A 55,667-nucleotide genomic window follows, 5' to 3' on the forward strand; every position below is an offset into this window, starting at 1 on the left:
TATATAAATAATGAGTAGAGAAATATGTTTATCATGAAGGAAAAAAAAAAGTTTTTTCATTCATGGTGGATGTTTCTATATTCGAATAAATCGTACAGCTTAAAGGCTAACATGAGATTAAACCGTTCTTCAGGATCATCAAGCTCCAGCTGTAATAAATCTGTTATTTTTTCCAATCTATATTTCAATGAACTTCGATGGATAAAAAGATATTCAGCCGTTTCTTTTAAATTCCCGTTCATGGCTAAATACACTCTCAATGTATCAAACAGGTCTTTTCCTTTTTCATTTCCGTAGGTTAATAAAGGATCCAAGTATTTCTTGATGAACAGTTTTACCGCAAAACTCTCTTTAAAATCAAATAAAATAGAAAGAGAACCAAGATCGTCAAAGTTTTGGATTCTTTTGTTGGAAATGCAATTTTTCACTATCTTCAGCGCTTGAATAGCCTGACGATAACAAACATGGAAGTCCTCCATAGTCTTCGTACGAGAACTAATTCCTAAAAAAATATCAATCCCTTGCATGATTGATGAAACGACATCCCTAATTTGTTGATAAATCAGTTCCCAATAGAGGTTGCTGTCTTTTTCTTTTAGGTCTGGAACAATCAGAACATAACAGTCCTCTTTTTGTGTTGTGATAATATTTCGATCAAAAAGTTGTAATGTTGTTCTGATTCTTTCCCAAATCCAAGTCATTTTGAACTTTACTAATTGTAAATCCTCATCGCTCTGATTACATTCAATAGAAAATACACCAATTCTATTCGGTTGAAACAGATTGAGATTAAAGAGATTGGCATATTCGATCATTTTATCTTTATCTTCAATCTTTTCCAGGAAAAGTTGATGGATGAAACCGTCCTTAACCTGTTCTTTTGCATCTGCCACAAGTTTTTGCTTTTTGATCTGAATTGCATATACATCCAAGGCGTAATTCAGTGTCATTCGTATTTCCAGATCGAATTCCTGTTTACTTGCTTTCACTCCTACATGTCCAAATAGCTCACTGCCACAAACTACCTTCCATATGCCGAGATGATTGTCTTCCCCATATTGGAGCCACTGCTCTCGATCAGGTATATGCACTATTTTCCATCTATTTGCATTCAACTGACTTACTATTTCCTCAAGCTCCTCATTACGTTCTCCTATAATAAAACTGGATATCGGATGCAGAAAGCGATCAAATAAAATAACCGTTTTTCCAATCAAATGCGAAAGCGTTTTGGTAATCTCAAAGTAACCATCACCTACCAAAGCCTGTGTCACTAATTCTTTATAGTGAATCATTCGTTTTTCCAAGCGATTTTTGTCTTCCAGTTCTGCCCTCAATTTCTGCTTTTCTTTCTCTTTGTTTTTTACTACTTCCATTGCGATCGCAAAATCTTTGCCATATTCTCTAAATGACTTTTCCGCTTGGAGATTCAAGGGAGCCTCCTCCTGATACCCAACAAGACATACATCAAAACTGGTAGAATCGCTTTCTTTAATTGGGAAGGTAAACCAAGTAACAAAACCTTCATTCTCAAATTCTCTAAGCAGATCACAACTCTTCCATACCTCGATACCATCCATAGAACAATGGGGTTTAGATAAACAGCATTCCAAACAAGACGAACACGATAATGGAAACTTCTTCTCAAAACTCTGTGAGTCTCCTCTTCTTGTTCGAATACCCAAGACATCCTCTGATTTTTCAATAATTGCAACGTAGTCACAGACAAACTCATCCCAAAATGACTCTAATAGAAACCTCTGTGCTTCATCAACGGTTTCTAGTTTGTGCAAGTGTCTCGCAGTATTACGTAAGTGTATATCAATGTCGTCAATACTATTCCGCCCCCAAATCGCCTCCCATTTGTCCAATATTATCCCTCATTTCTATAAGTTAAATATGAAAGGAACCCAACCAGCACCGTTGCCACAAACATCATAATTGATAATCGTTCAAAACGCTGCCACTTAATTCAACACTATAAAATATTATATGTTATCTATTAAGTTTAAAAAAAGCGCCAGACTCTAATCGATCTGAAGCATTTCAACGATATCTGATACTTCTAGAATGCTCCTATTAATCTCTATTTTCCGAGTTTTAAAAAGAAAGGCAGAATAGGACTCGATTGTCGAATTCCATTCTGCCTTTCTTTTTATAGTATTGCTGCTTTGCCTAACACCTTCTATTTTCGAACTTCTATCATTATTTTTGTCACATACTCTTCGCTAGTATTTTTGGTTACCGCATCTAGGACGTATTCTTCATACGAATATTCCCCGATTTGAAGTTCGTGGGCTTTTATATATGCAAGCATTTCTTCATAAGTTGTAGTAATTCTCTCACTCTTTCCAATATGATAGCCAACCACATACAACCCCTTTGGCTTTGTATAGTAAGTTATCGCTTCATGATTTTCTGTTTGTTTCATATATAAATTCGAATAGTTTTCGTAATCTGCTGACAATAGTTGATTACGTGAAACCATCGCTCCAATTGGATAACCCGTATCGAGCCGATACGTATGGAGCGCATCGATAAAATTAGAAACAGCCCGTACAAAGTCTCTGTCCGTACAATCTAGAATGGAATCACTGGAAAATAATTTTTCCTCCGAAAATTCTTCTATTTGAATACATGAAAAATCCGTTTTGATGGCTTCCTTGGTCAAGCTAAGCTTCGTTTCAATCATTTGTTGGATTTGCTGCAGGTTTTGAATTTTGCGCTGAATTATAGACGCTTTATCTTCTAAAAGGCTAACAAGGTTTTCTGGTGTTTTGTTTTCCAAAAAGGGCTTTATTTCTTTTAAGGGCAACCCGACCTCTTTTAATAGTTCAATCACGTTAAATAACTCAAACTGTCGATACGAATAGAATCGATAGCCCTTCTCATTTTTAATATCTGGTGACATTAACCCGATGTCATCATAATAAAACATTGTTTGCTTATTGACTCGACATAGCCTCGCAAATTCCCCTGTCGTGAAATATTTGTATGTCGCCTCTGACATATAAACCTCCCTCTCTTGACTATATAGTTACTATATAGTGTACATTTCTTACTATAAATTTAAGCGAAAGGGTTTGATAGTCATGAATATCATTATTCGTGACATAACGCCAGAAAATGTTCAAGAAATCCTGCAATTACGTGTCAAAAAGGACCAAACCTCATTTATCGAAACACCTCAAAAATGTTTACAAGATGCACAAGCATGTAGCTATTATCAACCAGCAGGGCTATATACTGGCAAAGAATTAGTTGGATTTGCGATGTACGGGGAATTCCCGAGGGAAGATGAAATAGAAGATAAACGTGTTTGGTTAGATCGCTACTTTATTGACCACCGTTATCAAGGATATGGCTTAGGTAAGCAAGCATTGGAAGCCCTTATTCAGCACCTTGTCAAACAGTATAACTGTGAAAAAATTTACTTAAGTGTATTTAAGGACAATGTCCAAGCCATTCGTATTTATCAAAAATATGGATTCAAGTTCAATGGAGAAATTGATATTAACGGTGAAAAAGTCATGGTGAAGAAAGTCAATGTATAAATACTGAGTTCTGCGATCGGACTAGCCAACTTGGATGGGTGTTCTGGGGCATACTGTGTAGCAAGAAGTGGATCAGCTTCGTATTCCAATAACAACTTTGCAAAATATGTAAGCGGTCATAACCGTGAGGCTTTCATGGTTGTTCCCTATGAACCACATATACAAAGAAAAGCAGCCGTGTCATGAACTGAAAGCCAAAGTTGTTGAAATTTATCACATAATTTTTATTTTGTGCAATAGGAAGATAGAAAGAGTAAAGCGACAGGGAGATAGCAAAAGCTACCTCCCTGTTTGTACTTTGCTCCCACTTTCCATTTTTCAAAACAACCTCTAATTCGTAACAAGCGATTTGCTACTTCTTATTATCTTCAGGAAGTAGCGAATATTCTAAACCCATAAAACTAGCAACAGAGAGCTTTTCTTCGTTTATGACCTGAAATCGGTAATTAGCAGGAGACAATAGCGCCTGGTTATCAGCTTCCGACAAATTTTCTTTTAGCTTTAGCTGTTGCGAAATCGTATACCGACTCTCTTTACTGTTTAACTCAATTTGAACGAGTGAAGGAGTCTCAGCAAGCAAATTTTTAATGGTCTCGTTACCCGGCATATCTGCAAACGAAAAGTAAATGGGTTTTTCCGTATGCATCATTTTTTCTCTCAAATCTTCCGAAATTAAGATTCGTAACGTGAGTTCTGCCGAATTGCCGTTTTTTGTTATCTCAAGAACAGATGTTTTCAAATTCTCCCCTGTAATTTCTTCGAAATAATCGTAGACGCTTACATATGACTTCTCTTTAGGGACTGTTACTGCCTCGCTACAGCCAGTAAGAAGGACTATGAACAGAAGGAGAAGTATCTGGAGAGGTCGGATCATAGATCTTTTGATTTTTTACTAGAATACTCTTTGTACGAATATTTGACGTTTACGTAGTTAGAATCAACTACTCTGCCTTGAAAATATTCGTTTAAGTTTCCAGTTGTTTTTACGGCTTTTGATCCGTATTCAACGGTTGTAATCGTACGCTTTGGTATGACCCAACTGTGGGTTGTTTCTATAATGTCTTCTTCTCCAAATGAAACTTCTGCATTAATCCCCACTTTCCCCTCTATTATCCTCCAGTTGACTTTCGTCTCGGCTTCCAGACCTATTTTTCCGGTCAAAAAGGTTTTTCTTGTAACCTTTCTTGAAAAAGAATCGTTTTCGTTACTATCATTTTCAATATCAGCTTCATAAGATTTTGATTTGTATAGGTCCTTCTTAGACATTTCATACACTTTGCCAGTCATATCATTGCCTAAGGGACCAATCTTAGATGAATCACTCTTTGTAAGTGCATCTGTAAAATCATACTCTACTGGGTTCTCATATACACGTTCAACGATTTTTAGGTTACCTATTTTAATAGTCTCACCTTGAGCTGCGAAGGCAGAACCAGCTCCAGATACAACTAAACTGCTAAGTAAGAGAGTTGCAAAAGAAATTTTCTTAATATTCATCTTTACCCTCCTGTATATTATCAGAAATTTTAAACACGTAACAATTGTTACATATATTTACAATTCGTTTTGTGATTACCTCAATTCAAATAACACCCTATTTCTTATTTTTGCATCATTCTTGATTGAATTACCAGAATGTACTGATCTAATTGCTGACTTAATTCCACGACTTCATCATCCAACAAATCATTCTTCTCCAAAAACAATTGCACCAGTTGTTCCCGTAATTGTTCCACAATGATGTTTTTCAAATGATCTACATCGCGATAAGTTCCTCCTTCCCGATCTAACGGTAGCGTGGTACATTTACTTATAGGAGCTGTATCTGCTCCTCCTGCGGGCGTTCCATTAACCTGACGAATGGGTGGAACGCCCTTTCTATATGCAATTGCTCCTATGTTTATCACCTCCCTTTTTTTACAATAGATACATTTATAACTATACTGCAATTTCCCAAATTCGCTGTTCTTAGAAAAATGGGAAAATAACAAAAGCATCCCTTTTTTGTTTGGGATGCTTTTTCGAACCCTTTATCAAACTCTATTTATCCTCCTACGCCGTGATGATATTGCATAACTGTAGGAGGTGAAACAGCAGAAATAGATGGCGTTTCGCTTGCTATAGAAGCCTGGCCAGCGCTGGAAAATAGCCCAAAACTCAAAGCCATGGTTAACAAAACAAATAATCTCTTCATACTCACACTCTCCCTTCTAAAATGGCTTGATAGTGATCTTTTTGCTCATTTGTTGCGTGTGGCAAGTGTTTCCAAAACTTTGTGACACAACGTTTAAATCCTTGGTGATAGGTCATTTTGTCAGATAAATCCAGGCACAGGAGTAACTGATCTATCGCTTGAGACGTGTTTCCTTTTTCTAAATTCATATTCAGTCTTTTGATCCCAAAAGTGAAAACTTTGGCTGAAATTTATTGGGTTCTGCTCCTCATGAAAGCTGGATAGATTAGCAGAAAAACGATGTAATAGCTCATCTATACAAAAATTATGTTTATTAGCTGCTTCGATGATGGTCAACATGCCAGGGAGAATTTCATTTGGATGTTCCTTTAAGAAATCAACGTACTCTGAGAGGATATTCACGTTTCCCTTCTTCAAGCTAAGTCCATATAAGTTAGCCCTGCCCCAGACATTGAATTTCTTTACTTCTTTATGCCCTATCTCATCTAACAGTTCAAACCAAGTAAGATCAGTATATTCGATCACGTATTTTTCCGCTTCTTCATATTGTTCTTGCATTGTCAGAGCAACTCCTTTTAACAAGGAGCTTTGACCATAGTACACAACTAGATGACGTTCCTTGTGTAACATTTCATCCGTTTTACCGCTCTCTTTCTTGCGTAGTAGATCCTGATAGACTGCATTCGCTAGTGTCCGTAATTCGTCAGCATATTTTTCAACATCTTTCCACTTCTGCAACATGTAGCACGCATTGGCTAGATGTAGCAACGCGTCCAATTGGTGATGTTCGGACAATCTGTTCCGATAGGGTTCGAACCGTATGACCGCTTTCCAGTTGTCTTCAGGGTTTGTACCTTGTAACGCTCGAAATAACCGATATTGACTTATTAGAAAGTGATCCGAATGACTATCTTTTTCAGTTTCAATCACTAGCTGATAAAAGGGGACTGACATAGCCTTTCCACCATTTTGATATAATTGCTCTGCAACAGTGAAGAGAATGGAAACGTTTTTAGAGTTCTCTAGTAATCTGGAGACAACCGCTTCAATACAATCCTGACGGCCAAGCTCGGCACATCGAACCAAATAAGGGATCAAACGTGGCCGCGAGATTTTTTCCTCGGCTATACACTCTTCCGGGTACAACTCGTATAACCAACCAGGAGCCTTTTCAAAAACTTTAGCCAACGTGTCAAGCTGACCAATTGTAATAGCACGTGGTGGATTGCTATTTAGGATCTCACTCAAATGTCCAGGATTAACACCACTCAATTCACTGATTTTACTAAGTGTATATCCGTTCTCTTTTATATTTCTATCAATTTCAGAGCGTATCGATTTTTGTATTGTTTTTCTTGTTTCCATACTAAAAGAAATCCCTCTTAGTCATGTACATAAGAAACACTCGACTTCTCGTATTTTACAACTGCCATAAGTATTTGTAAATATTTACCATTAAATCCTTTTTAACTTGTTTGTGATTCCGTCAATGTAATTGCTCATGCATGCAGTTCACATCCTTCTATGAAATTTCATTCCACTTTCATTTTAGTTAATAGAAACAAACAGATTAGGTTCTTAAAATGTAAATACTTGGTAATCACAGTAAGTATATTACGTGTATTTTAATTCGCCAAATATTATGGGTGATTAAAAATTGTTAACAGTTTAACATATGAGTAAACGAATCAAGGAGAGCTTCCCAGATTTGAAACTAAAAGATGCGCGAATAGAAAAGAAATTATCACAGGAAAAAATAAGCAGGATCATAAACGTGTCCTTGAAACATTATCAGAACATAGAATACGGGATTACCGTTCCCACTGTTACGATTGCGCTACATATTTGCGAAGTCCTCGACATCGATCCAAGAGAAGTTGACGAGTGGAAAGACAGACGTGAACCTAACTAAGAGGGTACCCTTTGAGAAGTGCAAATTCTCAACGCTAAGGTTAAATAAGCAAAAAAAGCCGGATTACCGTGGGGTAATTCGGCTTTTTCATTACCGAGAGTTCTGTTCACGGAGATATTCTTCGGACAAATCAATCATTTCTGGATTTCCCCCTCCTTCTTGCTTCTTCCAACTGAGTCATATGAGTGGATGGATAATATGGCTATAAGAAGTCTAAATATTCGGGTTTCCTCCTCTATCCAATAAGAACTTTGCTATGCCTACTCTATCATCCTGTACTACTCGCATTATGGTGATGCTAAAATAATTCTAGGTGATAATTATGTTTCTTGAACCCATGTTACTAGATCAACGATACAAACCGTTTCATTTGTCAAGCGGACCCCGAGGCAATGAAAAGGGCCCCATCCGTGTAATGGCGCCCCTTTGTTTTTCGATTTTAGAAATCCCAATCCAGCAAGTCCTCCAGCAGTTCGCGGGAAAATGCTAATTTCTCCGGTGAGTATTTATCCAGAAAGCTCATAAATCGCTGTTCAATGTCCTGATGCATCCGGTGATGAATTTTATACAGCTTTTGTCCCTTTGCGGTTAGCCGATAGTACACTTCTTTCTTATTATCAACCAGCTGTTGCCTTTTAATTAAATCAAGCTTCCATAACTTCTTGCTGATCCTCGTTATGGACCCTTTCGTTAAATTGACTTTTTCCGAAATCGTGGTGACGTTGATGGGACCATGATCCCCGATACACGCAATGAAATGAATTTCGGATAGCGTAAGGTTTAGTTTGATTCCCATCTCGGATTCCAGCTTCAGCATCTCTTCTGCCATACGCGCAGTCAATTTGCTTTCTCGCAGCTCTTGCTGCGTAACTAGCTGAATGTAAAGCTGTATGATCCGCTGCTTGGAAAGGTCTGTGTTTTCGCGAAAATATCCGAATATAACACATCCTCTTTTCATTGAAAATCTTTTTCAATTAAATACTTAGTAAAGACTATGTGGACAAATGAAAAGGCGACCCCTTCTCGAATCGAGTAAGAGATCGCCTTTTTCTATTTTCTTATCGTTTAGCTACGACAATCACATATACATGACCTTGATCATTTGTCCACAAATCCACTTTGTCTTTAGAGGAAAGATCGCTTTCTTTCAAGTCATTACCGTTGTAGTATTTGATTTTCGCGTTTTCCGTCATCTTCAAGCTCGTCGATACGTCATCGAAGAATACGTATTTGTCTTTGTTCACACGGGATTCAATTCCGACGAAACGCACGTTTTCCTTCGCCAGTTTTCCACTGACGGAAGCAGCAATGACATCGCCGTCACGATCAAGGGTCAATGTCACGTACTCAAATTGATCGACGTCTTCAATCGCATCCTCATCCGTTACATCATACGTCTTGCCGTTCACCTCTACTTTCGCGGAAGTGACCTTCCCGTCATCGTTACGAACCTCAACAGAATCAACCACGCCACTTACTTTCCTAGGTGCACCAGTAATGGCCTTTACTTTGCCAGCGTTGTTCAGTGTCAGCGTGTACTCGTTGTCGTTGGAAGCTGCATCGCTGTCAATCGTGACGCCGGACAAGAGCTCATACACTTTCCCGTTCACGGTAATTTTGGAACCGGATTTTTTCGTCACGTATCCTTTTACGGTTTGCTTTTCCAAAGCCAGCTCCACAATGTCATTCGTACCAACGTTGTATTTCCACGTAAGGATACGGTGGTCATTAAACTGATCGGTTTTAATTGTCGTTGGTGATACGGAGCTGCCATCTACAGTCAGCTTCGCATTGGTCAAGATGTCGTAGATTTTCCCGTCGATTTTCACAGTTGCCAGTTTTCCTGCTTGATACGCGGTCGTGTCTGAGACCTGCTTGTTCGTAGCTGCACCTACACCCTGCTCTACTTTGATCAGATTTCCATTCTTGTCAAACGTAAGAACGGCAATTTGACCGCTCGTCAACTCATCCAGTTCATCTACTTCGTCTTCGTCTACGAACAACTCGGTATCTTCATGCACCTCGTAATTAACGCTACCAACGCGAATCCGGTTTTTGTCTGTATCAACGGTGATTGTATCTGTGAAGCTCAGCTTCGTGTATACTAGCTCAGATACTTTGCCGTCCACGTTGAGTGTCAGCTCGACTAAGTCATCTTTTTCGATGTCAGAGAAAGAAGCACTTGTTTCTTTTGCCTCTGGATGCGCTTTGCCTTTGATCGTTGCTTTGGAATCCAGAACATAGGTCGTGCCGTCTACTCTCAGCTCTTTCTTCGAGTTGGAACCGCTCACGGATGATACTTTTTCCACAATTCCTTTTGTCGTGTTGTCGCTAATCGTGATGGACTTGATCTTGCCATTGTCGCCAACGACTGCCACAAACTTTTGACCGATGTGAGAACGGCTTACATTTACGCCATCTTCTACTTCCAAAATGACTTCTCTTCCATTGACGATTGCCTTAAATTTCTTCTCATCGCCTACAGCCGTTGTAAAATTAAGGCCAGTCTTCACGATTCCTTCGACGATTTCAGAGTCAGAAGTAACAACGGTGAGAAAAGCCACTCGGCCATTTTTCGTAACGTATTCTACTTGCGCGCCTACGACCAGATTGCCGTATACTTGCGCGGAATCAGCAATTTCGATTTCTTTGTTTTGTCCGACTAGTTTCAGCTTTTTGTCAGACTTGTCATACGAAGCAATTGCGCCCTTCACTACTGGCAGCTTCTGAATGGTTCCTTTTGCATTGCCATCTTTGTCGTAGTATGCGCCGTTTGCGTATACAGGCGTTTCCATAAAGCGATCAGTATACTTCGCGACGATATCACGCGGAGCTGCTGCTGTCGGTGTTTCTTTTGCATCGTAGATACCTGCTCTGTCCGCTTCCAGCAAGTAAGGGATGTACCACTCGCTTGATGCTGATGGACGAACGTCAATTTTCAAGCCTTGAACATAGACAGTCAACGCTTCCGCAATTTTTACATTGTGATTCGGTTTGAAGGTGCCATCTGGATAGCCCTTGATAATGCCTTGCGATACGGCAAGATTGATATAACCTGTCGCCCAGTGATCTGCAGGCAGGTCTTTAAAGACTGTTTTTCCTTGCAAAAGCTTTGCTTGCGCATCTGTGTACCCGAGTGCCAGTACCGCAACTTTGGCGAACTCCGCTCTCGTCACTTCTTTATTCGGCTTGAACGTGCCATCGGTATATCCTTTTAACACACCTGCATAATTCAATTTTAGAATCGCGTCTTTATTTACGTTTCCTGATACGTCAGAGAATGGCAGTGCCGTAGCAGCCCATCCTGTACCCGGCAACGCAAGTGAACCTGCCAGAACCGCTGTCGCTAATAACTTTTTGAAATCTTTGCTTGCTCGATTCTTTGCTTTTTGCAAAATAAACCCCTCCATCAATGTAACAGTTTTATCAGTTCATTCTCTCCAGCAGACACTCCCATTTGAAGAAATGATGGAATAGTCCACAGTAGAACTGTTTTCTTCGGCCGAATGCTCTTTTTAGACGACAAGATTCCCGGAAAAGTTTCAGAGCTTGTTCACGGTAAATCATTCCACTGTTCTTCAAACATTGATAGGTAGCGGGTTCACGATATTTCGCAGAACGTAAAAAAACCACCTGAAATCTCAGGTGGTTTTACGTTTCATTCCAGCAGGAAATGCTATAAGCCAGGTTCTGTCTCTCCCGTGCTTCAAGCGGGGTAATCCCTCGCACCAAGAGCGGTAGCCATCTATCTATGGCATCCGAAGATACCATCCGTCCTTTCCGTTTGATTCCTTCAGGACGGTTCCCCTACCTAATTTGGGTTTCTCGCTCGCAGGGTTTACCGCGTTCCATCTTTTCTGTCGCCAGAAAAGCTACGTTTCTGTGGCACTTTCAGCGTACTCGGGCCTCAGAGAGAGCCTTTTCCACGCCGTCAGCAAGGCTTGCACCTCACTGCCCTGGCTTGCACCAGGTACGAACACTCCAGGCATCTCAGCCTGGGCGAGCCTGGACTTTCCTCTACCGCCAACCGTCGAAACGATTGCGGCAGCGACTACCCACATTTCCTGCACATCAGAATCAGTAACATTTACTCTATCACATGCCTTGTACCTGGTCAACAAGCAGGATTTGGAAGGTCCATTTGTAGTACAATAGAAATGGCTACAAGGAGGTAGGACGATGATAACCATTACTCCAACTGCGGCAGTACGTCTTGCACAAATGATCGCGGAAGAATCGGATGCGGAACAGCTCGGAATCAGACTCGTCCCGACTACGACAGGTTGTGGTAGCTATACATATAGCATCGCCATTACGGAAGCGGACAAACACGATATTGTCCAAAATATTAGTGGGATTCATTTCTTTTATCAAACGCATGAGATAGACAAGCTCTCCGGGACAGTCATCGACTGCGATCCTGCAACTGGCCGCTTCTCCATTTTCCATCCGCACCCGATGCAAACAGATTGCTCGCTTACTCATTGATTAGGAGGTTACTATGCTGCTCTTATCATTTGAAAACATCAAACCGAAGATTCACCCTACTGTTTTCCTGGCAAAAGGCTCCGTCGTTTCTGGCGATGTCGAAATCGGTGAGGATTCTTCTATTTGGTACAACACCGTGATCCGTGGGGACATCGCTCCAACCGTCATTGGAAAACGCGTCAGTGTGCAAGACAACAGCACCCTGCATCAAAGTCCGAACAACCCGTTGATCCTCGAAGACGAGGTGACCGTTGGACATAATGCCGTTCTACATAGCTGCGTGGTACGACGCGGCGCATTGATTGGAATGGGCGCGATTGTTTTGGATCGTGCGGAAATCGGGGAAGATGCGATGGTTGCTGCGGGTGCACTTGTTCCTCCAGGCATGAAGGTGCCACCTCGCTCACTTGTTGTCGGCAATCCAGCGAAAGTAAAACGCGAACTTAACGAGGCAGACTTGAAAGAATTCGTACGCATTCGCCAATCGTATGTGGATAAAGGAAAGATGTATCGCCTACTGGAAGAAAGCCCGCTAGAACGGGAATAGGAAAAGGAACAGGGAGGTCGAAGGCGCATGTGCCCCTTCTATCCTCCCTGTTTTTTTTATGATTTGCGAATTTCCAAGTAATGCGTAGCGCCCACTAAAAACCGAAAGCTTGTCGCTTGCAGACTGGCTGTATGACCGAACCGTTGTAGTTCTTCCATGAGCATTGGCAGCTTGCTATATGGTTTGCGATCCAATCCGATTAACGGATAGAGTCTAATTCGACCGCCAGGCTGACAAACTCGCAGCAATTCCTTGATCGCGTTCAGGTGAAATTGTTCATCGAACTGTTGCTGGTACAAAAACAAAAAATGACTGCCAAGCACCAGAGAAAATTGATCGCCTGCAAAAGGCAATTCCGGCAGCAAGCCTGCGACGAATCTTTTACCGATGCCTTCATCGGCACGGTACGCGGTAATGAATTGCTCCAGTGATCTTTCTCTATTTTGATGATGCTGGCCAAGCGAGCCGTAATATTCCCAATAAAGGGTATGTGCGATTCCAGCCAGCTTTTGCGTCGACTCCTCGATCTCTCGCTTCCCCTTCGTATAAATCTCTTCAGGCTTCATTTGATAGAGCGGATCGACTGCGATTGCCTCTCGTCCTTGTTGGCATGCCTCCGCTGTAAAGGAGGACGCTCCTGCCCCGACATCCAAGATCGGTCCCATCGCCAAGATTTCGTCCGTAAGTGAAAACATATCCACATACTCTTGATAGGAACGACATGTCATGGCCACTCCCACTTGCTCGTACACCCCTACATCCTGTTCTTTTCTCATCTCGTCTCAGCTCTCCTCATCTCATATTCCTCCATCCCTTTTCAAAGGAAAAGGGATGAGTTGAGCAAATATTACCAAAATACTTTTCAGGATTCAATGACGCAACTAACCTGTGCATGGAACAAAAAAGCGGCGTATCCATAGTGGAAACACCGCTTTTTCGTTACGAAGCATTCTGCAATCGATCCACTTCGCGAATGTGCTCAAAAAGCATATACGAGCGGATCGCTGTCTCTAAATGAAGACGATCCGGTTCTTTGGTCGTGCTGTATTTTTGAAAGAAAGCCGATAGCTTGTAAAGAAAACCGAAGTATTTACGCACGTAACGATCCCCGAGCATGCCAACAAGAAGTCCTGCTACCCCGCATGCGACACTCCATTCTAAGGGTAAAAAGAATACGGACAAAATAAACCCCATAAAAAACCACACGACTAGATTCGTCGAGCAACCGTCATTCACGATATCTGCCCGTTGAATCTCTTTCAGTGCTGCAAGCGACTTCTTACCCCCATAGCTAAACACTTTATGTTCCGCACCGTGAAATTTTTTCATCATTCTCGGAAAAACGAAGTGAAAGCCTGCGATGTATATAGCTACCCACATCGGATCGATGAAGGCCCAGTCAGGCTTCACGATCGCTGCCAGTACATAACCAGCAAGCAGGAGGTGAAACAATTGATAGTACCACGGAAAGGAGAAAAATATTCGATACCAGAGCTTCCCTATCGTTTTCAATGTGATTTTTTCCGCCCACATGTGAATCACGCCGTCTTTTACTTCTGCGCAAGCCAGCACATTACGATCATGAAAAAGCACACCGCGTCCAAAAGACATCCCCATAATCATCTCGTTAACTATTCTCCTTCCGCCCTAATGTCGTTATAATAGGTTGAGTTGTACGCAGAATGAAGGAGGTTTCCACAATTGATCCGCATGGTTCCAACTACACCATTAACACCTTTACACGATCCATGGGAGCCGTTGTTCAATGCGACACCCCCCGCCTATAAACTTACCAGCGTCGAGTTTACTGTAACGAATCTGTGCAATCTCCGCTGTGAGCATTGCGCGGTTGGTGATACATTGCGATACAAAGACGATCCCGCTCTTCCTGTCGATCTCATACTCCGTCGTCTCGATGAAGCAAAAGATCTGCTTACTATCAGTATAACAGGCGGAGAACCGATGTACAGCGAGCGCACCGTGAAAACTGTGATCGCGCCTATTCTACAATATGCAGCAGATCGTGGGCTGCGGACGCAAATCAACTCCAACATGTCCATGCCGTTTTCTCGGTATGAGTTGATCCTGCCATACATCGACGTCATGCATATTTCGTGGAACTGGTCTACTCCCGAAGAATTCCATGATATTGTTTACGCAAAAGCACGGCAGCCGGTTTCAATCAAAAGAGCGGAAGCACAGTTTCTAGAGATGATGGAAAATGCTCGCAAGCTCTCGGAGGCAGGTGTATTTGTCTCAGCCGAAACGATGCTGAATCATCGCACATGGACAAAGCTTGATACTCTCCACCGTCAGATTCAGGAGATGGGTAGCAAGCGACATGAGGTACACCCGATGTACGCGAGTGATTTTGCTCGTGATCTGGATGTACTTTCACTCGATGAGCTTCGTCAAGCCATTCATCGGATGCTCGATGTACGCAATGAAGATCTGTGGATGCTTTTCGGGACGCTTCCGTTTTTCGCTTGTAGTTCTGAAGTGGCAGATAGGGAATTGATCAGCAGACTACGCTCAGCGAAAAATGTGACAACTCGCAATGATCCAGATGGTCGCAATCGTCTTAACATCAACATTTTCACCGGTGAGGTCATCGTGACTGATTTCGGGGATGTAGAGCCATTGGGCAATATTCAAACCGATCAGCTCCAGTCGATGTTTGAAAAATGGCAAGAACACACGCTGAATCAGAAGATTAATTGCTTTTGCCCTGCTGCTGGATGTGCAGGACCTAACCTGCTCGTTGCTAATACTTACTACCAGGAGACTGATTTTACTCTGCGCAAAGCATTCGTCTAATTGGGCACACTAGGGCGTGAGGTGATCTACCATGAGCAGACGCAAACGCCCTCTCGTCCCCGAGGCGAGAAAAGGACTGGACGCCCTAAAAGCGCAGGTTGCACACGTTGCTGATCCCGCGCAGGCCAAATTCGAGGTCGCAGAAGAAATTCACGTTCCATTGCAGCCTGGCTACAATGGACAGTTAACCTCTCACGATGCTGGTCGAATCGGAGGACGCTTGGGCGGCAGTATGGTCAGAGAAATGGTTCGGATGGCAATGGAAGGCATAAATAAAAAACCGTGATCCTATTGTTTGGGAACCCCGCTATTTGATGTATGCGAATGGCGGGGTTCTTTGTCGAGCAATCGAGTATTGCCGAGTAGGACACTGGCAATCAAACTCATTCCAATCAGAATCAATCCAGTGACAAAGACACCGTGCATAGCTTCACTAAACACCATTCCTTCCCGCATCCGCCATTCTACAATGGTTCCAAACACGCTGACTCCAATCGTCCCCCCAATGGAACGAAATAATTGCGATGTCGACATGGCTACACCCCGGTCTTGCGGTTTTACAGCGCTGTGTGCGGCTGTACCGAGTGCCGGATAGATGGCCCCCATGCCTAGACCTGTGACAATCATGTAGCTGACGAGCTGTGTGTTGGTTGTCTCTCCATCAATTGTGCTCAAAAGGAAAAAGCCTGTCGCCATGATGATTAAGCTGGGAATTAGAATCGCCCGAAATGAAGCTTTTGCCATCCATTTTCCCCCAACCGTCGAAGAAATCGCTGCGGACAGCATGAGTGGTACTAAAAGGAATCCAGCCTCTGAGGGACTCGCACCGCGTACCCCTTGGACGAACAAAGGGATATATGCGATGGCACCGAACAAAGCGGCACTCACAAAGAAGCCCACGAGATTGCCATATCCAATGACCGGAATGCGAAATAAGGAAAGCGGAAGCAGGGGCTCCTTTGCTTTGGTTTCAATCCAGATGAACAAGCCGAGAAGTATGATACCCACTCCCCCTAACCCAATCTTGTATTCTCTCCCCTCCATGACAAGGGACAGCAGGATGAGAATGATGGCGGCACTCAAGCTAGTCGCCCCATACCAGTCAATCACAGGCTTCTTATCGTAGTGCCGCTGATCATGAAAGGCTATAGCAATGATCAAAAAGGCAGCGATACCGATAGGTAGGTTTATAAAGAAGATCCAGCCCCACGGCAAATGCTCCACGAGAATTCCTCCCAACGAAGGGCCCAGTATACTCGTCATGGCAAAAACAGCTCCGAAAAGGCCTTGAAATTTGCCTCTCTTTTCGGGTGGATACAGCTCACCCACAATAATAAACGCAACTGGCATTAATGCCCCAGCACCCAACCCTTGAACTCCTCTCGCGACAATAAGACCCGTCATGGAATTAGCCATACCGCACAGGAGAGATCCCACGAGAAAAAGAAACAAACCGATCACATACATTTTTCTCGGTCCAAACAAGTCCGCCATTTTCCCATAGATGGGCATGCTCGTGGTCGATGTGAGCATATAAATGGCGAACACCCAGCTATAAAGAGATAGACCTCCCAGCTCTTTGGTAATTGTGGGCATGGCTGTTGATACAATCGTCTGATCCAACGATGACAAGACTAGTCCCATCAGCACTCCACTCGTAACCAATCCTACGCGACGCTTTTCCTTTTTCAACTCCATCACTCCCCTTTTTGAAGTCAGTTGATCAGAGCTCCAAAAATATAAGGGAATTTTCAAAAAAAGAGTAGACTTTTTCTTTCCGATGAGTTATTCTGATGATAGAGTCTGCCCCTAAGAAATATGAATGAATCATAAATAAAAACCGCCTCCATTATGGACGCGGTTTTTTTTTGTTTTGCCATTCATCTCAGCTTGTCGAGCTTTTTGGCACTTGCCTTACGAGGTCCAAGCATCGCCTTTCCTATGTCGCCCACTTTGTTTACAGAGTCAAAAACTTGGTCGATCACATCCACCAGTTCCCGAATCTGCACTACTTTTCCATAGACGCCCATGAAATGGTGGCGGACGTTTTTTCCATTTAACCCTAGCATGGCCGCACCTCCTCTTAATCCTCTCGTATCACTTTATGCAGGAACGGGCGAAGAGGAAATTGCGAAGTGTAGAAAATTATTCGGCCCTCTATCCAGTTCTTTAGCCTGGACGAGGCGTGCCGGTCGGACGTGGGCGCGGAGGTGGTGTCGGCGTAATGGCACGCTCCAGACGAGTGACACGGTTCTCTAATCGATCAACACGGTTATCCAGTCTGCGGAAGTCTTCCCGAAGGGCATCCACTCGCCTTTCCAGACGATCCAAGCGACGATCGACATCCCCACCTGGAGCTGGTGTCGGGGTAATCGGAATGTACAAATTTTGACCAACGTAAATGAAGTAAGGAGGTGCGATATTATTCACGCGGATCAACTCCTGAACAGATACACCAAAACGAGCTGCAATGCTGTTCAGCGTATCTCCCGAACGGACTACATAGTTCACGAATCTCACTCCTTTTATCTGTGATCATTCGTTATTAACCTATGCCCGCCCGGGTACACGCGCAATAAACCAATACCCATTTTGGCTAAAAATAGTCAAACACCCAGTACAAACGCCGTTACAAACCTGAAAGAGCAAGGCTCAGCCCCTTCAACACTTTGAATAGACAGTCACACCTTCAAGAAACACTTCTTCTACTTGCTTCAATACCTCTATCTCTTGTAATGGATCTCCTTTTACCACAAGCAAATCCGCAAAATAACCTGGCGCTAACGTACCGATATTATTCCCTTGGTCCAGCACCTCAGCAGCGTTTTGGGTAGCAGCCTGGATCGCACGAATTGGCTCCATCCCCAGCTCCACCATCAGCTTGATCTCTTCTGCCACAGGTGTAATCGGATAGCCTTCCAATACGATATCCGTACCCGTTGCGATCTTTACGCCTGTATTTATCAATCGTGCGAAGTTCTCCCGGTACGCCTTTTCCGATTCGATGAAAAAGGCTCCCTGCTCGATAATCCCTTCGCTCAATATGCCTTGATTCGCCTGTTGTTGCTCATTCCATATATGTTTGTAATAATCAGCAATCTGAAAAAAGGTGACCATGGTCGGTACCCATACCAGTCCTTTTTCTTTCATCTGTTCTGCCTGTTCGACGGTCATAAACGTCGCATGCTCGATCGTATCAAATCCCGCATCAATCGCCATCTGGATCGAAGGTTGGATCGAGGCATGCACACAGCATTTCCGTCCCAAGCGATGAGATTCATCAACCGCCGCATCCAGCTCCTCTTGTGTGAACTCCGGCGTTGGTGTCCGATGGCTCGTCATGAGCTTGATCCAGTCTGCTCCTGCTCTCACTTGTTCACGCACGGCTGTCCGCACTTCCCACGGACCATTTGCTTCTCGCAAGGCACCCTCTAATTGCCAGCCGTGCCCCCCGGTCATAATAATCCCTTGGTTGACCTGAAAAAGACGCGGAGAAACAATGAACTTGTTCTTGGCCGCCAGCTTCAGCGTACTGCACAACCCATCTGGTGCTGCTACATCACGGATCGTCGTGACCCCCAAGGAAAGTGCCTCTTTCAAGTTCGCTGTCGCAAGTAAAGCCACGAGTCCATCGTTGTTGCGATACTCAGCCGAGTCTGATTTGCTCCACCAATACCCGATATGAACATGTAAATCGATCAAACCTGGCAAAATGGAGCATCCGCTATACCGCTTTACCTCTCCTTCTGAAATAGAATCCGTAAACTCCGATTCTGTCCCTACTGCTACAATCTTTCCTCGCTCATCAATCCCAACTACGCCTTGTTCGATTACATGCTCTCCATCTCCAATAATAACGCGATCAGCAATCAACCATTTCATTTCTGTCCCCCCTGTCAAAAATGAAAATCCATCTGTCCGCAATCCTGGTTAGTCCCTCGAAAGTTCATCATGCATCCAACCTTTTCCTTCTTGTTTCTGGGTCTCGTAAAAAATAAAAAAACCTCCGGCGACACAGAAGTGAGCCAGAGGTTTTCTCTATATACCTTATTTAAATACAGGGGCAGCAAATTGAGCTAGTCTCTCTGCAGACGTTTTCTCGACATCCGCATGCAAGCTGTTGCCATGCGCATCCATCGTTACGATTGCCGCGAAGCCTTTTACATTCAAGTGCCACATTGCTTCTGGAATACCGAATTCCATGAAGTCAACACCGTTTACTTTTTTGATGCAGCGTGCGTAGTATTGTGCTGCCCCACCAATTGCATTGAGGTAAACAGCACCATGCTCATTCAATGCTTTCAGTGTTTTTGCACCCATTCCGCCTTTTCCGATAACGGCGCGGATTCCGAATTTCTTGATGATTTCGCCTTGGTATGGCTCCTCACGGATGGAAGTCGTCGGACCAGCCGCTTTTACATGCCACTCGCCCTCACGATCTTTCATCATAACTGGACCGCAATGGTAGATGATGCCACCATTCAGGTCCACTGGACAGTCATGATCCATCAGGTAGCTGTGCAGCGCGTCGCGTCCTGTGTGCATTTCTCCGTTGATGATAACCACATCGCCCACTTTCAGGCTGCGGATTTGTTCTTCCGTGATCGGCGCTTGCAGAACAACTTCACGAGGCTCATCGTCTGTTTCGTTCGAAGCTGCTACTGGCGTCAAGTCCATCGCCACTACTTCGTCTTTATACAGATAACGAAGGATTTCGCCAGTCTCCGGGTTCAGGCGAACACCTTGACGGCGGAAGGCCCAGCAGTTGTAGGCAACAGATACGAAAAAGCTTGCTGGCAGGCGGTTTTCCACGCCGATTTTACAACCGAGCAGAGTCGCATTTCCACCAAAGCCCATGGTTCCGATTCCGAGTTGGTTTGCGGTTTCCATGATGTAGTCTTCCAATGCAGCCAAATCAGCGTTTGGATTGACATCTTCTACTTTGCGGAACAATTGATGCTTCGCCAGTGCATAACCGGAGGTGCGATCGCCACCGATTCCTACGCCGATGAAGCCGGCACTACAGCCTTGTCCTTGTGCTTGGTATACTGCGTGCAAAATGCACTTGCGAATGCCATCCAGGTTGCGGCCTACTTTGCCAAGGCCTTCGAGCTCACAGGGCAGGGAGTATTGGATGTTCTTGTTCTCACAGCCGCCGCCTTTAAGGATCAGCTTGATTTCGATTTCATCCTCTTCCCATTGCTCGAAGTGAATGACAGGAGTACCTGGTCCGAGGTTGTCCCCTGTGTTTTCACCCGTCAAGGAATCTACGGAGTTGGAACGCAGCTTCCCTGTTTTGGTTGCTTCTGCAATCATTTCTTTGATGGCTTGTTTAATGATCAGCTGGTTGACTCCAACCGGAGTTTTCACTTCGAAAGTTGGCATCCCCGTATCTTGACAGATCGGAGAAACATTTTCTTCTGCCATGACGACGTTTTCCGCAATCGTAGACAAAGACAGCGCTGCACGAGTGCCAAGATCCTCTTTCACTTTAGCTGCATTGACGGCACGACGCACGTCTGGTGGTAGATTCGTAGAAGTATCCGTGATCAGTTCCAGAATGCTTTGCTTCAAGTTTTCCATCTATGACGCCCCTTTTGACGTAGTGGTGTAAATAGTAGCATAAACCGCCTATTATTATAGCACACGCTCCCCCACCTGTCCGTAGATTGCTGCCCAAAGAGTGTGTGAAACATTCCGTAAATGTACGTCGTCTTATTACCGACAACAAATTTTGGCAAGAAGCAGATATGAGGGGGATCAAAATGAAAAGAACATTTGCCGGGCTTCTCGCCTCCGTGATGGTGGTGACCGCTATACCCTTCCTGTTCGCAACAGGTACAGTAGCGGAGCCAACCGTTCAAGCCGCATCTACAGAAGAGTTGCCAGTAGTCGGTTCCTATGCGGAGTTAAAAAAGCTCATCCAGTCATCAGACCTGGACAGCTACCATTACGCCACCATGGAAACGACTGCCGCTATGCCAGTAGCAGCACCTAGCACAGTCAACAAAGTTGCGGACACTTCCGGTGGCGCTGTTCGCGGTGATTTTTCCACAACGAACACACAAGTGCAGGGCGTCGATGAAGCAGATATCGTAAAATCAGACGGAACTTATCTTTATCAATCCACGCAAAATGAAGTACGCATCATCAAAGCGTATCCAGCCACCGAGATGAAGGTCGCAAGTCGTATCAGCTATGACAATGGAAAATTCGTACCGCAAGAAATGTACGTAGACGATCGTAGGCTCATCGTAATCGGGCAAGCGGATGAGACCATCTCATATCCTCCTGGTCCTGTTTCCAAAAGAGGCATCCCACGTTACCAAGGCATGCAGTCAGTGAAAACCATGATCTACGATATTACGGACAAAAAACAGCCTCGGCTCATTCGTCAACTGGAGCTGGAAGGTCAGTACATGTCATCCCGCAAAATCGGCGCGAACTTGTACGTGACAGCCAACCATTACATGGATACGTATCGTATTATGCAAGAGAAAACAGAAGTGCCAGGCCCAACGTATAAAGACAGCGTCCATCATAACCAATACCAAACCATTCCCTACAGCGAGATTCGTTACTTCCCGGATCACTTTCGTCCAGAGTATTTGATTGTCGCTGGTGTGAATCTGGATGATTCGAAACAAAAGATGTCACTGCATACGTATCTTGGTGCTGGTGAGAACATCTATGCATCCACCAAAAATCTGTATGTAGCCGTCACCCAGAACAATGCCCAGCCCGTAGCTGTTAAGCAAACAGGAGCGACAACTCCTTTGATTGCACCTCCCATTGAGTCAGATACAACCATTTATCGTTTTGCCATGAACAAGGGAGACATTCGGTATACAGGAAAAGGGTCGGTGCCTGGACGCATTTTGAACCAGTTTTCCATGGATGAAAACGACGGTTATTTCCGAATCGCCACCACGAGCGGGAACATGTGGCGTGACGATGAGCTTACGTCAAAAAACAACTTGTATGTACTGGACAACAAGCTCGAGGTATTTGGTAAGCTGGAAGGCATCGCTCCAGGAGAACGCATTTACTCTGTCCGTTTCATGGGAGATCGTGCCTACATGGTCACCTTCAAAAAAGTAGACCCGCTGTTCGTTCTCGATCTAAAGAAGCCTTCTGCTCCAAGCGTACTAGGTGCCCTCAAAATTCCAGGTTACAGCGACTATTTACACCCGTATGATGAAAACCATATCATCGGTTTTGGCAAAGAAGCAGAATCAGATAAAGACTGGGCGTACTACCAAGGGATGAAAATTGCCCTCTTTGACGTCAGTGATGTAACGAAACCGAAGGAAAAGTTCAAGACTGTTATCGGGGACAGAGGAACGGACTCCGAGCTGTTACGCAATCACAAGGCTCTGCTGTTCTCCAAAGAAAAAAATCTGCTAGCCTTCCCTGTATCCGTCCACGAGCGAACGGCTGAACAAAAAGCTAAAAACGATATGCGCGAGTACGGTCACTTTACTTTCCAAGGTGCCTATGTATATCAGCTCGATCTGCAAAAAGGTTTTCAATTGACAGATCAGATCACCCATCTGTCGAAGGAAGATGTCGCGAAAGCAGGCGAAGGCTGGTACGACAGCTCCAGTAACATTAAACGGATACTCACGATTGGCGACACGCTCTATACCGTTTCCGACGATTACGTCAAAACGCAGCAGCTCTCTACTCCGAAAAAAGAGAATATCTTGCCATTGACGAAATAGCGGTAATGCTCTGTCATGCGGACAGGTTCTGTGCTAAGATGGGGTAATAGATGCAGCGTAAATAGAGAGGGTGTCACTACGTGGAGTATTTGAGTTTTAACTTGACATCAACGCTGGCAGGGATTGCGGCTGTGCTGTTGGTTATGTTTATTCGCCTGCACTGGCCCTTCCGCTTTCAGTACATGGCCAATCTTTTCAAACGCCGTTTGAATATTCGATTGCGCTGGCTGGAGGCTTCCTATCGGAAGAACCGTTCCCGTGCTGTCGCTATGCTGGATAAATCAACACACGAGATCATGCTTGGCAATTATGAAATGGCCGAAAAATATATCGTTCAAGGAATCAACGTTTGCAAAGAACGACCCACGTTATTCAATCAAGCGATGATTCACTACTTGTTTTACAACCTGGCGATCGTTTACTATTCATCCGAACGATACAACGAATCATTGGAAGTGGCATTTCGTATTTACCAGCGTGATCAGGGAATGACTGATTCCTTAGCTCTTATCGCCTGTTCACACGCCCGTCTGGGTGAAGTAGAGAGTGCGATAGAAGCTTACCAGCTGATTGCAAGCAAACGATCGGCAAAAGACTGGAAGCTCTTCTGCTTGGCAGAGATTGAAGCTGCCAAAGGAAATTACGAGCGAGCCCTTTCCCATCTGAAGCAAGTGATGGACAAATCAGCCAGTCTTCTGCATCTGAATCACACCGTACTGGAAAAACGCTTGGAAGAGTGGAAAAAAGCCTCTACACAAGCCAGCTAATCGATTGACGACCGCACATTGCTTTATGTGTGCGGTTTTTATTTTCCTGTCCCCGTAACGCTGCTCTATGTACAGTCGTATAACTATCATGAAAGTGAGGTATTTTTAATGAAAAAATTTAATGTATCTATACTTGTTGCCTCAGCACTTGTACTCGGTCTCGCTGTAGCGGGCTGTACACCTGGAAAAGATTCAGCTTTCTCTGCGGATAACCCTGTTGCCAAAATTGGTAATGTGACGATCACCCAAGAGCAAATGTACGACAAAATGAAAAAAGATGCTGGTAAGCGTGTCATGGCTGATATCATCACCTTGGAGCTGTACAAGCAGGAAGGCGCCGCACAAGGAGTCACTGTAACAGATCAGGAGCTCGATGCGCGAGTGAACCCAGTCAAAGAAAAAATGGGTTCACCAGAGAGATTCCAACAGTATTTGGATGATAAACAAATGACTGAGCAAGAGCTCCGTGAAGGTGTGCGCGCTGTCATGCTGCGGGACAAGCTGTTCGAAAAGGATAACCCGATCACCGAAGAACAAATCAAGGAATACTATGAGAAAAACCAAGATAAGTTCGAGGGAACCTTTGAAGAAGTTCGCCCGCAAGTGGTTGAAAAAGTAAAAGACAGACACAAACGCAAAAATATCGATAAATGGATCGATGAATTGTATAAAAAGCATAACGTCCAAATCTTGGATAAAGATTTAGAGAAAGAAAAAGAAGTGGAAGAAGAAGAAACAACGACTTCCAGCAAGTAATGCAAAAAGACTTGTGCAAGCCGACAGTACGCGGCACACAAGTCTTTTTTACGTTACGGACGGGCAATCGCAATCAATTCTTGCAAAAACACCTTAATGTCGCCATGAAGAATGGGGCCATGACCAGTGGCTAAATACTCAATGGGCCAATCCTGCAAAATCTCCAAACCCTCCGTAAACTCTACGGCTCGCTCTGGTTCACGTGCTACCCATTGCTTCAAGTGTTCTTGATAAGCTGTCCGACAGTCCACTTCTCCGCCAACGATTTGACCGAGTTCTGTGTTTTCAAAGCACAAATGATCGCCAACAAAGCAAATTTTCGACTGGGGATCAAAGAAGGCAACAGAGCCTTCTGTATGAAAAGAAAGCTGTCGGAAACGCAAGGAAGGCAGATCTCCCCCACTACCTGTAAACGTGTGGCCGAATAGCGTCTGTGAAAAATCGTCCAGTTCGTAATAATCCTCGAGGTGAATCCAATTGTTTCGAGAAGGGAACATATCGGCATTTCCAATATGATCAGCATGTCGATGAGTGAAGTAGACATATTCCGTTCGCTCTGGCTTGACCCCGATCTCTTCCAACGCCTGTTGAAAATAAGAGCGTTGCTTGCGCTGGTGAGAATCAATCAATACAAAGGCATTCCCTTGTTTGATCACATAGCTGTTGACGTAGCTATTCCACGCTTCCTCATAGGTGATGATCGCCCAGGTGGAGTCTGTGATTGGTGCAATCACATTGTTCATGCCTCCATCTCTCCTCTCCTCCCAGATACCATTTCTTATTGCTATTATACACAATCATGCACAACCGTGCTGACTCGCGCCCAAACTTATCCTACACGATCAAACAGTCGCCTCTTCTCCTAAGCTTACCCAAGATCTTCCTTGCGAGCGTTGAATGTGGACAGGTACACCGAAAAAGCTTGTCAGACGCTCTGCCGTTAGGACCTCATCTGTTTTTCCAGCCTGGTCTACTTCTCCCGCTTTTAGCAGCAAGGTGTGCGTGAAGCAAGGCAAAATTTCTTCGATGTGATGAGTGACATAAATGAGCGTAGGCCCGTTCGGCTGCTTGGCGATTTGTTCAATCATGGCCAACAGCTGTTCCCTTGAAAGCAAGTCCAGTCCAGTGCAAGGCTCGTCTAGGATGAGTAATCGAGGGGAAGCCATCAAGGCACGAGCAATCAGTACTTTTTGTCTCTCCCCTTGCGATAAAGCGGCAAAACGTCTGTTTTTTAATGCACGGCATCCAAATGTATCGAGTAAATCCGACGCTTTCTCTATGTCCGCCTCCTCTGGAACGGAATACAAGCCGATGGTTGCCTCTCGTCCACTCAAGACGACACGGAGTGCGGTTTCATGCTCGTGAAGTTGTGCCATCAATGCCGTGCTTACCCAGCCGATTGATTTACGCACCTCGCGCAAGTCGACTGTTCCGTAAAGATTGCCTAATACACTGACCTCCCCCTTTGTCGGCCACACATAGCCACAAATGATATTCAGCAGACTAGTTTTACCAGAACCGTTTAAACCGACTAAACACCAATGCTCCTTGTCTTGCACTTGCCAGGCAATGTCTCGCAGAATGGTTGTTTCATCCCTTTGCCAGGTAACCTTTCTCACATCAATGATCATGCTCTCTCCACTCCTGACTCTCACAGTTGTATGTGAAAAGAACCTCCATGGCATATGGAAGCACACGGAGGCCCTAACACAAAAACAGTTTCGTTAAAATTTGCCTTGAAACTTAAATACAATCTCCGCAAACAGTGTAGCGAATAGGAACGTACCGGTAAAGACGACGAGAGACACGACTACGATACGCCAGCTAAGCTGTTTGAATAGATGAACGTCTTTTCCGAGTGACAGACCTGCATACGCGAGAATCGGCGTGGCCAATGCGAGCAGATTGATCTTGGCAATCGCAGCAGCCGTATATTCGCTCCCTGGAAAAAACGGAGATGTCGCAAGCATCGCAAACAAAGAGATCCATACAATGACGGGAGATTTGAACGGAAGAATGCGCGTGAAGCCCATTCCAATCAACGTAATAACCGACAAGAGCAAAATACCTGGCAAAGATTCCATGATGGGTACTTTATAACCGATCCAGTTACCGATGAGAGCAATGATACCAATGATAAATATCGTCAAGATTTGATTCATGCGCTTTTTCTCCCCCCTTCTGCTGCAGAAGAAGCGCTTTTGCGTCCAATGATAGGCTCAAGCCATGCGTACAGCTTTTGTGTGACCGGCAAGGAGAAGAAGATACATACGTACGTTCCGACGATACTCATCATCAAGTTTGCCGCTCCAGAATAAAAGGCAATGTCTTTTTGCGCTTCTGGGAAAATGACAGCCAATGAGCCTGTTGCTGCTGCCATCATACTACCGGAACCAACCGCGGCTCCCATCGCCAGAGAAATCGGGTGAAACAACCCACTGCTTCCTAAAATACTTGCAAGAATTGACATATAAATAGCACCAAACAAGGTTCCGCAAATATAAACGCCCAGCGCGCCGCGAGCTTCGGCAGAGTTTGCTCCAAACTTTTCTACGATAATCGCCAAGTTTGGCTCACGGTCGAGAGAATAAGTAGCTCCAATTGCTTCACGTTTCAGACCCAGCCACAATGCGACTGGCAGACCAAGTGCGATTGTCCCTACAATGTGTCCCATCTCTTGAACAATCAAGGATACACCTGAACCGAGTAACTTAGGCAGCTCAGGACCGATGTTGGCTCCCAGCTTCGCAATAAAGATCAAGAACGAGACACCCAAAATATTGGCTGCGACGTTCATTTCTTTTTCGCTCAAAAATTTAAACTTAGGCCAGCTGATTGCCCCGCCTAAAACGAGGGCGTAGAGCATCGGAAACAGAGCGATAACCCCGATGCCAATACTGATTTTCTTTGTCCCAATAAATTCTGTCAATGCGACGAGAACAAGTACGATAAAATGCAGCTTGTACTCATTGACGCGTCCCTCTGCCATACAACATCCCCCTCATTCTATCTCGCTCTACTCCATGACGACTTTTTGAGCTGCCCGAACAAACAATTCTACGCCGCGTACCATTGCATCCTCATCAAAATCAAAGCGTGGATGATGGTGCGGATACGTAAAGCCTTTGTCTGGATTGCCAGCACCCAATTGAATAAAACAGCCTGGAGCTTTTTTCAAATACTCAGAGAAATCTTCACCCGGCATTAAAGGATCAATGTAAATAATCTCTTCTTCTCCCCAACGCTCGCGGATCGTATCCTCCATCAGCTTGGTCACCTGCTTGTCGTTAACAACGGATGTGTAACCATGTGAGAACGTCAATTCATAACTCGCGCCATGCGCTTCCGTAATTCCTTTGACAATTCGTTCAATCCACATCGGAATATTTTTGCGAATCTCCGCATCGAAGCAGCGTGTAGAGCCCGTCAGGGTCATCGAATCCGGAATGATGTTATAAGCTGTCCCTGCATTCAGCATCGTCACCGAAATAACGACCTTGTCCAACGCACTAACGTTGCGGGATACAATTTGTTGTAGACCAGTAATAACCTGTGCCCCAATGACGATTGGGTCAACAGATGCTTCTGGTTGCGAAGAGTGCCCGCCTTTTCCTTGAATCTTGATATCGAAGCGATCTGTCGATGAAGTAAGTGCCCCGTAAAGTACACCGAATTTCCCGACAGGCATGTACGATGCCAAATGAATGCCGATAATCGAATCCAGTCCGTCTGCTGCACCAGCTCTTACGATTTCAGCAGCACCACCTGGCGGCAGCTCCTCGGCATGCTGGAAGAAGAAACGAACCTCGCCTTTGATTTGATCCTTATACTGGGACAAAATTTTTGCGGCTCCCAACAGCATCGCTGTATGACCGTCATGTCCGCACGCGTGCATCACGCCAGCTTTGCCTGATGCATATGAAACATCATTTTCTTCATGGATAGGGAGAGCATCAATGTCAGCGCGAATGCCAAGAACTTTTCCTGGCTGTGATCCGATCAGTCGAGCGACGACACTCGTTTTGGTTGGCCGCGAAAGCTCTAAATTCCCGAAAGATTCCAACGTTTCGTTAATAAATTGGGACGTCTTCTCCTCTTCAAACGACAATTCTGGATGCTGATGGAGATATCGTCGCCAAGAGACTACTTGCTCAGCTACTTCATCCGCCCATTTCTTCGTTTCCAAACTCACACAATCACTCCTTTTTCTGCTTTCTTCCTCAAAATTTTCCGAGTCAGTTAAGTTTAACTAAAAAAAATATCGTTTTGTGAATTCTATCACGGAACGATGAAAATAACAAATGTCCATTCCACGCGGACATAACTGTCGAATATACATCTGTAACTGTCTATTTATTTGTTATTTTAGAATTTTCTATCGATAATGTCCATGTAAAATATACTATTTGGAACAATAAAAACATTTACTCTGCTAGAGTGGGAGCTTTTCTAGAGAAAAGCCCTTGTCCTATTCTACATTTACTGCAAAAATGACAAAGCGATTCGAAAATTGCCCCAGCCACACTTCTCCATTCCCTACCATCACGCCTTGATCATTAACAAACGTATCTGTTACCTTTTGCTGTAAAAACGCTTCCTTTACCTTCTCCGTCATGATTTGATCATAATCTTCCAAAAATTGCCGTTCATCTCGGATAAATTGACTTTTTCCGTCTTTGTTCACACGCAGTGGATACCTGATATGCTTGGCTAGTTCTGTCTTGTCATTTTTTTTAACCGCTTCTTGAAGTTTTCCAAAAAAGGCTTCGAATGCTTCTGCATTTGTAATACCCGCGACTTCATACCGATTCGAGGAATTCCCTTCACGCACATATCCGTCATACCCACTCACCTGCGGAACCAAACTCGTCGTTGTTTGAGCCATCAGCGCGATTCCCATCGCAAGCAACATCCATCTCATTCTTTTCATCGCGTTCCTCCCGTATGTATTTCTATTTCCTGCCTACTGATAGCTTTCGTCCTCTGCCATTCGTTATGCAAAACCACCTTCTACGAAAAAAAACCCTTATGCCAATACGGACATAAGGGAGGATCTGCCAACTTCTTTTCCATTAGGAGTCCCGAAATTTCGCTTCCTGACGTTTAATATCTTCCTCCGAATTACCCAGCGCAGCTTGCGGGCCTTTGAAATGCTTCCGGTAATAAGCCAAATCCATGATCAGAAGCACCAAAAACATGGCTATCAAGGCATACCCAGCTGTTTGATTGGGTGGAATCACCATCATAATCGAGATGAAGAGGATCCAAATCAAGCTCAACACATTAATGGTTTTACTCCAGTTCCCCAAATGCCAGGGACCGTAATGCTTCCGCTGAAATAGTCCTCGCGATTCCGCCCGGAGCTTGAGGTACAACGGAATCCCGTAGGCGACATAAAGACCAACGACACTTACCGCCGTAAGAAATGCCAAGGTGGTATACGACGAGTTCGGATTGATGCTTTTGACGATGTAATCGAACAAAGCTAGCGCAAAGGAAAGAATGATAACCAGCCAAATTGCTTTTGCTGGCGTTCTGTACTTGGTCGATATTTCCGCCCATTGGTGGCTCCACGGCATTCCTTTGTCACGTGAAAACGCATACAACATTCGCGAAAAGGAAGTAATGGACGCCAAGCCACAGAACCACATCGCAAAGGTAACCAGCCACAGCACCACCGAACCAAATGTGCCGCCTAATGCCTCGCTAATCACGTAAATAAATGCATTTTCCGCTTCACTCGCAGCCGCTGCGTTTTTGATGGATAAGGTAACAAAAGCAAGCATGATAAATCCAAAAATAAAGGAAAAGGCCACAGACGTATAAATCCCCCAAGCAGCACGAACCCTCGGGTTAATCGTTTCTTCAATCGTATGCGCCGATGCATCATAGCCAGTAAACGTCCACTGCGCTTGTAACAACCCAATTAAAAAAGCAATCGCGTACGGTTTGTCTGAAAAGGTTTGACCGACCTGAAAGAGGTAATCAAGCGGTTGCAAATCATGACGGGAAAAAAAGACGAGGCTCCCGACAAGTATGACGACGACGCCAATATGGTACCAAGCGGAGAAGTCATTTAACCGGGCCACGAGTCGAATTCCAATGTGGTTAAACGTACCGTGCAAAAGGAGTGTGATCCCGAACAGGATTAGCGTGGTCGTTTCTGTTGAGGTATAACCAAACGCACTCGCGAGCAGTGGGTCCGCAAACAAAGAGAACGAATAATCAATACCTGCAACTATCCCGATTTGGCCAATGAGATTGATCCACGCTGTGTACCAGCCCCACCGTTTGCTACCTAAAATTGCTGCCCAGTGATACAACGCTCCGGCTGTAGGTATCGCAGATGCAAGTTCGGACATGGATGCTGCAATCAGGATGACGAATAGCGCTACCAAGGTCCATCCGAAGCCCATCATGCCAGGACCGCCATACAGTAAACCGTGCCCGTACAAAGATACCGCACCTGTCAAAATAGAGATAATCGAAAATGAGATCGCAAAGTTCGAAAAGCCCCCCATATCCCTCAGTAATTCCTGCGCATAACCAAACTTGTTCAGGTCTCTCTTGTCCTCGAGTAATTGCTGTTCTTTTTCCTGCCGCATTTCGTTATCCCTCCCTTCCCTTCTCTGCTTGGGAACCGATAAAGCTTTCATGCGCGCTTTCATCAAATTGCCGGACGCTTTCGTTTGCCCGATACCCAATGGCAATTGCAACTCCAATGGTAAGCAGTAATAAAATGACACCTAGAGCCAGCATTCTCTCCCTCCTTTCGTCCTAGATGCAATTCCTTGACAAGTTAGCAGGAATAGTACATTTTACGTACCAATTTGACAGCTATACCACCTCATTTCGCTGGCAGATGCAAAACAAAAAAGCAACTCATGAGAGCTGCTTCTCTTGTTTAACTAGCACCTTTTTGGGTTTGCAAATAAAACGCTATGTCTTCACTCGGTAACGGTCTGCTGAATAAATAGCCTTGAACTTCTTCACACAGATGCTCCTGCAAAAATGCAAGTTCCTCCTTTGTCTCGACCCCTTCCGCGATCACACGTAGTTGCAAATGATGCGCCATGGAAATAATCGTGGACACGATGGCCTGATTGGAAGGCTGTTCAATCATGTCGCGCACAAACGAGCGATCTATTTTCAAACGATTCAACGGAAATTCTTTCAGATAATAGAGAGAACTGTAGCCCGTTCCAAAATCGTCAATCGCAACGTGCACCCCCAATAGCTTCAGTTCCTTCAGTGCCTGTGTGGCGCGTTGGACGTCGATCATGCTGCTTTCTGTGATTTCCAGTTCCAAGTATTCCGGTGCCAGCCCTGTCTGGTGCAGAATCTCAGCGACCAGCTGGATAAAGTCTTGTTTGAGGAATTGCCGTGCAGATAGATTAACAGCTACCCGAAGTGGCATGAGTCCCTGCTCTTGCCATTGCTTGTTCTGTTTGCAGGCCGTCCGTAGCACCCATTCTCCAATCGGTACGATCAACCCGGTTTCTTCTGCTATAGAGATGAACTGGTCTGGCAAAAGCAAGCCTCGTTCAGGATGATCCCAACGAATCAACGCTTCTACGCCAACGATTGCGCCTGATTTGGCACAGACCTGTGGCTGGTAATACAATAAAAATTCTTGCCTGACCAAAGCGCGATTCAATTCATTTTGAGTATTCATTTTGTCATTCACTGCTTGCTCCAGATTCGGTACGTACATGTGGAAACTGTTCTTCCCTTTGTCTTTGGCTGCATACATCGCAGCATCTGCGTTACGCATCAAGACACTTCTGTCTTGCCCATCCTCTGGATATCGAGAAATCCCAATACTTGTTGTTATGTACAGCTCGTGCCCATGGATTAAAAATGCCTGTTCAATCCTTTGGTTGATATCATTCGCTATGGATGAAGCTTCTTTTTCCGTGACATCCGTAAGAATCACCATGAATTCGTCTCCGCCAAGCCTGCTCACCGTTCCTTTTTTACCTACACAATCCTGCAAACGCAAGGAGGCTTCCTGAAGTAACAGGTCACCAAAATCATGCCCTAAGGAATCGTTTACCAGCTTGAAATGGTCGAGATCCAGAAATAACACGTATACTTGCTGATCTGTTTTTTGTGCCTCCATGATCACCTGATCCAGTTGCTGTTCGACAAAACGGCGATTCGGCAAACCCGTCAACGAATCGTGAAAAGCGAGATAATTGATTTTTGCCTCGTATTCTTTCTTATTGGTAATGTCTCTCACAATCATAAAGACACCCGTAATTTGCTGATCAACAAATACGGGGGTATGGGTCATGTTCAGATGAAGCTGACGACCCTCGCTCGTGGTCAAGGTGATCTCGTAGTTGCGCGCCTCACCTTGCACTGCATTTGTAAAATGTGTCGATATGAGCTCGGCATCTTTAGAAGCACACATCGTCTTTAATTTTTCGAGAGGCAAGCTCTGTTCCTTTGTCAATCGTATCGCCGCATGATTCATGACACTTTGGCTACCATCGATCGAGTAAAAGATCACCCCGTCGTAATTGTGCTCAAATAGCGATTTATAGCGTTGATCACTTTCTAGCACACGCAAGGTCTTCCCTGCTAACTGCTTGTCCACGTATACAGAAGTCAATGTCACGACCAGAATCAACACGATGACAATGGCAATCATGGTAGCGATCAGTCCCGAATCATCATGCGAGATCACTGCGATTGTCATATGCTCGTGAGAAATGAATGTGGTGGCGTACATACCCGTGTAATGCATACCGGTAATGGCTGCCCCCATCAATAGCCCTGCAGTAATTTTACGCCAGAGACCTTTTACTGGGTCCACCGAACGCAATTCAAACGTAAGAATCAACGCAACTGTCGATACCAAGATGGCAACGAAAATAGATATAGTAAACCATAGCCAATCATACAGAATAATGGCGTTCATCATCATCGCTGCCATCCCTGTATAATGCATTATGCATTCCGGCGATACCAGCCCCAATGACAACCGATCCTGTTACTACCCTCGTTTTGGACATGGACTGCTCGCTCACGATCCATAATGTAAGCGCTGATGATAAAACAGCCAAAACAATCGAGAAAAATACAATCAAGTTATCATACTGAACGGCAATCGGCAGATGCAAGGCAAGCATGGCAACAAAATGCATAGCCCAAATACCAAGCCCCATGGAGACGGCTCCAGCACATAACCAAAACACACGTCCCCTGCCTTTTGCAAAATGGAGACGTGCGCCTAGATCTAATGCTGTGTATGACGCCATTGCTGAAATAAAATAGGAGAGAAAAACCAGAGTCATACTATAGGATTGGTTAAGACTATTCATTGCATTCTCCTTCAAAAACCTCTACCGAAATCTACTCACAAGCAACGTCCGCGCTTTCACAGAAAAGATAAATGGCGTGCCTGTGACATTCTCCCATCTTATCCGTTTTATAATTCTCTGGCAAGAAGCCGACGACGTTCCGGTTTTGGAGATACTACAAAGGAATGCTGCTGCAAAGGAGGGAGATTTCCTTGATCCGTATGGGCTATGCCTGCATCAGTGTAAAGACGAAAAACAATCCAAACAAAAAAACGACAGTTGCCCAAGTAAATAAATTAGAACCCCAGGCTCGGTTAAAAAAGCTGCGGCAAGTTATGCAGGCAAACTTTTTTAATTTAATGGATTTGCTTGCTTATAATGTAGAAAATCATATCTTTTTGTATCGACTTCCTTCTGAATTTGTTCCACTCGCTACTCATCCAGTAGCAGCTGAATGGGATTGGGCTAAAGAATTCGCATGGGACTTCCAAAAGGCAGGAAATTATATCCGCAATCATGGCATTCGTTTGACAGCTCATCCCGGTCATTACAGCATATTGAACAGCGACAAGCCTTCTGTGCTGGAATCGACGATTGCCGATTTTTCCTACCATGCAAAAGTGTTTGATTTACTGGGACTCGACGATAATTCCGTTTTGGTGACGCACGTGGGAGGAGTATACGAAGACAAAGCATCTTCTCTCGATCGTTTTGCATCCAACTTCGAGCTACTTCCTGAAAACGTCAAACGTCGTTTAGTCGTGGAAAACGATGACATGTCTTTTACCATGCACGAGGTACTGGAGCTGTGTGAACGGATCGGCGTGCCGATGGTGCTCGATATTCACCACCACAACTGCCATTCTGATGGCGAAGATTGGACGGAATTCCTTCCACGCATTATTCAAACCTGGGGAGAGCGCACACCGAAGATGCACATGTCCTCGCCTAAGTCAGCAAATGACTTTCGCGCTCATGCAGACGATATTAATCCAGAGGCGTTCCTTACATTTGTCAGTGCGCTGGCGGATTACAATGTGGACATCATATTGGAATGCAAAAACAAAGATGATGCCTTGCTTACTTTAAGGCGCGAGTTAAAGAAAAAAGGAGTCGCTGTTGAAGCGTTTACGAATTGAGTATGGAAAAGGACGCCGCTTAATTAGCTGGCGTCCTTCTTCGTGTGCTTCAAAATGAACATCCGCAGTCACACCCACGCCGACGTCTATGACCCCTTCGATGTTGGCAATTGTATCCGGAGGATGAGCTACTGCCACTTGAAGATGATGAGCCTCGACCAAAGGAACTGCTACCGTCATTCCATAATTGGCAACGGTCATGATAATGATGCATTCTCCGCTCATGATGCTTGTAATGTCTGCGGTATTCCATGTATTTGCGGCGATTTTCACGATGCTCATCGCATTTGTGGTGGAAATACTGCATCCGATCCATATGGAATTGGAATTTGAACAGGTACAGCTCCAGATCTCTTCCTATGTTCTCATTTGGCCGCGCATTCGGCCTGACATTTGGTCTGATATTTGGTCTGATATTTGGTCTTACATTCGGCCTTACATTGGGTCCAACATTTGGCCTCATATTTGGACTTTCGTTTGGCCTTACGTTTGGTCTGACATTCGGTCTCATGTTTGGACTCTCATTCGGTCGCACGTTTGGTCTTACATTGGGTCTTACATTTGGCCTCATGTTCGGGCTCTCATTGGGCCTTACATTTGGCCTCATGTTCGGGCTCTCATTGGGTCTTACATTTGGCCTCATGTTCGGGCTCTCATTTGGCTTTACATTCGGTGAAGTGTTAGGCATAGGGTTTGCCGGCATCCGGTTCGGTGGCATTGGCATTGGATTCGACGGTTTGAGGTTTGGTGGTATCAGATTTGGCGGCATTGGATTCGATGGCTTGAGATTTGGTGGCATTACGTTTGGCACGTTCGGGTTAGCCAAATTGGGAGCAGGCATGATCGGTTTTTGCGGCATTGGGCGCGCAGGAATAGAATGATTTGGATTGATTGGACTTTCCATCTTAGGCTTTTCAGGAGAAGGCTTCATAGGTGACGGCATCGATGGAGACGGCAATGGCATCGCTGAAGAAGGCGGTTTCGGCATTTCTTTAGGACGCCTTGGGAGTGCGGTAGGCATAGGCGGCATCTTACGTCGCTTTTCCACGGAATCTACACGTCCTTTCGGATGAAATAACACAGTACATGGTATGACATTTATCCAACTCGAGAGACGACTCTCGCCCAGTTTAAAAAAATGGACTGAGCCCGTTTTTTGCTCTCTAGGGAAGCCGCCGTGACAAGATCATCTTGACTGCACGTAGACATTTGATACAATGATAGCAATAGCTAAAATAATCAGACAGTTGCACATGAACGAAAGTGAGGAAGAACGTATGCCGCGACGAATGCAGGCTTACACGTTTCATCCAATCACATACATGCTCTCGAGCGAGGGGTTAGGATATCATATCCTAACCCCTCGCTCTTTTCGTTCTCTGCTCTGCTAAAGGAGGAAATTACAAATGAATCAGCAAGCAAACGTTGTAAAAGTAGATGGGGATCAATTCCGTATCGAAGATGTTGTTTCCATTGCAAGAAGCGCCACCCACATCCAATTGACCGAAGAAGCATTGAATCGTGTTCGTGCTTCACGTGCCATGGTGGAGAGAATGGTATCGCAGCAAGAAGTCGTATACGGAATCACCACTGGCTTCGGAAAGTTCTCCGATGTCATGATCCATGGTGAGGACGTAAGCAAGCTGCAAGAAAATTTGATTATGAGCCATGCTTGCGGGATGGGAGACCCTTATGCCGTTGAAGTTGTCCGTGCGATGATGGCTTTGCGCATCAATGCGTTAGCAAAGGGTTATTCGGGAATTCGGGAAGAGACATTGCTTCAGCTTGTAGAACTATGCAATCGAGGAGTTCATCCGATTATTCCTCAACAAGGTTCCCTTGGTGCAAGCGGCGACTTAGCCCCTCTCGCTCATATGGTACTGGTCATGCTCGGCAAAGGTGAAGCGCTGGTCAATGGCAAGCGACTATCCGGAAAAGAAGCACTGAGTGAAGTTGGTCTTTCCCCTATTCGACTGGAGGCAAAAGAAGGTCTGGCACTGATTAACGGTACACAGGCAATGACTGCACAGCTTTGCCTCGCCTTGTATGATTCGCGAGTTTTGCTTGAAAGCGCTGAATTGATTGCGGCCATGACGATCGAAGCGCTGCGTGGAATTCCAAAAGCCTTTGATCCCCAACTCCATCTAGTCCGCCCTCATCCAGGACAGCAGGAATCAGCAAAGCGCTTGCTCCAGCACTTATCCGGCAGCAAACGTACAACTGCGCAGGGTGAGCTACGTGTACAAGATCCATACAGCCTTCGTTGCCTCCCGCAAGTACATGGTGCAACCCGTGATACGCTGGAGTATGTATGGACCACGGTTACACGCGAATGCAATAGCGTCACCGATAACCCTATCCTTTTTACAGAAACAGGCGACGTTATTTCCGGCGGAAATTTCCATGGTCAGCCAATGGCATTCGCGGCTGATTTTCTTGCCATTGCCATAGCTGAGCTTGCAAATATTTCCGAAAGACGCACAGAACGTCTCGTCAATCCACAGCTAAGTGGTCTTCCCGGATTCTTAACCGAAAATGGCGGACTCCATTCTGGATTTATGATTACGCAATATGTAGCCGCTTCCATTGTTTCTGAAAACAAAGTGCTCTGCCACCCCGCATCGGTCGATTCGATTCCGTCATCTGCCAATCAGGAGGATCATGTCAGCATGGGAACGACTTCTGCTCGCAAGCTTCGCACGATCGTATCGAATGTCACCAAGGTGCTTGCCATTGAATATTTGGCAGCAGCACAAGCCATCGATTTTGGTTCGGGAGATCTCGGGACAGGTACAGCGAGAGGCTATGAGCAGTTGCGTCGGGTGATTCCCCGCCTACATGAAGACCGCGAAATGCATCCTGATCTCGTAAAAGCAGAAGAGCTGATCCAGCTAGGGACACTCGCATTTGTGACGGAATAATCGTTCGTGTATAGGAACCATCGTCTTTCTCTGCTATGATGGAGCTAAGGATGAGCATTTAGACCAAACCACTTGAAGTATGGAGGGCTGTCTCATGAAAGCAGGCAGAGAACTGGAGCATCCTGAGTACCTGTTACTGTTTGATGGGGTTTGTCATCTGTGCCACGGTGCTGTGCAGTTTATTTTGAAGCGTGATCCACATGGACACATTCACTTTGCTTCCTTGCAGTCACAGAGAGCGCAGGAAATTATGTCTCAGTACAACTATCAGGAAAAAGACATGTCATCCGTGGTCTTTATCGCCAACGGACAGCTATATACAAAATCGGATGCGATCTTACACGTTGGCCGCAAGCTACAAGGTGGATGGCCTCTGTTGTCGAACGTAGCTCGGCTCATCCCTAGACCTGTCCGCAATCCGATTTATGATTGGGTTGCGAGAAATCGCTATCGGTGGATGGGAAAAGCTGAACAATGCATGCTTCCTACCCCGCAGATCAGATCGCGCTTTTTGGATTAAACGAAAAAGGAGAAGTCGCTGTCCTATCGCGGCTCCTCCTTTTTTATTCACTGTGCCCAATCATTCGTTCTTGAATGACAATCCCTTTTCGTTCAATGCTGTCCGAAGTTTCGGCATAGATGCTGGCCCCATCCCATGAAATTTCAGAATCTCTTTCTCGCTGTAACTAGCGAGCTGTTCCAGTGTAGTGATTCCATTGTGTTCCAATGCCCTTCTTGCTGGTGCCGAGAGCAGAGAAAGAAATCCTGTGTCCGGTTTGCGTTCTTCCTCACAGATTGGACAAGTCGGACAATCACTGCTTTTCATGTATGAATGACCATTCGCGCAAGTTCTTACCGTTTTTTTGGAGGTGCCATGGCACGTATCCTTTTTATTTCGAAGTCGCTTGTGGATGCTCATCGCTCACATAGTCAGCCGCTTTGGCATTTGCCTCTACCTGCGATGGACTCTTGCTGCCTGGGATCACAGTCGTGACAGCTGGATGCTTGAGGCACCATGCCAATGCCCATTGCGCCATATCCATTCCTTCTGGAACTTCATTTTTCTTGATTTCTTCTACTTGGAGCAACAGCTTGTTGACATGCTCCTGATCGTGTCGGTGCCGCACATCGTTTCCAGCGAATACAGAACCAGGCTTATACTTTCCGCTCAAATAACCACTCGCTAACGGAACGCGAGCCAACACACCCAGGTCTTGCTGCTGGCAAGAAGCAAAAACACCTTCTTCCGGCTTTTGATCCAAACGATTGTACACGACTTGAATTGCTTTTGCATTCACCGAAGTAGCGGCAGATGTTTGATGCATGTTATCATTTTTCGCAATTGATAGGCCGAGATGACGGATCGTTCCTGCCTGCACCTGTTTGTCGAGGTAGGTCCACAAGTCATCATTGTCAAAAGCCTCGTCAGGTCCCGAGTGGAATTGGTACAAGTCAATGTAGTCGGTCTGTAAGGCTTGTAATGATTTTTCCAATTGCTGCTGAACTTCAGCTGCTCCGTAATGATTGGTTCGAGAAAATTTGTCATGAAAATGATGCCCGAATTTCGTCGCTACAATCCAGTCTTCCCGGCGGCTTTTTTTCAAATATCCTCCGATTAGCTGTTCGGACAGATGATCTCCGTAGCATTCTGCTGTATCAATCAAGTTGATGCCGAGATCCTTTGCTTTGTCGAGAATCTGGTCAACAGCTTCTTGCGAGAAATCCATTCCCCACTCCCCGCCAAATTGCCAGGTACCTACACCAATTACGGATACGTTCAGATCGGTTTTTCCTAATCTACGGTACTTCATTGCCCGATTCCTCCTCATTATGAATAAACGAGAATCCCCTGAACGAATGTTCGCTCAGGGTGAAGACTAAAAAAAATTATATGATTTTCTCGATGTTCAATTGGCTCACAAAATCTTGTAGATTCCCTTTTCGTTCTTTGCGCATTTTCTTGCGCTCATCCGCAGTTGCCATTAATCTCTCTTCTTCCTCTGTTTCGGGGGCAATGGTTGGCACCTCAGTCGGATTCCCTTCCTCATCTAGGGCAACAAAGGTGAGAAAAGATGTCGCGGTCAAAATGCGCTTGCCGGTCTGGAGATTTTCTGAGATGACTTTTACGAAAATCTCCATAGACGTTTTGCCTGTTGACGAAACAAACGCTTCCAGGCAGATGGAATGCCCCATTTTGACGGGAGCCAGAAAGTCAATCGAGTCAATCGATGCTGTCACAACAGGGCGACGCGAATGTCGCATCGCAGCGATTGCAGCTACCTCATCTATATAAGCCATCATCGTACCACCAAAAATAGTCCCATGGTAATTCGTATCAGATGGCTGAACCAGTGATGCCTGAATTGTACGAGATTCTTGAGTTGTCTTGACGTTCATCGCTGTTGCTCCTTTATCAATCTACTTGATGCATACATCATCATATCACAAGGCATTCAACGTTCCAATTGATAGCTGCTCGCGAGCATGCCTTCTATTCTCTCTGCATCTTCTTGCAAAATGTAACGTAACAAAGGGAGATTCCACTCATAGGCTGGGCGATAGCCGTCTAAAGCAAACAACTTGTCGTCTATGTGCGTGGCAAGCTTTCGGCGGGCCGGACTCGCACAGTAAAACTGCTCCAAATAATCCGTACCCCATCTGGAAAAGGAGGACGTTTCGTTGGTAACTGCCGTTAGCAGGATCCCTTCCCCTGTATCAATCAAATCAATTGGATACAGTTGACAGCTAAATGGCTTGAGAGGCTCAACTTCACGTCCAGCCTGCTCGGCATAAGCATGGATCGCACAGCCGTAACGCCCATTGTTTTCTTGATAAAAAAGACAATTGCCATGCCGCATGCGAATGGTTCCTGGAAGCTCATTGCGATCCCAAACCCCATGAAGAAGCCAATGACTGCGTTCAGACTCATCTTGGAGTCCAGCAGAGATAGAGGGGATTTCCCCCTCCATGATTGGAATCTGCCACTCTTCTACGGCGTAAGGCTGTCCACCCTCACAGCAGGTCTCGCGATGAACCGTTCTGCAATTCCAACAGTCCAAGTGAAACAAGGCTTGGAGGGCTGTTACATCAACCAAATATTGTCCCGCTCTCACCAAGGAATGCTTGTTTTTCTTTATATATTTTTCGCAGTGGTACGCCTCTTTATCAGACATGGGATCGGGCGTGCCTACATAACGAAAAGCTCGCTTCGTTTTCATTTTTGCAAAACAATCTCCGATTCTGTTCCAAAAATACGCAAATGGCCTTCCTCATAGCTAGCCAAATCTACTTCATCACCCGGAATTTCCATCAGGATTTCCATTTCTTCTCCCTCTGCTGTCGTAAACACGAGCAGGAGATCTTTTTCCTCAAATTCATTGTCAGTCAGCTTGATTTCGAGGAGCTGAGCTTGAAATTGTGTTACCTCTTCTTCTTCTTCACTCTCGGTATCCCATTGGGTAAAAGCTACGGAAGCCTTTTGATTTTTATACTCCGCCAAAAGTTGAATCAATTGCTCGTGTTGCTGAATGTCCATCTTGTAATCCCTCCGAAATGGTTCATACTGCCCATCATAACAAAGTAGCTCTTAAAAAGCCAAAAAGAAATACCGCTTCGCTGTGGGAAGCGGCTATTTCTCTTCTACCTGTTAGCTTACTTTGCTAATGGTCTGGGCTAACGCAAAATCTTTGCCGGTTAAACCTTTTGCCTCGCGGGTGGCTAGCGTAAACGTGACCGTTCCACCTACCAAATGAATATCCACGTGCTGATTGTCATGCTCAAGCATCTCTGCCACACGGTTTACGAAGCTGATCGCAGTGGAAAAGTCACGACAGTGGTATGTGCGTGATAATGCCATTCGGTCTTCTACCAGCTTCCAGCCAGGTACCTTGCTCAGATACAATTTGACCTGTTCCAAAGACAGCTTGCTCATTTTAGCAACGCCCCCTTTACCCGATGAATGGTTGTTACACCATCATATTCACGAGACGTACAGGTTATCCACACCTATTGCTTTACGGCATAAAAAATCATACGTGGTGATTCATGCGCCACATATTCTTCAAACTGGTAATTTCCAAACACTTGAATTTTTTCGAATCCCGCCTCTGTCAGCATCGCAATCATTTGCTCAGCAGAAAACAAGCGAACCTGCTCCATATACTCACGCGGTTCATTCGATGACTCGTCGGAAATCAGTATCCGCTTTTTCACAAATCCATCCTGGATCCAGCGTTTTTCATTAATCAACATCCCACTGACTTCCTTCGTAGAGTGCGGCACGAGATTATCCATGACGTACGCTGCATTTAAGAAATCGATGACCACTTCACCTTTTGTTTTGAGTGCTTGTGCCATGTTACGAATAACGTTAGCATTTTCTTCATCTGTGGAGAAATAACCAAAGCTGGTAAACAAATTCACCACGATATCAAATTCTTCGTGAAACGGAATGTCGCGCATGTCACAGCGGGCAAAACTTAGCTGTGGATAGGTGTTTTGTTCCTCGGCCAACTGTAAGAGAACAGCCGACAAATCCACACCAACTACTTCATAGCCCCGGCGAGCCAGCGCACGCGAATGACGCCCGCTCCCGCAGCAAAGATCAAGTACGCGTCCTGTGTCCTTTACCGGCAATCTTTCCAACAGATTAGCGATCTCTCCATCTGCTGCCGAATCGTCCCTATGACGATACACAAGCACATAATCTTCGCGAAAGCTGCGTTCAAACCATTCTTCTGCCATGTCTGAGCCCCTTTAATTCCAAGATGTTCTTATTATACCACAGCGGGGTTTATCCGTAGCCGATTTGCGTGTGGCAAAGTGTACGAAAGCTTTGTTGAAAAATATAGAAATCACTTTACATACATACTGTATGTATGTTAACTTAATCTCATCCAATCGTGAGGGAGAGATCCATAATGAAAGTGAACAGCTTTTATCCCGTCATTTTGACAGAACAAGTTGAGGCTAGCTCGAAGTTTTATCGAGAGTACTTTGAATTTGAAGTTGTTTTCGAAGCAGACTGGTATGTGAGCCTGCAAAATCAGAGCAGCACTCCGGCATTTGAGCTAGCCATCTTAGATCCCTTTCATCCCACGATTCCACAAGGATTTCGCAAGCCAGTAGATGGCGGTCTTATCCTTAATTTCGAAGTCGATGATGTTGACGCTGAATACGAGAGACTTATAGTGAAAGCAGGTCTTCCTCTCCATCTCGACATTAGAGATGAGGAGTTCGGTCAGCGGCATTTTATTACATCCGATCCGAACGGCATTTTACTTGATATCATAAAAGTAATCCCGCCTTCTGAAGCATTTGTTGAAAGTTATGTTGACCCTGTATAATCTGGCATGAAATAAGTAAGGAGATCGTATAGCATGAAGATGTCCAAAGCAGAACAAAAAAAGCAGACGATGCAAAAACTGATCGACGTAGCAAGAGAGATGTTCTCCAGGCAAGGCTACGCGGATGCCGCCATGGAAGACATCGTGAAACAAGCCGGGGTGACACGTGGTGCACTGTACCATCATTTTGGGAGCAAAGAAGGATTATTTGAAGCAGTACTGGCTTCTGTCCAACAAGAAATCGGAGAGCGCGTAGAAGCTGAAGCTGCGAAAAGTAAGGATCCTTGGCAACAATTGATCTTGGGTTGCTTGGCCTTTGTCTCCTCGGCCATCGAACATCGCAACAAGCGGATTTTGCTTATCGATGGCCCTTCTGTCATCGGGTGGGAAACGTGGCGCCGAATGGACGAGGAAAACTCCATGCGGCATCTCAGGGAGCAGGTACAATCGATGCAGGAGCAAGGGTACCTACGCCCCGTTTCCGTCGATGCCCTGACGCATTTGCTGTCTGGCGCGATGAACGAAGCGGTGCTCTGGATTTCGGAGACGTCTGATCATGAGAAGTCCCTTGAGGAAATTTCAGAAGCGATGACCCTTCTCTTGGAAGGATATCGCACCAAATAAAAGCAAAGCACCCCTGCTTCCGCCTCTTACCGGCAAAATGCTGGGGTGCTCTGTTATTATAAAGGGTTTTTATGATGAAAAGCGGGTAGCTCGTCCAATTCGAATCTTTTCAGCGGCCCGAGCAATAATGCTCTCTACCGAAGATGGGTCATCCACAACATCGTATTCGTTGATATTGACCCGCAAAATCGGACAGGAAGTAAAGGAGGCAATCCAACTATCATAGCGACCAAACAAATCCTGCCAGTAATCCACCGGTGTTTGTTGCTCCATCGGACGCCCGCGCTCTTTTACGCGGCCAATAATATCATCGAAACTTCCCTCTAAATAGATCAAAATATCCGGATGCGGGAAGTAAGGCGTCATGACCATCGCTTCAAAAAGTTCTGTATAAGTGCGGTAATCTTCTTCTGTCATGTTGCCTTGGTCGTACAGCATGCGGGCAAAAATCCCGGTATCCTCATAGATGGAGCGGTCTTGGACAAAGCCGCCGCCATAATCAAACATCCGTTTTTGTTCCTTAAAGCGTTCTGCCAAAAAGAAAATTTGCAAATGAAAACCCCAACGCGATAAATCGTTATAGTAACGGCCCAAATACGGGTTATTGTCAACCTTTTCTACGGACACACGAAATCCGAGCTGATCTGCCAAGGCATGTGTAAAGGTGGATTTTCCTACCCCTACTGTCCCCCCGATCGTAATCACTGCGTTGCTCGGTATCCCGTATTTTTCACGAAGCGTGCTGTTTTGAAACCTCGACATGTACGCAACTCCTTATCCCCATGCTTACTTTTCCTTCGTTCCCTATCCTTCTTGTCCCATCAGCTCTTGAATCCGTGGTGTAATTCGATCCAGTACAACCTTCAAATCTTCTGGTCTATGTACAAAATCCAAATCGTCACAATCGAATTTGATGACAGGCGTATCCGGATGATGCTTTTCAAACGCTTCCATAAACTCGTTGTAATCAGCAATCAGGTTCTCCATATAGGTGACATCCATGCTGCGCTCCATTTCGCGATCGCGCATCGCAATCCGCTTCATCACGGTCTCAATCGAAGCTGTCATGTAGATCACCAAATGGGCCTGAGGCAAATCCTCTGTTAGGATATCATAAATTTTGAGGTACTTTGGCAGGTTATTTCCTTGTAACGTTCGTTTAGCAAAAATCGTATTTTTGAAAATATTGTAGTCAGAAACAACGGAAATACCTTGATTCAGGAACTGTGAATGAATATCCTGCAACTGCTTGTAACGATTGCAGAGAAAAAACATCTCGAGTTGAAAGCTCCATTCGGCAATATTTTCATAAAATTTACCCAGGAACGGGTTTTCGTAGACGATTTCTTCCAGTAGCTGCAAGTTGCATGCACGACTTAGTTCCCGCGATAAAGAGGTTTTCCCAATACCAATAGGTCCCTCAATGGTAATCAATATGGACTTCATGTATGCTTCGATTCCTTTCAAGAAAATGAGAGCACTCCGTATTGTAGCATGTATGTAAGCGTTTGTCGAAACCATTCGCATCGTGTCGTTTGGTATCATTTGGTACTCTTTTTTCTAAAAGAAAAACTGCTCTTCATCAAGAGCAGTCTGGTTCTTACGTAAAATATTCAACGCGAGCCTGCGGAAACAGTCGGGCAATTTCACTTTCCAAATGGGCCTGTAACGCCTTTGCTTGGATGTCTGGATAGACATACTTCCCTTTCCCGTATTTCCCCCATTTGTACTTGCGCTCTTCTTCCTTCATCACAAGCTTTGTTTTCGGATAGCGCTGAAGGATCAAGCTTTTTGCGATCTTGGTAAAGCGGTGCTGAATCAGCTCAAACGTCAAATCCACCATCGCTTCGGGAACCAACTGAGAACGCAGCCTTTCCAGCAAATCGGTATACCCCGCTTCCCATCCGTCAAACCAATACAGAGGCGCCAAAATAAAGCCGAGTGGATAACCGGCCTTGGCTACCTTCCCAGCAGCCTCCAGTCGTTGATGAAAGCTGGAGGTGCCTGGCTCGAAATTTTTGATGACATAGTCGGCATTCATGCTGAAGCGAAATCGGGTATGCTTGTTGTGCTTGGCATCCAGCAAGGAATCCACGTGATGAAACTTGGTCACGAAGCGCAACCGCCCAAACTCCTGCTGGCCCATAAACTCAATTGCTCGTTTCAGATTGCCCGTAAGATGCTCAATGCTAACCGGGTCGGATGTACAGGCTGCCTCAAAACGAGTGATTTCACCCGGGCGTTCTTGGATATACTTCTCGGCCTGCGCAAGAATCTCATCTGTATTGACGTACACCCGAACATACGGCTTTGTTCCGATATTTGTATTCAAATAGCAATAGTGACAGTGGGCAGCACATCCCGTAGCCAGTGGAATGGCATATTCTGCGGAAGGCTTAGAGGTCTCGAACTTCAATGTTTTGCGTACCCCAATGACCAAGGTCCGCTTCGCATTGCGATATTTCTCCACTTCTGTATCCCCAGGGATTCCACGGACCTGATTATGGCTAGTCGTCATCTGCATCGGAATTCCTTCCGTTTGAAAACGGCGATACAGCTCCTGACCAAGTGGATAGTTCAGTGCATTTGGCTCGACGAAAATATAATCCGGAACAAACAGCTTGCTGCCTTTCTGTTCCGTCTTTTCGGGTCTTTCCAAAAGGATCGTTCCCATTGCCATCATCTCCCCCTTCACCTAGTATGCCCGTGCCATTCGACTAGACGTAAGGGGAAGTATGGCTGCCGTTATTTCAGGGTGTTCTTAAAATCGTGTAGCAGCACCTTTGCTTGCTCCTGTTGAGCTAGCGGTACTTGCAGTGTATAGACATGTCCTGCTTTTTTGGTCTGTCTGGCCAAAAGCCTGACTCGAATACCTTTCATTTCTAGATAACGCCGACACTCCTGAGCAATCCGCGGGAGGCCGTACGATTCATGAATCGTACTCCATTTGATCCACATGCACCTGCACCCCATCCTTACACACTTCTTTCTTTTACAGTAAGCAGTGGACAGGTGATTGGTTCAAAAAAAACAGCTTGGCTGACAATTTATGAAAACCGTTTTGCCACCTGCGCCGTCTAATGCTAGAGGAGGGGAAGAAGTGAATCTGGAACAGCTCGTTTCGTGCGCAAAAGATGGGGATGATGATGCCTTTTTTCAACTCGTCAGCCTTCATAAAGAACAACTGTATAAAATCGCCTACGCCTTTCTTCGTAACGAGACAGATGCATTAGAGGCCATTCAGGAAGCGACGTGCCGTTCCTATCTCAAGCTGGCACGTTTGAAACAGCCTGCGTATTTTCGTACATGGCTGTCCCGCATCCTTATTCATATTTGTCTGGATGAGCAAAAGCGCCGAAAACGGATCATCTTGGATCCGATGGAAGATGACGTCGAAAATCGTGCAAATATTCCTATGGACGACCAAAATGTCGAGCGTATTCAAATCGAAGAGGCGCTCGCTCGTCTCAATCCGAATTATCGCCACATCATTATTTTGAAATATTTTGAAGATCGGACGATAAGCGATATTGCAGAGGTACTCGGTCATCCGGAAGGCACCATCAAAACATGGCTACATAAAGCATTGGGTGCACTCCGCAAAGATCTCGGGAAAGGCTGGTGAGCTTCATGCGTGAAAATGAAAAAAAGAATGCGGGTCCATTCATGGTTCCCGCTGAGATTGATCAATACATTCGAAAAGGGGTTGAACAGGCAAAGGAACTAAGAAAAAAACACACCCGCAAACGTTGGGTACGCATAAGTTCTAGTTTGGTGGCTTGTTCATTTATTTTTGTCTTTATTTTTTCCATTCGCTTATCGCCCGCTGTTGCTGCTTACGTCAGCTCGATTCCCGGGATGGAAAGGATCGTTGAGTTCCTTCGTGATGATAAAGGCTTGCAAAGGGCAGCAGAACACAATCTTGTCCAAAATATTGGCGCCAGTGGTTCACTTGAGGGTGTCTCTTTTACGATTGATCAGGTATTGGCAGATGAAAAACGGATGCTCCTCTTCTATACACTGAAGAATGATCTCTCCGATAAAGAAGTAGCACTTCACAAAATCGAGTTGTTCGATCAATCTGGAAAGGAGTGGGAGCACGGTGTTTCCTGGTCTAGCATGGGCAGTGAAGACCCTGTGATCCGAAATCGTATTGATATTCACATCGAAGAAGCCACCGAAATACCCGATGCGATGACTGCAAAAGTCACGCTAGCAATAGATAATCTCGAACAAAAGACTCCTCTCATGATCGACTTTGCTGTGGATAAGAACAAATTTAAGACCTTTGAGAAAAAAATATATCCAGTGATGAAGGATGTCACGGTTGACGGACAGCGGTTTACAATAGAACAAATTGCAGTCTTTCCTACTCAGACTGAAGTGAGCATTCGCTTTGATCCAGCTAACAAAAAGCACGTATTTGATTTTGATAAGCTGAGGCTCGAAGATGAAAAAGGAGAAACATTCGCTTTTTGGGGAAATGGCGTTCCTATTCGGGACAATGGTGAGAATGGGAGGGTATACAACCTGGAGAGTATTTATTTTGTAGAGCCCGAAAAGCTAATTCTCAAAGCCAATGGCATTCGTGCCATAGACAAAGATCAATTGCAAATCGTAATCGATGCGAAGACAGGCACATTAACAAAAGTGCCGGATGATCGCCTAAAATTAACGGCACTACGTCAAGTTGATGATGTCGTTGGCATGGACTTTTCCTTGAAGGTTCCGCCACAAGATGAACACTCTCATATCTCCTTAGGGTATGGCCTGACGGACGACCTAGGAAATGAATATGATTATGTGCAAGGAAGCACCTACTCCACAGATGTTGAATCTATTCAAAACTATTCCATTCTATTTAAGCGAAAAACAAACAAAGGTACGCCTACTTCCTATTCCTTTCCTCTGTCCAGCTATCCTGAACGACTTCAAGGTACTTTTTCTATTGAAGTCAAATAAAAAATGCCCCACAGTGATTGTGTGACCTGATCACTGTGGGGCATTCACTTTTTGGTTCACCGAATTAATCTACAACCGCCCAGTGATTGGTCGGCCCATGCCCGCCACCTATTTGCGGGGCTGTCTTAATTGCTTCGAAGATAAAGCGATTTGCTTTTTCAACCGCAGTGATGAGCGGTGTCTTTTTTGCTAACTCTGCTGTAAGTGCCGCTGAGAATGTACAACCTGTGCCGTGCGTATGACGTGTATGGATACGCTCATGGGATAATTCATGGAATGCCGTACCGTCAAACAAAATGTCCACGACAACATCCCCTTGCATATGTCCACCCTTCATCAGGACATTGCGAGCTCCTAACGCATGTATTGCTTTTGCCCCTTCGCGCATCTCGTCTGTCGTCTCGATTCTCATGCCAGTCAAGCATTCTGCTTCTGGCAAGTTAGGTGTGACGACTTCTGCGAGAGGTAACAACTCTTTTTTCAAGGCAACGATCGCCTCATCCAGCAGTAGTTTTGACCCTCCCTTGGCGATCATTACCGGGTCTACCACCAGCTTTTTCAGGCCAAATGCTTTGACCTCTTCCGCTACTGCACGAATGATATCAGCGTTAAACAGCATTCCGGTTTTCGCCGCGTCAGCGCCTAGATCACACAGCACCTCATGCATTTGCTGTGCAACCGCCTCTGTCGGCAACGGATAAACACCTGCTACGCCCAATGTATTTTGTGCAGTGATTGCTGTGATCGCACTCATTCCGTACACACCGAGTTGATGGAAGGTTTTCAGGTCTGCCTGAATCCCAGCTCCCCCACCGCTATCTGAACCCGCTATGGTCAATGCTTTCGCAATCGTGCTCATGATATTCCCTCCTGCTTTCCACCTTTTCTCACCTGAGTATACCATCCGCTCGTCCCATTCGGTATACTAAAGGAATGTTTGCCAACTGTATTCAAAGGGGACAGTTCCATGTCATATCGTATTTTTTATTGGTTAACCTTTCTCATTCCAACCATTATCATCGGGGGCTTCGAATTCATCCGTCATGACTTTTTACTCCCCTACATGTCTATGGAAGCGGGAAATGTATACATTACCCTCTTGACGCTCTTTCTCTCTTTTTTATTCGCTACCTGGATGTTTCACACCCTTAAACAAATGAATGCACGAATCGTCGAGGAACAAGCTCGTCGCGCTGTTTATGAAGAAAGGGAACGCCTTGCCCGCGAATTGCACGATGGGATTGCGCAGTCTTTGTTCTTTCTCAACGTAAAGCTCAAGCAGGGACAATTGGACGATGCCCGGGTCGCTGTTTCTGCTATCGACAATCATGTACGTCAAGCCATCTTTAACTTGCGCTCATTACCAGAAGAAGGCAGTCTGGATCTACGCCTTGAGAAATGGCTGGCGCAATGGAGCGCTTTATCTGGAATCGACGTTGTCAGCGAATTGCATGTCAAAGACGGCTTTTTTACTCCCACTGCAGAAGTACAACTGTTCGGGATCATCCAAGAAGCTTTTGCCAATATCCGCAAGCACTCTCAGGCCAAGCATTCGTGGATTCACCTCACGACGGATGAAATAACTGGCTGGGTTCTCGCCGTTGAAGACGATGGCATGGGGATCTCCAACCCTTCTCCCGATGCGAAAAAATACGGTTTGTCCATGATGCGCGAGCGAGCACGCCAGTTGAACGCATCCATCGACATTCAATTACGACCGGCAGGCGGAACGACCATCCGCTTATCTTCTCAATCAGGAGGAAAAATACAATGAACGCTTACCGTGTACTGATCGCCGACGACCACCCGATGGCTCGTATGGCCATTCGCAGCCTGCTTGATCCCGATCCCTCTTTTGAAGTCATCGGAGAAGCGCAAAATGGCGAGGAAGCTTTTCTCTTATGCGGACAAATACAACCGGATCTTGTACTCATGGACATCAACATGCCGAAATGGAGCGGACTCGAAGCGACCCGCGAGGTCAAGAAAGCATATCCGCACATCAAAGTCGTCATTCTCAGCGTCTCCGATGACGTTGCTGACCTGATCACGGCTATTCAGTTCGGCGCCCAAGGTTACTTGCTGAAAAATTTAGAGCCGGACGACTGGATTAACTACTTGCATGCCTTGCTCGGCGAGGACAGTGAATTGACTCGAGAAATGGCAACCCGGCTCATGTACCGCTTCCGTCAAGAAGAGGCGACGGATGAAATGGTACCAGATGTTCTGACCCCGCGAGAGCGAGAGATTGTCATGTATGTGGGAGCAGGAAAAACAAATCGGGAAATAAGCGAGGCGCTGATCATCGCAGAAAACACGGTGAAAAACCACCTAAAAAACATTCTCGAGAAGCTGCAATTGGCCAATCGCGTCCAGCTCGCTGCTTATGCGGTTCGCCATCATTTGGTCATAAAATAAAAAACATTGCTTTCTGCCCGATCAACTGTCATCCTTAGAAGATACGTTTTCCACAGACCTAAGAAATGCAGGTGATCCGCATGATCGAAATCAAGACCTCCAAACTAAGTAATGGAGAATTAAATAGAGGTGTATTTGCAACGCAAGATATCCGAAAAGGCGTCCTGATTCATGAAGCGCCCGTGCTGCCCTATTTGAACGAAGAACATGAGCATATCGAGAAAACCTTGCTAGCAGATTATGCATTTGAGTACGGTGCTAATCATACAGCTTTCTTGTTAGGCTATGGCATGCTATTTAACCACTCCTACACGCCAAATGCCACGTACGAGATTAACTTCGATAACCACACGTTTGATTTTTATGCGTATACGGACATTCAAGCGGGTGAAGAAATCTTAATCAACTACAATGGTGATGAGGATTGCGATGATCCTCTCTGGTTTTATGAAGACCAACAGAAAGAAACAGATGATAACAAATAAGAATATGCTTTTATAAGAATAAAAACCCGGAAACAGACACTTGAAAAAGTGCCCGTTCTCCGGGTTGTTTTGTGTAACCCTATCCCTCCCAAACTATTGGGACGGCCTTTCACCTTACCGTGGACGAAGCGTTTTCTCGAAAAAAGACAGCCGCAGACCGGGCATCACTTCTTTCTGATCCGTCAAGGTAAACCCATGTCTTTCATACAATCGAACAGCCGGTTCATTCAAGGAGCCAGTCGCGACGGCTATCTTGCTGCAGCTAAGCTCGTGGACATAGGCAAGCAATTGACTCGCGATTCCCTTGCGAAAATGAAGAGGATCCACAATCATCCGATGAATATCCAACGTTTCTCCCTCGATCAAAAAAGAAACCGCCCCTGCCAGTTCTCCTTCCTCGATATAGCCATAAAACGTTTCTCCACATGTCCTCAGTTGTTCTACTGATTCGCGCAGGGGTGGAATATCTTCCGTTCCAATTAACTCCGCCTCTACACGATACGCTCTTTGCTGCATGTTCCAAAGTTTTTGTACCGTTTGTTCATCCTGTAAATCTAGTCGCACGATCATTTCGCTTTCCCCCGCATGTTAACTGTCTGGTGCTGCTTCAAAGCTATAGTATACATAAGGATCTTTTGGTGCAGAGACGGCTTCAACCTGAGAGGCTTTGAGAACGAGCATGTCGTATCCGTCTACCTGACGTAGCTCAAGCTTGCCGCGAACTTTTACCCAGCTGTCTTTTGCCCATTTGTTCGCGTCCTCCTTTTCCACCAACACGCCATAAACACTGGAATCTGCTGTACAGCAGGTGACGGAAAAACGCGCCACGACAAACTGCTGCTTCGTAAAATCAGGCTGCCGATATACAAATCCCATCGTCTCAAGCTCTTTTCCAGCAAATTCTTTCGCATACAGCTCCATGGTGGTGAGTCCGTCCAGGAACACTTTGTCATTCAATTCAATCACTGGCTGTTTATGTAGAGAGACGGCGATATCCGTATAAAAGTCACCAAATCCCCCGTTTGAAAATCGCTGCCGCAATTGTTCGTCGTTTGTCGCTTGCACTGGGGGGGTTGCTCCTTGATTGATAGCCTCTGGCTGTTGTTCTACGCTTGGCTCGGCATCTTCTTTTACCACTGCTGGCTGCTCCACATTCTCTGTTGCATTTGCATTCGTATTCGCGTTGGCCGTCACATCCGCCAGCTTTCGTACATCATTGCTGAGAAGCGTGATTCCCCGCTTCTCCGCTACATCACTGCCAAGAATTTTATCCGGCATGACAAATCCCATCACGATTGGCAGCACAAACAATCCGTAAACCAAAAGGGAGCCCATGGGTGTACGCGGAACTTTATGCTGCTCCTCACAATCGCAATCGTAAACACTACTACCTACAAAAATTTGCCGTATGCTGACAATTGTCAACAGGGCCATGATGACGAGCGTGACATAGCTGAACATGTGTAATCGCGGTGCGAGATAGTGACGGAGCGTTTCCGACAGGATTAAATAGGCCAACAACGCTGTAATGCCCGCCAATATCAGACTGCGCATGATATGATGACGCTTCAATTTGTTCTGATCCATATTTTCCTCCTTACATCGGTATGAGCATGGTGACACAAATTACTAAAAGCGTAATAGCCACGACCAGCTTGACAACAAAACCAAATCGAAACGTTCCAAATAGCATCAACGTCGTTTTTAAATCGAGCATGGGACCGAAAACCAGAAATGCAAGCAACGAACTGCTTGAAAACGTATTGGTAAAGGAAGCAGCGATAAACGCATCTGCCTCTGAACAAAGCGAAAACAAATAAGCCATCCCCATCATGACCAAATTGGAGGTAAGCGGTGTTTGACCGATGTCCATGAGCGTATCCCGGCTGATGTACACTTGTAAAAGCGCGCTGATAAACGCACCAAACAACAAATATTTTCCCATGTCAAAAAATTCGTCTACCGCGTGGGCAAACGTCGAAGACAGCTTTCCACCCGTCGATTTTACATGGTCAGCTTCATGACTGATTTGCGATTCCATGCCGAGTCGAATCGGATTTTTTTTGACAAACAGGAAGACAAGCATACCCACAATGAGTGCAACAATAAATCCCGCAACGCCACGGTAGAATGCCATTTCCGGCTGACGGGCGAAAGCGACATAGGTCGATGACAAAACAACGGGATTCACAATCGGTCCTGCCAATAAGAAAACAATCCCGACTGACAACGGCATCCCTTTTTGGATCAAGCGACGAACCACAGGGATAATGGCACACTCACATACGGGGAACAAAAACCCGAGCAATCCTGCAAACGGCAGGGCCACGAGCGGATGTTTCGGTGTCCAGCGCCTCACCTGCTCCTCTGTTACAAACGTCTGGATAAATGCAGAAAAGAACACACCCAAGAGGACAAACGGGATTGCTTCCAGCCAAATACTAAGGAAAAAGGTTTTCACATCAAGCCACAATGGGGACCACTCTATGCTCCAACCGGAAAAAAAGCTACTGTCTCTGCCCATTGTTAACCAGATGACACTTAGTCCAAGCAGGAGCGCCCCGATTATTTCAACCAGGAATTGGCGAATCTTCAGAATCAAGTGGGAGTTCTCTCCTCTCCATTCACAAATAGGTATCATTCCTATTTATATAAAGGTATCTATATTTCCTTCTTGTTCTTTTACTTTTTTTTGCAAGATGAACAGGTTGTACAGCCTTCCCTTCCCCCTGTATCCGTCTTATAATGGTGAAAAATGGAACGCTTCGGGGTGAATGAAGTGAGCGAAGACAGTCAGCGCATTCCCACTGATCTAGAGGTTTGTGAAGTACAAACGATCGATGAAGAAAAAGTAAACAGGCTTCGGCCCAGAATGATGGAGACAGAAGGTGTCGCCCCTCTCTTCAAGGCTCTCGCAGACGATACGCGGGCAAAAATCATTTACGCGCTGGCACTTGAAGGAGAGCTATGCGTATGTGATGTCGCAGCAACCATCAATAGTTCGATCCCCAATACCTCTCACCATCTGCGCTTGTTAAAAAACATGGGTCTCGCCCGCTACCGCAAAAACGGCAAGCTCGTCTATTACTCGCTTGATGATGATCATGTCCGTCATTTAATCATGTGTGGAATTGAGCATGCTGCCGAATTGAAGCAATCAAAACCGTAAACCCACTAGCTACAGACAGGTCCGTCACTATGAGTGGCGGCCTTTTTTTGCTTATGCTCAAAAAACATTCAAACGATTGATTGAATATAATAATGAATGTGGTATGATTTAGTTAATTCTTAGCTGGAAAGAAGGCATCAAACATGAAAGAGTTTGACGTAATCGTCATTGGAGGGGGGCAGGCAGGACTTGCTCTCGGATATGCACTCAAGCGTAAAAATCGCCGTTTTGTCATTTTGGAGCAACATACACGGATTGGTGATAGTTGGCGACAGCGCTACGATTCACTAGTACTTTTTACACCACGTAAACATAATCAACTACCTGGTCTTGCGTTTCCCGGAGAGCCGAATACACTCCCGAACAAGGATGAAGCGGCAGACTACTTGGAATTGTACGCCAAACATTTCGAATTGCCTGTCATGCTAGGTACAACTGTTATGGAGCTCAGCAAGGTTGATTTCAGCTTTCAGATACGGACACAAGACAGTCTGCTCTACGCTAAGCAAGTCGTTATTGCGACTGGACCATTTCATA

General features: G+C 45.3%; 64 protein-coding genes and 1 other RNA gene (1 of these 65 only partly in view). 22 read left to right on the forward strand and 43 right to left on the reverse strand.

Annotated features, from left to right (window positions below; genetic code table 11):
• Nucleotides 1-56: 56 nt before the first annotated feature.
• Both ACQ5DJ_RS15290 and ACQ5DJ_RS15295 read right to left on the reverse strand, forming a co-directional pair.
• Nucleotides 57-1,871: a PucR family transcriptional regulator gene (locus ACQ5DJ_RS15290; RefSeq protein WP_429843215.1), complete on the reverse strand. Its 1,815-nt coding sequence runs from the start codon at nt 1,869-1,871 to the stop codon at nt 57-59.
• Nucleotides 1,872-2,185: 314 nt separating this feature from the next.
• Nucleotides 2,186-3,010 (reverse strand): MerR family transcriptional regulator, encoded by an 825-nt coding sequence (locus tag ACQ5DJ_RS15295; protein WP_429843216.1) that lies wholly within the window; start codon nt 3,008-3,010, stop codon nt 2,186-2,188.
• Between the two features lie 82 nt (nt 3,011-3,092).
• On the opposite strand from ACQ5DJ_RS15295, the gene ACQ5DJ_RS15300 reads away from it, so the two are divergent.
• Nucleotides 3,093-3,554, forward strand: coding sequence for a GNAT family N-acetyltransferase (locus tag ACQ5DJ_RS15300; protein WP_429843217.1), 462 nt, complete (start codon nt 3,093-3,095; stop codon nt 3,552-3,554).
• Between the two features lie 352 nt (nt 3,555-3,906).
• On the opposite strand, the gene ACQ5DJ_RS15305 is transcribed toward ACQ5DJ_RS15300, so the two are convergent.
• From ACQ5DJ_RS15305 to ACQ5DJ_RS15325, 5 genes are all read right to left on the reverse strand, one after another.
• On the reverse strand, nt 3,907-4,293 hold the full coding sequence (locus ACQ5DJ_RS15305) for a hypothetical protein (protein ID WP_429843218.1): 387 nt from the start codon (nt 4,291-4,293) through the stop codon (nt 3,907-3,909).
• A 131-nt stretch (nt 4,294-4,424) separates the two neighbouring features.
• The gene (locus tag ACQ5DJ_RS15310) at nt 4,425-5,051 is read right to left on the reverse strand and encodes a hypothetical protein (protein WP_429843219.1); all 627 of its coding nucleotides are present in this window, start codon (nt 5,049-5,051) and stop codon (nt 4,425-4,427) included.
• Between the two features lie 104 nt (nt 5,052-5,155).
• Complete coding sequence (locus ACQ5DJ_RS15315) at nt 5,156-5,305, reverse strand: aspartyl-phosphate phosphatase Spo0E family protein (RefSeq protein WP_429843220.1); 150 nt, start codon at nt 5,303-5,305, stop codon at nt 5,156-5,158.
• Nucleotides 5,306-5,598: 293 nt separating this feature from the next.
• The gene (locus ACQ5DJ_RS15320) at nt 5,599-5,748 is read right to left on the reverse strand and encodes a hypothetical protein (RefSeq protein ID WP_429843221.1); all 150 of its coding nucleotides are present in this window, start codon (nt 5,746-5,748) and stop codon (nt 5,599-5,601) included.
• A 120-nt stretch (nt 5,749-5,868) separates the two neighbouring features.
• A complete protein-coding gene (locus tag ACQ5DJ_RS15325) occupies nt 5,869-7,113 on the reverse strand; it encodes a DNA-binding protein (RefSeq protein ID WP_429843222.1) in 1,245 nt (414 codons plus the stop codon).
• A gap of 310 nt (nt 7,114-7,423) precedes the next feature.
• Here ACQ5DJ_RS15325 and ACQ5DJ_RS15330 point away from each other — a divergent pair, with 310 nt between their 5' ends.
• Nucleotides 7,424-7,660, forward strand: a complete 237-nt coding sequence (locus ACQ5DJ_RS15330; RefSeq protein ID WP_429843223.1) for a helix-turn-helix transcriptional regulator — start codon at nt 7,424-7,426, stop codon at nt 7,658-7,660.
• A 439-nt stretch (nt 7,661-8,099) separates the two neighbouring features.
• On the opposite strand, the gene ACQ5DJ_RS15335 is transcribed toward ACQ5DJ_RS15330, so the two are convergent.
• The 3 genes from ACQ5DJ_RS15335 to rnpB all read right to left on the reverse strand — a co-directional run bounded on the left by ACQ5DJ_RS15335 (nt 8,100) and on the right by rnpB (nt 11,723).
• Nucleotides 8,100-8,618 (reverse strand): MarR family transcriptional regulator, encoded by a 519-nt coding sequence (locus ACQ5DJ_RS15335; RefSeq protein WP_429843224.1) that lies wholly within the window; start codon nt 8,616-8,618, stop codon nt 8,100-8,102.
• Nucleotides 8,619-8,718: 100 nt separating this feature from the next.
• Complete coding sequence (locus tag ACQ5DJ_RS15340) at nt 8,719-11,055, reverse strand: S-layer homology domain-containing protein (RefSeq protein WP_429843225.1); 2,337 nt, start codon at nt 11,053-11,055, stop codon at nt 8,719-8,721.
• 279 nt (nt 11,056-11,334) lie between these two features.
• Nucleotides 11,335-11,723: RNase P RNA component class B (rnpB, locus tag ACQ5DJ_RS15345), an RNA gene on the reverse strand.
• A gap of 116 nt (nt 11,724-11,839) precedes the next feature.
• On the opposite strand from rnpB, the gene ACQ5DJ_RS15350 reads away from it, so the two are divergent.
• Nucleotides 11,840-12,148 (forward strand): iron-sulfur cluster biosynthesis family protein, encoded by a 309-nt coding sequence (locus ACQ5DJ_RS15350; protein WP_429843226.1) that lies wholly within the window; start codon nt 11,840-11,842, stop codon nt 12,146-12,148.
• A 13-nt stretch (nt 12,149-12,161) separates the two neighbouring features.
• Nucleotides 12,162-12,695, forward strand: coding sequence for a gamma carbonic anhydrase (locus ACQ5DJ_RS15355; protein WP_429843227.1), 534 nt, complete (start codon nt 12,162-12,164; stop codon nt 12,693-12,695).
• A gap of 56 nt (nt 12,696-12,751) precedes the next feature.
• On the opposite strand, the gene ACQ5DJ_RS15360 is transcribed toward ACQ5DJ_RS15355, so the two are convergent.
• Together ACQ5DJ_RS15360 and ACQ5DJ_RS15365 are read right to left on the reverse strand one after the other, a co-directional pair.
• Nucleotides 12,752-13,471, reverse strand: coding sequence for a class I SAM-dependent methyltransferase (locus ACQ5DJ_RS15360; RefSeq protein ID WP_429843228.1), 720 nt, complete (start codon nt 13,469-13,471; stop codon nt 12,752-12,754).
• A 163-nt stretch (nt 13,472-13,634) separates the two neighbouring features.
• Nucleotides 13,635-14,318, reverse strand: coding sequence for a DUF1385 domain-containing protein (locus ACQ5DJ_RS15365; RefSeq protein ID WP_429843229.1), 684 nt, complete (start codon nt 14,316-14,318; stop codon nt 13,635-13,637).
• Between the two features lie 78 nt (nt 14,319-14,396).
• Between ACQ5DJ_RS15365 and yfkAB the strand changes: the two genes are divergently transcribed.
• Both yfkAB and ACQ5DJ_RS15375 read left to right on the forward strand, forming a co-directional pair.
• A complete protein-coding gene (yfkAB, locus tag ACQ5DJ_RS15370) occupies nt 14,397-15,512 on the forward strand; it encodes a radical SAM/CxCxxxxC motif protein YfkAB (protein WP_429843230.1) in 1,116 nt (371 codons plus the stop codon).
• A gap of 31 nt (nt 15,513-15,543) precedes the next feature.
• Nucleotides 15,544-15,798: an alpha/beta-type small acid-soluble spore protein gene (locus ACQ5DJ_RS15375; RefSeq protein WP_429843231.1), complete on the forward strand. Its 255-nt coding sequence runs from the start codon at nt 15,544-15,546 to the stop codon at nt 15,796-15,798.
• Nucleotides 15,799-15,800: 2 nt separating this feature from the next.
• Here ACQ5DJ_RS15375 and ACQ5DJ_RS15380 read toward each other — a convergent pair whose 3' ends face one another.
• The 5 genes from ACQ5DJ_RS15380 to ACQ5DJ_RS15400 form a co-directional block, all read right to left on the reverse strand.
• Nucleotides 15,801-17,210 carry an MDR family MFS transporter gene (locus tag ACQ5DJ_RS15380; protein WP_429843232.1) on the reverse strand — a complete coding sequence of 470 codons (1,410 nt, stop codon included), beginning with the start codon at nt 17,208-17,210 and terminating at the stop codon, nt 15,801-15,803.
• Between the two features lie 182 nt (nt 17,211-17,392).
• Nucleotides 17,393-17,581 carry a hypothetical protein gene (locus tag ACQ5DJ_RS15385; RefSeq protein WP_007724315.1) on the reverse strand — a complete coding sequence of 63 codons (189 nt, stop codon included), beginning with the start codon at nt 17,579-17,581 and terminating at the stop codon, nt 17,393-17,395.
• A gap of 100 nt (nt 17,582-17,681) precedes the next feature.
• Nucleotides 17,682-18,023, reverse strand: coding sequence for a LysM peptidoglycan-binding domain-containing protein (locus ACQ5DJ_RS15390; protein WP_429843233.1), 342 nt, complete (start codon nt 18,021-18,023; stop codon nt 17,682-17,684).
• A 150-nt stretch (nt 18,024-18,173) separates the two neighbouring features.
• Nucleotides 18,174-19,394, reverse strand: a complete 1,221-nt coding sequence (locus ACQ5DJ_RS15395) for an amidohydrolase family protein (RefSeq protein WP_429843234.1) — start codon at nt 19,392-19,394, stop codon at nt 18,174-18,176.
• 165 nt (nt 19,395-19,559) lie between these two features.
• Complete coding sequence (locus ACQ5DJ_RS15400) at nt 19,560-21,095, reverse strand: fumarate hydratase (RefSeq protein ID WP_429843235.1); 1,536 nt, start codon at nt 21,093-21,095, stop codon at nt 19,560-19,562.
• Nucleotides 21,096-21,277: 182 nt separating this feature from the next.
• Here ACQ5DJ_RS15400 and ACQ5DJ_RS15405 point away from each other — a divergent pair, with 182 nt between their 5' ends.
• From ACQ5DJ_RS15405 to ACQ5DJ_RS15415, 3 genes are all read left to right on the forward strand, one after another.
• A complete protein-coding gene (locus tag ACQ5DJ_RS15405; RefSeq protein WP_429843236.1) occupies nt 21,278-23,236 on the forward strand; it encodes a beta-propeller domain-containing protein in 1,959 nt (652 codons plus the stop codon).
• An 80-nt stretch (nt 23,237-23,316) separates the two neighbouring features.
• Nucleotides 23,317-24,003: a tetratricopeptide repeat protein gene (locus ACQ5DJ_RS15410; RefSeq protein ID WP_429843237.1), complete on the forward strand. Its 687-nt coding sequence runs from the start codon at nt 23,317-23,319 to the stop codon at nt 24,001-24,003.
• Nucleotides 24,004-24,111: 108 nt separating this feature from the next.
• On the forward strand, nt 24,112-24,759 hold the full coding sequence (locus ACQ5DJ_RS15415) for a SurA N-terminal domain-containing protein (RefSeq protein ID WP_429843238.1): 648 nt from the start codon (nt 24,112-24,114) through the stop codon (nt 24,757-24,759).
• 53 nt (nt 24,760-24,812) lie between these two features.
• Here ACQ5DJ_RS15415 and ACQ5DJ_RS15420 read toward each other — a convergent pair whose 3' ends face one another.
• From ACQ5DJ_RS15420 to ACQ5DJ_RS15465, 10 genes are all read right to left on the reverse strand, one after another.
• The gene (locus ACQ5DJ_RS15420) at nt 24,813-25,502 is read right to left on the reverse strand and encodes an MBL fold metallo-hydrolase (protein WP_429843239.1); all 690 of its coding nucleotides are present in this window, start codon (nt 25,500-25,502) and stop codon (nt 24,813-24,815) included.
• Between the two features lie 99 nt (nt 25,503-25,601).
• Nucleotides 25,602-26,390, reverse strand: a complete 789-nt coding sequence (locus tag ACQ5DJ_RS15425) for an ABC transporter ATP-binding protein (protein ID WP_429843240.1) — start codon at nt 26,388-26,390, stop codon at nt 25,602-25,604.
• 93 nt (nt 26,391-26,483) lie between these two features.
• Nucleotides 26,484-26,921 carry a hypothetical protein gene (locus ACQ5DJ_RS15430; RefSeq protein ID WP_429843241.1) on the reverse strand — a complete coding sequence of 146 codons (438 nt, stop codon included), beginning with the start codon at nt 26,919-26,921 and terminating at the stop codon, nt 26,484-26,486.
• Entirely contained in the window at nt 26,918-27,748 is an 831-nt protein-coding gene (locus tag ACQ5DJ_RS15435) for a DUF3100 domain-containing protein (RefSeq protein WP_429843242.1), read from the reverse strand. Before ACQ5DJ_RS15435 ends, ACQ5DJ_RS15430 begins: the two co-directional genes overlap by 4 nt.
• 27 nt (nt 27,749-27,775) lie before the next feature.
• Entirely contained in the window at nt 27,776-28,951 is a 1,176-nt protein-coding gene (locus ACQ5DJ_RS15440; protein WP_429843243.1) for an amidohydrolase, read from the reverse strand.
• A gap of 276 nt (nt 28,952-29,227) precedes the next feature.
• Entirely contained in the window at nt 29,228-29,689 is a 462-nt protein-coding gene (locus ACQ5DJ_RS15445; RefSeq protein ID WP_429843244.1) for a hypothetical protein, read from the reverse strand.
• 142 nt (nt 29,690-29,831) lie between these two features.
• Nucleotides 29,832-31,364, reverse strand: coding sequence for an amino acid permease (locus ACQ5DJ_RS15450; RefSeq protein WP_429843245.1), 1,533 nt, complete (start codon nt 31,362-31,364; stop codon nt 29,832-29,834).
• A gap of 4 nt (nt 31,365-31,368) precedes the next feature.
• Complete coding sequence (locus ACQ5DJ_RS15455; protein ID WP_429843246.1) at nt 31,369-31,518, reverse strand: hypothetical protein; 150 nt, start codon at nt 31,516-31,518, stop codon at nt 31,369-31,371.
• 145 nt (nt 31,519-31,663) lie between these two features.
• Complete coding sequence (locus ACQ5DJ_RS15460; protein WP_429843247.1) at nt 31,664-33,691, reverse strand: putative bifunctional diguanylate cyclase/phosphodiesterase; 2,028 nt, start codon at nt 33,689-33,691, stop codon at nt 31,664-31,666.
• Entirely contained in the window at nt 33,663-33,962 is a 300-nt protein-coding gene (locus tag ACQ5DJ_RS15465) for an MHYT domain-containing protein (RefSeq protein WP_429843248.1), read from the reverse strand. Before ACQ5DJ_RS15465 ends, ACQ5DJ_RS15460 begins: the two co-directional genes overlap by 29 nt.
• 317 nt (nt 33,963-34,279) lie before the next feature.
• Here ACQ5DJ_RS15465 and uvsE point away from each other — a divergent pair, with 317 nt between their 5' ends.
• On the forward strand, nt 34,280-35,206 hold the full coding sequence (gene uvsE, locus ACQ5DJ_RS15470; protein WP_429843249.1) for a UV DNA damage repair endonuclease UvsE: 927 nt from the start codon (nt 34,280-34,282) through the stop codon (nt 35,204-35,206).
• Here the strand turns inward: uvsE and ACQ5DJ_RS15475 are convergent.
• Nucleotides 35,165-35,479, reverse strand: a complete 315-nt coding sequence (locus tag ACQ5DJ_RS15475) for a hypothetical protein (protein ID WP_429843250.1) — start codon at nt 35,477-35,479, stop codon at nt 35,165-35,167. The genes uvsE and ACQ5DJ_RS15475 overlap by 42 nt on opposite strands.
• Nucleotides 35,480-35,565: 86 nt before the next feature.
• Between ACQ5DJ_RS15475 and ACQ5DJ_RS15480 the strand changes: the two genes are divergently transcribed.
• The 3 genes from ACQ5DJ_RS15480 (at nt 35,566) to ACQ5DJ_RS15490 (ending at nt 38,647) form a co-directional block, all read left to right on the forward strand.
• Nucleotides 35,566-36,087 (forward strand): hypothetical protein, encoded by a 522-nt coding sequence (locus ACQ5DJ_RS15480; RefSeq protein ID WP_429843251.1) that lies wholly within the window; start codon nt 35,566-35,568, stop codon nt 36,085-36,087.
• A 525-nt stretch (nt 36,088-36,612) separates the two neighbouring features.
• Entirely contained in the window at nt 36,613-38,127 is a 1,515-nt protein-coding gene (gene hutH / locus ACQ5DJ_RS15485; protein ID WP_429843252.1) for a histidine ammonia-lyase, read from the forward strand.
• Between the two features lie 79 nt (nt 38,128-38,206).
• Complete coding sequence (locus ACQ5DJ_RS15490) at nt 38,207-38,647, forward strand: thiol-disulfide oxidoreductase DCC family protein (protein WP_429843253.1); 441 nt, start codon at nt 38,207-38,209, stop codon at nt 38,645-38,647.
• 60 nt (nt 38,648-38,707) lie between these two features.
• On the opposite strand, the gene ACQ5DJ_RS15495 is transcribed toward ACQ5DJ_RS15490, so the two are convergent.
• The 7 genes from ACQ5DJ_RS15495 to ACQ5DJ_RS15525 form a co-directional block, all read right to left on the reverse strand.
• On the reverse strand, nt 38,708-39,046 hold the full coding sequence (locus ACQ5DJ_RS15495; RefSeq protein WP_429843254.1) for an RNA polymerase alpha subunit C-terminal domain-containing protein: 339 nt from the start codon (nt 39,044-39,046) through the stop codon (nt 38,708-38,710).
• Entirely contained in the window at nt 39,018-39,938 is a 921-nt protein-coding gene (locus ACQ5DJ_RS15500; RefSeq protein WP_429843255.1) for an aldo/keto reductase, read from the reverse strand. Before ACQ5DJ_RS15500 ends, ACQ5DJ_RS15495 begins: the two co-directional genes overlap by 29 nt.
• A gap of 76 nt (nt 39,939-40,014) precedes the next feature.
• A complete protein-coding gene (locus tag ACQ5DJ_RS15505) occupies nt 40,015-40,524 on the reverse strand; it encodes an acyl-CoA thioesterase (protein ID WP_429843256.1) in 510 nt (169 codons plus the stop codon).
• Nucleotides 40,525-40,580: 56 nt separating this feature from the next.
• Nucleotides 40,581-41,345 carry a DUF3109 family protein gene (locus ACQ5DJ_RS15510; RefSeq protein ID WP_429843257.1) on the reverse strand — a complete coding sequence of 255 codons (765 nt, stop codon included), beginning with the start codon at nt 41,343-41,345 and terminating at the stop codon, nt 40,581-40,583.
• The gene (locus tag ACQ5DJ_RS15515) at nt 41,342-41,662 is read right to left on the reverse strand and encodes a hypothetical protein (protein WP_429843258.1); all 321 of its coding nucleotides are present in this window, start codon (nt 41,660-41,662) and stop codon (nt 41,342-41,344) included. Before ACQ5DJ_RS15515 ends, ACQ5DJ_RS15510 begins: the two co-directional genes overlap by 4 nt.
• A gap of 111 nt (nt 41,663-41,773) precedes the next feature.
• Complete coding sequence (locus ACQ5DJ_RS15520; RefSeq protein ID WP_429843259.1) at nt 41,774-42,058, reverse strand: 4a-hydroxytetrahydrobiopterin dehydratase; 285 nt, start codon at nt 42,056-42,058, stop codon at nt 41,774-41,776.
• A gap of 74 nt (nt 42,059-42,132) precedes the next feature.
• Complete coding sequence (locus ACQ5DJ_RS15525; protein WP_429843260.1) at nt 42,133-42,870, reverse strand: class I SAM-dependent methyltransferase; 738 nt, start codon at nt 42,868-42,870, stop codon at nt 42,133-42,135.
• Nucleotides 42,871-43,046: 176 nt separating this feature from the next.
• Between ACQ5DJ_RS15525 and ACQ5DJ_RS15530 the strand changes: the two genes are divergently transcribed.
• On the forward strand, nt 43,047-43,472 hold the full coding sequence (locus ACQ5DJ_RS15530; protein ID WP_429843261.1) for a VOC family protein: 426 nt from the start codon (nt 43,047-43,049) through the stop codon (nt 43,470-43,472).
• A gap of 33 nt (nt 43,473-43,505) precedes the next feature.
• Nucleotides 43,506-44,096 carry a TetR/AcrR family transcriptional regulator gene (locus tag ACQ5DJ_RS15535; RefSeq protein ID WP_429843262.1) on the forward strand — a complete coding sequence of 197 codons (591 nt, stop codon included), beginning with the start codon at nt 43,506-43,508 and terminating at the stop codon, nt 44,094-44,096.
• 69 nt (nt 44,097-44,165) lie between these two features.
• Here the strand turns inward: ACQ5DJ_RS15535 and ACQ5DJ_RS15540 are convergent, their stop codons facing one another.
• From ACQ5DJ_RS15540 to ACQ5DJ_RS15555, 4 genes are all read right to left on the reverse strand, one after another.
• Nucleotides 44,166-44,858, reverse strand: a complete 693-nt coding sequence (locus ACQ5DJ_RS15540) for a deoxynucleoside kinase (RefSeq protein WP_429843263.1) — start codon at nt 44,856-44,858, stop codon at nt 44,166-44,168.
• Between the two features lie 42 nt (nt 44,859-44,900).
• Nucleotides 44,901-45,542: a deoxynucleoside kinase gene (locus ACQ5DJ_RS15545; RefSeq protein WP_429843264.1), complete on the reverse strand. Its 642-nt coding sequence runs from the start codon at nt 45,540-45,542 to the stop codon at nt 44,901-44,903.
• 154 nt (nt 45,543-45,696) lie between these two features.
• Nucleotides 45,697-46,770, reverse strand: a complete 1,074-nt coding sequence (gene splB / locus ACQ5DJ_RS15550; RefSeq protein WP_429843304.1) for a spore photoproduct lyase — start codon at nt 46,768-46,770, stop codon at nt 45,697-45,699.
• A 71-nt stretch (nt 46,771-46,841) separates the two neighbouring features.
• Nucleotides 46,842-47,069 (reverse strand): hypothetical protein, encoded by a 228-nt coding sequence (locus ACQ5DJ_RS15555; RefSeq protein ID WP_429843265.1) that lies wholly within the window; start codon nt 47,067-47,069, stop codon nt 46,842-46,844.
• A 127-nt stretch (nt 47,070-47,196) separates the two neighbouring features.
• On the opposite strand from ACQ5DJ_RS15555, the gene ACQ5DJ_RS15560 reads away from it, so the two are divergent.
• The gene (locus tag ACQ5DJ_RS15560; protein WP_429843266.1) at nt 47,197-47,721 is read left to right on the forward strand and encodes a sigma-70 family RNA polymerase sigma factor; all 525 of its coding nucleotides are present in this window, start codon (nt 47,197-47,199) and stop codon (nt 47,719-47,721) included.
• Nucleotides 47,722-47,726: 5 nt separating this feature from the next.
• A complete protein-coding gene (locus ACQ5DJ_RS15565; RefSeq protein WP_429843267.1) occupies nt 47,727-49,058 on the forward strand; it encodes a DUF4179 domain-containing protein in 1,332 nt (443 codons plus the stop codon).
• 64 nt (nt 49,059-49,122) lie between these two features.
• Here ACQ5DJ_RS15565 and thiD read toward each other — a convergent pair whose 3' ends face one another.
• Complete coding sequence (gene thiD / locus ACQ5DJ_RS15570; protein WP_429843268.1) at nt 49,123-49,917, reverse strand: bifunctional hydroxymethylpyrimidine kinase/phosphomethylpyrimidine kinase; 795 nt, start codon at nt 49,915-49,917, stop codon at nt 49,123-49,125.
• Between the two features lie 108 nt (nt 49,918-50,025).
• Here thiD and ACQ5DJ_RS15575 point away from each other — a divergent pair, with 108 nt between their 5' ends.
• From ACQ5DJ_RS15575 to ACQ5DJ_RS15585, 3 genes are all read left to right on the forward strand, one after another.
• Nucleotides 50,026-50,832: a sensor histidine kinase gene (locus ACQ5DJ_RS15575; protein WP_429843269.1), complete on the forward strand. Its 807-nt coding sequence runs from the start codon at nt 50,026-50,028 to the stop codon at nt 50,830-50,832.
• Complete coding sequence (locus tag ACQ5DJ_RS15580; RefSeq protein ID WP_007724217.1) at nt 50,829-51,476, forward strand: response regulator; 648 nt, start codon at nt 50,829-50,831, stop codon at nt 51,474-51,476. Before ACQ5DJ_RS15575 ends, ACQ5DJ_RS15580 begins: the two co-directional genes overlap by 4 nt.
• Before the next feature lie 80 nt (nt 51,477-51,556).
• Nucleotides 51,557-51,961 (forward strand): SET domain-containing protein, encoded by a 405-nt coding sequence (locus ACQ5DJ_RS15585; RefSeq protein ID WP_429843270.1) that lies wholly within the window; start codon nt 51,557-51,559, stop codon nt 51,959-51,961.
• A gap of 114 nt (nt 51,962-52,075) precedes the next feature.
• On the opposite strand, the gene ACQ5DJ_RS15590 is transcribed toward ACQ5DJ_RS15585, so the two are convergent.
• Genes ACQ5DJ_RS15590 through ACQ5DJ_RS15600 form a run of 3 tightly spaced genes read right to left on the reverse strand, consistent with a single transcriptional unit; the run spans nt 52,076 to nt 54,485 of the window.
• Entirely contained in the window at nt 52,076-52,531 is a 456-nt protein-coding gene (locus ACQ5DJ_RS15590) for a GNAT family N-acetyltransferase (RefSeq protein WP_429843271.1), read from the reverse strand.
• Nucleotides 52,532-52,549: 18 nt separating this feature from the next.
• The gene (locus tag ACQ5DJ_RS15595; protein WP_429843272.1) at nt 52,550-53,548 is read right to left on the reverse strand and encodes a TIGR03943 family putative permease subunit; all 999 of its coding nucleotides are present in this window, start codon (nt 53,546-53,548) and stop codon (nt 52,550-52,552) included.
• 10 nt (nt 53,549-53,558) lie between these two features.
• Complete coding sequence (locus ACQ5DJ_RS15600; RefSeq protein WP_429843305.1) at nt 53,559-54,485, reverse strand: permease; 927 nt, start codon at nt 54,483-54,485, stop codon at nt 53,559-53,561.
• Nucleotides 54,486-54,716: 231 nt separating this feature from the next.
• On the opposite strand from ACQ5DJ_RS15600, the gene ACQ5DJ_RS15605 reads away from it, so the two are divergent.
• Nucleotides 54,717-55,130: an ArsR/SmtB family transcription factor gene (locus ACQ5DJ_RS15605; RefSeq protein WP_429843273.1), complete on the forward strand. Its 414-nt coding sequence runs from the start codon at nt 54,717-54,719 to the stop codon at nt 55,128-55,130.
• A gap of 143 nt (nt 55,131-55,273) precedes the next feature.
• A protein-coding gene (locus tag ACQ5DJ_RS15610; protein WP_429843274.1) for a flavin-containing monooxygenase crosses the window boundary here: on the forward strand, nt 55,274-55,667 show its 5' end (the start). Its footprint extends 647 nt past the window's final position; the window shows 394 of its 1,041 coding nt (coding positions 1-394); its start codon is at nt 55,274-55,276; its stop codon lies off the right edge, out of view.

Origin of the sequence: Brevibacillus sp. FIR094, from assembly GCF_050477165.1 — a bacterium.
Lineage (GTDB): Bacteria > Bacillota > Bacilli > Brevibacillales > Brevibacillaceae > Brevibacillus.

Excerpts from the sequence above, each read along its gene's own strand:
- ACQ5DJ_RS15365 (WP_429843229.1), bottom strand. The coding sequence starts at position 14,318 with ATGATTATGGGGATGTCTTTTGGACGCGGTGTGCTTTTTCATGATCGT.
- ACQ5DJ_RS15335 (WP_429843224.1), bottom strand. The coding sequence starts at position 8,618 with ATGAAAAGAGGATGTGTTATATTCGGATATTTTCGCGAAAACACAGAC.
- ACQ5DJ_RS15565 (WP_429843267.1), top strand. The coding sequence starts at position 47,727 with ATGCGTGAAAATGAAAAAAAGAATGCGGGTCCATTCATGGTTCCCGCT.
- ACQ5DJ_RS15535 (WP_429843262.1), top strand. The coding sequence starts at position 43,506 with ATGAAGATGTCCAAAGCAGAACAAAAAAAGCAGACGATGCAAAAACTG.
- ACQ5DJ_RS15585 (WP_429843270.1), top strand. The coding sequence starts at position 51,557 with ATGATCGAAATCAAGACCTCCAAACTAAGTAATGGAGAATTAAATAGA.
- ACQ5DJ_RS15490 (WP_429843253.1), top strand. The coding sequence starts at position 38,207 with ATGGAGGGCTGTCTCATGAAAGCAGGCAGAGAACTGGAGCATCCTGAG.
- ACQ5DJ_RS15295 (WP_429843216.1), bottom strand. The coding sequence starts at position 3,010 with ATGTCAGAGGCGACATACAAATATTTCACGACAGGGGAATTTGCGAGG.
- ACQ5DJ_RS15400 (WP_429843235.1), bottom strand. The coding sequence starts at position 21,095 with ATGGAAAACTTGAAGCAAAGCATTCTGGAACTGATCACGGATACTTCT.
- ACQ5DJ_RS15355 (WP_429843227.1), top strand. The coding sequence starts at position 12,162 with ATGCTGCTCTTATCATTTGAAAACATCAAACCGAAGATTCACCCTACT.
- ACQ5DJ_RS15480 (WP_429843251.1), top strand. The coding sequence starts at position 35,566 with ATGTTCTCATTTGGCCGCGCATTCGGCCTGACATTTGGTCTGATATTT.
- ACQ5DJ_RS15300 (WP_429843217.1), top strand. The coding sequence starts at position 3,093 with ATGAATATCATTATTCGTGACATAACGCCAGAAAATGTTCAAGAAATC.
- ACQ5DJ_RS15450 (WP_429843245.1), bottom strand. The coding sequence starts at position 31,364 with ATGCGGCAGGAAAAAGAACAGCAATTACTCGAGGACAAGAGAGACCTG.
- ACQ5DJ_RS15360 (WP_429843228.1), bottom strand. The coding sequence starts at position 13,471 with ATGAGAAAAGAACAGGATGTAGGGGTGTACGAGCAAGTGGGAGTGGCC.
- ACQ5DJ_RS15520 (WP_429843259.1), bottom strand. The coding sequence starts at position 42,058 with ATGAGCAAGCTGTCTTTGGAACAGGTCAAATTGTATCTGAGCAAGGTA.
- ACQ5DJ_RS15530 (WP_429843261.1), top strand. The coding sequence starts at position 43,047 with ATGAAAGTGAACAGCTTTTATCCCGTCATTTTGACAGAACAAGTTGAG.
- ACQ5DJ_RS15595 (WP_429843272.1), bottom strand. The coding sequence starts at position 53,548 with ATGGATCAGAACAAATTGAAGCGTCATCATATCATGCGCAGTCTGATA.
- ACQ5DJ_RS15495 (WP_429843254.1), bottom strand. The coding sequence starts at position 39,046 with ATGAGCATCCACAAGCGACTTCGAAATAAAAAGGATACGTGCCATGGC.
- ACQ5DJ_RS15590 (WP_429843271.1), bottom strand. The coding sequence starts at position 52,531 with ATGATCGTGCGACTAGATTTACAGGATGAACAAACGGTACAAAAACTT.
- splB (WP_429843304.1), bottom strand. The coding sequence starts at position 46,770 with ATGGGAACGATCCTTTTGGAAAGACCCGAAAAGACGGAACAGAAAGGC.
- ACQ5DJ_RS15430 (WP_429843241.1), bottom strand. The coding sequence starts at position 26,921 with ATGAATCAAATCTTGACGATATTTATCATTGGTATCATTGCTCTCATC.
- ACQ5DJ_RS15320 (WP_429843221.1), bottom strand. The coding sequence starts at position 5,748 with ATGAAGAGATTATTTGTTTTGTTAACCATGGCTTTGAGTTTTGGGCTA.
- ACQ5DJ_RS15330 (WP_429843223.1), top strand. The coding sequence starts at position 7,424 with ATGAGTAAACGAATCAAGGAGAGCTTCCCAGATTTGAAACTAAAAGAT.
- ACQ5DJ_RS15540 (WP_429843263.1), bottom strand. The coding sequence starts at position 44,858 with ATGTCGAGGTTTCAAAACAGCACGCTTCGTGAAAAATACGGGATACCG.
- ACQ5DJ_RS15325 (WP_429843222.1), bottom strand. The coding sequence starts at position 7,113 with ATGGAAACAAGAAAAACAATACAAAAATCGATACGCTCTGAAATTGAT.
- ACQ5DJ_RS15380 (WP_429843232.1), bottom strand. The coding sequence starts at position 17,210 with ATGGAGTTGAAAAAGGAAAAGCGTCGCGTAGGATTGGTTACGAGTGGA.
- ACQ5DJ_RS15395 (WP_429843234.1), bottom strand. The coding sequence starts at position 19,394 with ATGAAATGGTTGATTGCTGATCGCGTTATTATTGGAGATGGAGAGCAT.
- ACQ5DJ_RS15385 (WP_007724315.1), bottom strand. The coding sequence starts at position 17,581 with ATGCTAGGGTTAAATGGAAAAAACGTCCGCCACCATTTCATGGGCGTC.
- ACQ5DJ_RS15420 (WP_429843239.1), bottom strand. The coding sequence starts at position 25,502 with ATGAACAATGTGATTGCACCAATCACAGACTCCACCTGGGCGATCATC.
- ACQ5DJ_RS15605 (WP_429843273.1), top strand. The coding sequence starts at position 54,717 with ATGGAACGCTTCGGGGTGAATGAAGTGAGCGAAGACAGTCAGCGCATT.
- ACQ5DJ_RS15505 (WP_429843256.1), bottom strand. The coding sequence starts at position 40,524 with ATGAACGTCAAGACAACTCAAGAATCTCGTACAATTCAGGCATCACTG.
- ACQ5DJ_RS15600 (WP_429843305.1), bottom strand. The coding sequence starts at position 54,485 with ATGGGCAGAGACAGTAGCTTTTTTTCCGGTTGGAGCATAGAGTGGTCC.
- ACQ5DJ_RS15580 (WP_007724217.1), top strand. The coding sequence starts at position 50,829 with ATGAACGCTTACCGTGTACTGATCGCCGACGACCACCCGATGGCTCGT.
- ACQ5DJ_RS15515 (WP_429843258.1), bottom strand. The coding sequence starts at position 41,662 with ATGGACATTCAGCAACACGAGCAATTGATTCAACTTTTGGCGGAGTAT.
- ACQ5DJ_RS15575 (WP_429843269.1), top strand. The coding sequence starts at position 50,026 with ATGTCATATCGTATTTTTTATTGGTTAACCTTTCTCATTCCAACCATT.
- ACQ5DJ_RS15310 (WP_429843219.1), bottom strand. The coding sequence starts at position 5,051 with ATGAATATTAAGAAAATTTCTTTTGCAACTCTCTTACTTAGCAGTTTA.
- ACQ5DJ_RS15545 (WP_429843264.1), bottom strand. The coding sequence starts at position 45,542 with ATGAAGTCCATATTGATTACCATTGAGGGACCTATTGGTATTGGGAAA.
- ACQ5DJ_RS15555 (WP_429843265.1), bottom strand. The coding sequence starts at position 47,069 with ATGGGGTGCAGGTGCATGTGGATCAAATGGAGTACGATTCATGAATCG.
- ACQ5DJ_RS15460 (WP_429843247.1), bottom strand. The coding sequence starts at position 33,691 with ATGATGATGAACGCCATTATTCTGTATGATTGGCTATGGTTTACTATA.
- thiD (WP_429843268.1), bottom strand. The coding sequence starts at position 49,917 with ATGAGCACGATTGCGAAAGCATTGACCATAGCGGGTTCAGATAGCGGT.
- ACQ5DJ_RS15435 (WP_429843242.1), bottom strand. The coding sequence starts at position 27,748 with ATGGCAGAGGGACGCGTCAATGAGTACAAGCTGCATTTTATCGTACTT.
- ACQ5DJ_RS15500 (WP_429843255.1), bottom strand. The coding sequence starts at position 39,938 with ATGAAGTACCGTAGATTAGGAAAAACCGATCTGAACGTATCCGTAATT.
- ACQ5DJ_RS15525 (WP_429843260.1), bottom strand. The coding sequence starts at position 42,870 with ATGGCAGAAGAATGGTTTGAACGCAGCTTTCGCGAAGATTATGTGCTT.
- ACQ5DJ_RS15425 (WP_429843240.1), bottom strand. The coding sequence starts at position 26,390 with ATGATCATTGATGTGAGAAAGGTTACCTGGCAAAGGGATGAAACAACC.
- hutH (WP_429843252.1), top strand. The coding sequence starts at position 36,613 with ATGAATCAGCAAGCAAACGTTGTAAAAGTAGATGGGGATCAATTCCGT.
- ACQ5DJ_RS15350 (WP_429843226.1), top strand. The coding sequence starts at position 11,840 with ATGATAACCATTACTCCAACTGCGGCAGTACGTCTTGCACAAATGATC.
- ACQ5DJ_RS15415 (WP_429843238.1), top strand. The coding sequence starts at position 24,112 with ATGAAAAAATTTAATGTATCTATACTTGTTGCCTCAGCACTTGTACTC.
- ACQ5DJ_RS15375 (WP_429843231.1), top strand. The coding sequence starts at position 15,544 with ATGAGCAGACGCAAACGCCCTCTCGTCCCCGAGGCGAGAAAAGGACTG.
- ACQ5DJ_RS15510 (WP_429843257.1), bottom strand. The coding sequence starts at position 41,345 with ATGAAAACGAAGCGAGCTTTTCGTTATGTAGGCACGCCCGATCCCATG.
- ACQ5DJ_RS15445 (WP_429843244.1), bottom strand. The coding sequence starts at position 29,689 with ATGAAAAGAATGAGATGGATGTTGCTTGCGATGGGAATCGCGCTGATG.
- ACQ5DJ_RS15455 (WP_429843246.1), bottom strand. The coding sequence starts at position 31,518 with ATGCTGGCTCTAGGTGTCATTTTATTACTGCTTACCATTGGAGTTGCA.
- ACQ5DJ_RS15405 (WP_429843236.1), top strand. The coding sequence starts at position 21,278 with ATGAAAAGAACATTTGCCGGGCTTCTCGCCTCCGTGATGGTGGTGACC.